This window comes from Parvibaculum sp., from assembly GCF_046297875.1.
In the GTDB taxonomy this organism is placed as follows: Bacteria; Pseudomonadota; Alphaproteobacteria; order Parvibaculales; family Parvibaculaceae; genus Parvibaculum.
Genome location: NZ_JBKBHD010000001.1, coordinates 2,682,732 through 2,740,402 on the forward strand (window position 1 = coordinate 2,682,732; position 57,671 = coordinate 2,740,402).

Sequence of the window (57,671 nt, forward strand, 5' to 3'; positions counted from 1 at the left end):
CCGGGGCCCTTTCAAGGCGCCCGTTTCGTGTACGCCTGACACCGCGAAACGGATGCTGGAAACCCTCGCCCCACTGCCATACGAGCATGTTATTCGCGGGGGGATCAACATTTCATTACCCGCGAAAAGGCTCGCCATGCCTCGAAAAATGGCGGTTCCCTGCGCCGCAACGGCCCGAATCTTGTGCAACCCCCGCCCGTCCGGGCGGCAGGTGCGAGGCGAAATGCCGCAAAGTGGCGCTAATTTCAGCCTTTTTTCGCGCCGTCGGCAGACCGCTCGACACCGATATGGTCGATGATGCCGAATTCCTTGGCGCGTTCCGGGCTCATGAAGTTGTCGCGTTCCAGCGCATCTTCGACCGCTTTCAGGCTCTGGCCCGTGTGCTTCACATAGATCTGGTTGAGCCGCTCGCGAATCGCGATCGTCTCACGCGCATGGATTTCGATGTCGGTCGCCTGGCCCTGGAAGCCGCCCGAGGGCTGGTGAACCATGATGCGCGCATTCGGCAGGGCGTGACGCATGCCCTTTTCGCCGGCAGCGAGAAGGAGCGAGCCCATCGAAGCCGCCTGGCCCATGCAGACGGTCGCAACCGGCGGGCGGATGTGCTGCATCGTGTCGTAGATGGCGAGGCCCGATGTCACAATGCCGCCTGGCGAATTGATGTACATCGAGATTTCCTTCTTCGGGTTTTCCGCCTCGAGGAAGAGAAGCTGCGCGGTGACAAGCATTGCCATGCCGTCCTCGACCGGACCGGCCACGAAGATGATGTGCTCTTTCAGCAGGCGCGAGAAAATGTCGTAGGCGCGCTCACCCCGGTTGGTCTGTTCGACCACCATCGGCACGAGGTTCATGTAGGTATCGATGGGGTCTTTCATATTCTCTCCTGGGCGTCGGACCGGAATGCCTGTTTAGCAGGCCGCGCCTCCCTCGTGCAAAGGGCCCGGCGGGCGCTTTTTCCATGCGGGTGCATGAAAAGGCTTAGTCCGATTCGGTAAATGGACGGTTCCGAACACTAGCGCAAGGTATATAGGCGCGGAAATGACGCATTTCGCCCCTTCTGCCATCATGGTCTTGCAGGACTTGCCGCAGCGTTACGCAGCCTTGCTGGCCTTCTCCGTCCCACCTGCCCGCACAACCATGCCGGAAACGCCCGTGAGCGCACCTGCAACGAGTTCGCGGGCGAGGAAACGGGCGGGATCGACCCAGCCCGGCAGTTCAAGCCGGCGGGCGAGCGCCCTGGTAAAACCGAACCGGCGGTAATAGGGTTCGTCGCCGACCAGAATGACGATGCGATGGCCTTCGGCCGTGGCGCGGGCGAGGCCCGCCTTCATCAGGCGGCTGCCGATGCCCTCACCCTGGCGCGAAGGCGCGGTGACGAGAGGACCGAGCAGAAGGGCCGCCGTGCCGCCTTCGATTTCGACGGGCCAGAAGCGGAGCGTGCCGACGACTTCGCCCTTGTCGAGCGCGACAAGCGAGAGCGAGGCTTCGGCATCCACGCCATCGCGGAACCGGTACACGGTCTTTTCAAAGCGGTCCGGGCCGAAGGCCTCGGCGACCAGCTTTTCCACGGCCGGTCCGTGGACGAGTTCTTCCTGAACGATCTTCATATTCTCAATCCATGTGGCGGGCGGGCGCGGCAGAGCCGCGCCCTTCCCCAACCATCAATGCGCAATGCGATCAGATGCAGACGCTGGCGAGCGGCGGGAAGCCATTGAACGCGACCGCCGAATAGGTGGTCGTGTAGGCACCCGTTGCGAGGATCCAGACCTTGTCGCCTGCTTCGAGGCTCGACGGAAGACGGTAATCCGTCTTCTCGTAGAGGATGTCGGCGCTGTCGCAGGTCGGCCCGGCAAGGACGACGGGCGAGGTATCGCCGCCATCCTTCGAGGTCAGCAGGCGATACTTGATCGCCTCATCCATCGTCTCGGCGAGGCCGTGGAACTTGCCCGCATCGAGATAGACCCATCGTCGCGCATCGTCGCCGCCCTTTTCGGAGACGAGGACGACTTCGGCCTGGATGACGCCGGCATCGCCGACGACGCCGCGGCCGGGCTCGACGATCACGTCCGGCTGATTGTCGCCGAAGTGACGTGCAAGCGCCTCGCGGATCGCCGCGCCATAGGCGGCAATCGAGGGCACGTCGGTGCGGTAGCGCGACGGGAAGCCGCCGCCCATGTTGACCATACGCAGGTTCACACCGCGCGCCTCAAGCGTGCGGAAGAGCGACAGCGAAAGCGCCAGCGCCTTGTCGTACTGGGTGAGGTCGGTCTGCTGCGAGCCGACATGGAAGGAAACGCCATAGGCATCGAGGCCGAGTTCCTTCGCGCGCACGAGCAGGTCTGCAGCCATGTCGGGCTCGCAGCCGAACTTGCGCGAGAGCGGCCATTCGGCGCCTTCGCATTCCATCAGCACGCGGCAATAGACCTTCGAGCCGGGCGCCACGCGGGCGATCTTGTCGAGCTCGGCGGCGCTGTCGAAGGCGTACATGCGCACGCCCTTCGCATAGGCCTCCGCAATGTCGCGTTCCTTCTTGATCGTGTTGCCGAAGGAGAGACGGTCGGGCGACACGCCGTGGCTGAGGCAGAGATCGATCTCGCCCATGCTGGCCGTATCGAAGGCGGAGCCGAGGCCCGCGAGCCGCGAGACGATCTCGTCGGCCGGGTTCGCCTTCACCGCATAGAAGATGCGCGCCGCCGGCAGCGAGCGGGCAAGCTCATCGAAATTGTGGGCGACGATGTCGACATCGACCACAAGGCAGGGCGAGGGAATGTCAGCCGTCGCGAGATAGCGCGCGATCTTGGGGGGCAGGCCGCCCCGCTCGAGCGGCAGCTCGGCCGCCTTCGGCACGAGGCGAAGGCGCGGCTTGCGGCGCGATGATGCCTTGGCAGATACCGGCTTGGTGGCCGGAACCGACTTGGCGGCGGATTTCGTGGAGATGCGCGAACGGGCACGGCGGCCCTGCTCGGAAGCGAACATCGTAAACACCCTTTTTCAGACCCGGCTCTTTCAGAGTCCGGCGTGATCCAAAAAGGACGCTTTCCGTCGTTGCATAAACCTGCGATGGGCCAGCGGCACGTGCGTGTGCGTCTTGTGATGCGCGGAGATATAGGTATCGCCGAGTCCTTGCAACAGGTTTTTCTTGGGCAGGCGAAGTTTTTTACTAACAAAATCCTAACGACGACCTGTCTTCATTCAGCCACAATCGGCGACGGACGACGGAGGGAGCGAATGCCGGGCATCAAGAGGATCGGACTCATTGCGGGCGCGGGGCTGCTCGTCCTGCTCGCCCTTGCCGGCGCGCAGACGATCTACGTCACTTTCGCAAGCGGACTGGCAGAGGCACGCAAGGCCTACCGCGCCGCAGACACCGACCTCGCCATCGACCGGCTTACGGCGGCGACCGGCTCGCCATTTCTGCTGCCCCACCAGAAGGCGGAGGCCTACAGGCTGCGGGGGGAGACTTTCTACGTGCTCAAGGAAGACGAGAAGGCGCTGGCGGACTTAAGCGAAGCAATCAGGCTCGCGCCGAGTGCCGCCTCATACCGGCTCAGAAGCTCCGTGCATGAGCGCGGCGGCCAGTACGACGAAGCGATCGCCGATCTAACCGAGGCGCTGGCGCTCGCCCCATCGGATATGCCCTCGCGGCTCGGCCGCGCTTTGCTGCATGAGAGCTATCTCAATCACCATGCGGTGATCGAGGATTACGGTCTGATCATCGAGCACTATCCGGCTTTCGCGAGTCATGCTCGTCGCAAGCGTGGAACGGCCTATGCGGAGCTCGGCGAGATCGAGAAGGCCATAAGCGAAATCGCCGCCATACCGCTCGATGGTTCATACGACTATCAGGGGCATGTCGGGCGCGGTATCGAGTTCGACAACATCGCCGCCTATGACCGGGCGAAGCAGGAGTTCGACGCGGCGATCAGGCTCCAGCCGCGAAATGCGCGAGCCCTTCTCGCGCGCGGCGTTTCCGGCATCGCTGCCGGGAATTTCGAAGGCGCGCTGCGCGATCTCGACGCGGCTACCGGCCTCGATCCCGACGAGAGCTTCGCCCACTACGGACGCGGCAGGGCGAATTATCACTTGGGCCGGATGGCGGTCGCGAGGAAGGAACTCGAAGCGGCGCTTGCGGCCAACCCGTCCTACATCTTTCCAGCTCTCTGGCTGCACCTCGTCCATCTCCGCACGGGCGGGCCTCAGCCGGCCATTCTGCAATCCCATGCCGAATCCTTCGGCGTGACCTGGCCGCGCCCGATCTTCAACCATTTCATCGGCGCGCTGGACCGGGAAGCCCTGTTCGACAAGGCAGCCGAAGGCACCCCCTTCGTGCAGCGCGAGCAGCTTTGCGAGGTGCATTTCTTCCTCGGCGCGGCGCTGGCCGCGCGGGGCGACCGGCGCGCGAAGGAGCCACTGGAAGAGGCGCGCAAGATTTGTCCGCGAGCCTTCGTCGAATATTCGGCGTCGCTGCACGAGTTAAACCGGCTCGCGGCGGGACAGCGGTAACAAAAAGGCCCGGCGCAAAGCCGGGCCTTTGATGTCTGGAGCGAAGGAAGCGCCGCTCAGTCTTCTTTCTTCTTCTTGGGAGCGGCCTTCTTGGCGGCGGGCTTCTTCTCGCCGTCCTCGTCCTTCTTGGCAGCGGCCTTCTTCGCCGCGGGCTTCTTGGCCGGCTTGGCGTCGCCATGATCGTGGTCGTGGTCGTGGTCATGGTCGTGATCGCAGTTTTCGTCATGGACATGATCGTGGTCGTGATCATGCTCATCCGCGTCCGGGTCGGTGAAGAGTTCGTCGCGGCTCACCAGCTTGTCGGTCACGGTCGCGAGTTCGGCGATGAAGTCCACCACCTTGTCCTCGAAGATCGGAGCACGCAGTTCCTGAACGGCCTGCGGGTTCTGCTGGTAGAACTGGAACACCTGCCGCTCCTGGCCGGGGAACTGGCGGGCGCGCTCGGCAAGCGCCTGGTTCAGCTCCTGTTCGGTCACGGTGATTGCATTCTTCTCGCCGACTTCGGCCAGCACGAGACCGAGGCGGACGCGGCGTTCGGCGATCTTGCGGTACTCGGCGCGTACTTCCTCTTCCGGCTCGTCGAGATCGGCGGCGGTCTTGTTCTGGTGCTGCAGCTCATGCTCGAACTGCTGCCAGATCTGGTTGAACTCCTGCTCGACCATGGTCGGCGGCAGCTCGAAGCTGTGCAGCTCGTCGAGCTTGTCGAGCATGGCGCGCTTCAGATGCTGGCGCGACATGCGGGCATAGTCGCTCTTCATCTGTTCGGCGAGCGCCTCGCGGAGCTTTTCGAGGCTATCGAGGCCGAAGCGCTTGGCGAACTCGTCATCCACCTTCACTTCTGCCGGCGCCTTCACTTCCTTCACCTTCACATCGAAGACGGCGTCCTTGCCGGCGAGATGTTCGGCGCCGTACTCGGCCGGGAAGGTCACCTTCACTTCGATTTCGTCACCGACCTTGGCGCCGACAAGCTGTTCCTCGAAGCCGGGAATGAAGCGGCCCGAGCCGAGCTCCAGATTGGCGTCCTCGGCGGAGCCGCCATCGAATGCGTCACCGCCGATCTTGCCGACGAAGTCGATTGTGAGGAGGTCGCCGGTCTCGGCTTTCGCGCCTTCGGCGCGGGCTTCGAAATTCTTCTGGTTTTCGGCGAGGCGCTTGACGGCCTCGTCGATCTCCTCATCCTTCACGTCGGAGGTGAGGCGCTCCAGCGAAACCTTCGAAAAGTCCGCAAGTTCGAAGGCCGGGATGACTTCGAAGCTCATCTTGAAGGTGAGGTCGGATTTGCCGTCGATAACATCCTGGATTTCGCCTTCGAGGTCGATCGCGGGCTGGAAGGCGGGACGGAGGGACTCACCCTCGATCGCCTTCTGGGTCGATTCGCCGACCGTCTCCTGGATCACCTCGCCCATGACCTGCTTGCCGAAGGTCTTGCGCAGATGGCTGAGCGGCACCTTGCCGGGGCGGAAGCCCTTGAGGCGGACCTGGTTCTTCAGCTCGTCGAGCTTCGCGCCAAGCTTGGCTTCCAGATCCTTGGCCGGAACCTGAATCTTCAATTCGCGCTTCAATCCGTCCGCGTTCGTAACCGTGACCTGCATCGTCCAATCCATTTTCATGTGCCGGGCTTCCGGCCTGGTGCGGGCGGAGGGACTCGAACCCCCACGCCTTGCGGCACTGGAACCTAAATCCAGCGCGTCTACCAATTCCGCCACGCCCGCGAGAAGGGCGCTGGCGTGCCCCGAAAGGCCAGCCGGTCCCCAATTTGGCGCTCTCTATATCAAGGGCATGGGGGGAACGCCAGCAAAAGCCGCGAATTTGGACGAGAGGCTCAAAGGGCGGGCAAGAGGTCGCGGAATACCGCGGGCAGCATCTCGGGGAGGTCTTCCGAAATGAGGCCAGGGCCGAAATACCGCCCTGCCTCGCCGTGGAGCCAGACGGCGGCGGCGGCGGCCTCGAAGGGTGGCATACCCTGCGCCAGGAGAGCCAGAACGATGCCTGCGAGCACATCGCCAGAGCCTGCGGTGGCCAGTTCCGGCCCGGCATTGCGGGCGATGGTGGCGCGGCCATCGGGCGCCGCGACCACGGTGTCGGCGCCCTTGAGGATAATGATGGCAGCGGCCTCGGCAGCCGCCTTGCGGGCGCGGTCGAGCTTCGAGCCGCCCTCCTCCACGATTTTTGGGAAAAGGCGGGCGAACTCGCCCTCATGCGGCGTCATCACCACGGGGCCCGCGAAATAGCCCTTGATGGCGACGAGGAGGTCGCGCGGGATTTCGGCAAATGACGTGAGCGCATCGGCATCGAGCACGGTGGCGGCGCCGGAGAGGAGCGCGGCCAGCACATTCTCGCGCGTGGCGGGGCCGACGCCCGCGCCGGGACCGATCAGCAATGCGTTCTTGCGCTTGTCCTCGAGAATGGCGGTGAGATCGTCCGCGCCGTCGAAGACCTGCAGCATGATGGAAGTGAGTTGCGCGGCATTGATGAGGAGTGCCGAGGGCGGCGAAGCGACGGTGACGAGGCCGGTGCCTGCCCGGAGCGCGCCGCGGGCGGCAAGGCGCGCAGCACCCGTATGCGACGCACCGCCTGAGACGACGACGGCATGGCCCTTCGTATATTTGTGGCTGTCGAGGCGCGGGCGCGGGAAGGCGTGCGCCCAGAGAGGCGGCGCGTTCAGGAACGCCGCAGGCCTGATCTCGGACAGCACGGCGGCATCAATGCCGATATCTGCAACCTTGACCTCGCCGCAATAAAGCCTGCCCGGCAGCAGCAGGTGGCCCGGTTTCGCGCGGAAGAAGGTGACGGTGAGTGCGGCGGCAAAGGCTGCGCCGCGCATGGCGCCTGTGTCGCCGTCGATGCCGCTTGGTACATCGACCGCCACCACGGGGATACGCGCCTCGTTGATGCGCTTGATCGCTTCTGCGGCGACTCCTTCGACGTCGCGGGCAAGCCCGGCGCCGAAGATCGCATCGACCACGAGCGAGGCACCGCGCCCGGCATCGGCATCGAGCGCATGAATGGCGCCCGTCCAGCGGTCCGCCGCAATCGCCGCATCGCCTTTCAGCGCATCGCGCCTGCCCAGCAGGAAAAGTGTGACAGGCCAGCCCTGCTCCGCCAGCAGGCGCGCCGCAACAAAACCGTCACCGCCATTATTGCCCGGCCCGCACAGGACCGACACCGGCCCTTGCCGGAAGCGCGCAACGATTTCCCGCGCCACCGCCGCACCCGCATTCTCCATAAGGGTAATGCCCGCCTTGCCGCGCGCGATGGTCATGGCGTCGGCGCGGGTCATCTCAGCGACGGAGAGGAGCTCGATGGAATCAGCGGGCGGTTTCATGGCCGCACTATAGACCTGCAAATGCGGCAGGGAATTGATGATTTCGAGACCTGGCTCAATTCACCTTCGTATCGGCTTCCCTGCCCTGCTCCACCAGCTTCAATGCCTTGCCGGATGTTTCGAACACGGTCACCGAGCAATTGTCGGGGCGGAAACAGACGAGGCGGTCGTCGCCCGTGGCGAGGCCAGCGGCGACATTGATCGCGATGAAATGCGAGAAGATCACCGTGTCGTCGGTGAGTTCCGTCAGCGCCGTGCCGACAGCATTGCGCCAGGCGACAAGATCGAGCGCACCATTGCCATTGTTCTCCGGCAAGCTCGCCTCCGCCCATGTGCCTGCCATGAGACGGCGGAGCCAGACGCCGCGCTCGGCGAGGTCTTCGACGGCGGAGGGGACTTCGGCGACGCGGGGCTCGATATAGGGTACGCGGCCCCAGAGTGTCGCCAGCGGCTCGCTCGTCTCGCGACAGCGGCGCAGAGGCGATGTGAGAATTGGCAGCTTCCGTCCCACGCGCGTCTCGATCTCTCGGGCGACGGCTTCCGACTGGGCGCGGCCCTTTTCCGACAGGCCGGGGTCCATATCGGCGTCCCAGCCCGCAGCGGCTTCGCCATGGCGGATCATGTAAATAGTGGGCATGGGTTCTCGTCCTGCTTCAATTCCCGATGCCCCGTTTGTCGGCGAGGCTGAAGCGGATTGCAAGGCAGATGGAAGAGCCGGTCTGAAAGGGATAGCCTTTTAAGCAGCGACTCATCAGAGGAGGCCTCCATGTCCGAGACGCAGCCGCCCGCCGTTCAGCCCGCCGCAGGCGATCTTGATGCCGCAAAGCTCATTTACGTTCTCTACTTCATCGGGGTTGCGACGGCTATCACCGCCATTGCCGGCGTCATTGTCGCCTATCTGAAGCGGGGCGACGCGCCAGCGATTGCCGTCTCGCATTACACCTTCCAGATCCGCACCTTCTGGATCGGGCTTCTCTTCAGTGTGATCAGCGCCGTGACGCTGGTCATTGGCATTGGCTTCCTGCTCGGTTTCGCAACGCTCGTCTGGTATCTGATCCGCTCGATCAAGGGCTTCATGCTGGCGCTGGACGGCAAGGCGGTGGCCGATCCCGAAACCTGGCTCTGGTAAGAAAAATGCCGCCGGTATCTCTCCGGCGGCGCATATCGATCAGGATTGCAGGCTGCTCAGAAGGAATAGCCGAGCCGGATGCCCGCATTTGTCAGGCCATCATTCTGATCGCAGAGCGAGGCGTTCGACATGTGCTCGACGCTCGCCATGATCGACAATTGCGGCGTGATGCGGTAGCCGATCGAGCCGCTCTGATGGAAATTCGCACGGCAGCCGAAATAGCGCTTGTCCGGACGATTGCCCTTCAGATCGCCATCGTGAATAGCGCCGCCAATGGCACCGTCGATGAAGAGATTGTCCGTGAGGTTGAAGGTCCAACCGAGCACATCCAGATAGACGAGGCTCGTACCTGGACCACCGCTCAGCGTGCCGCCAAGGCGCGGGCGCGGATTGCCCGCCCAGGAGAGAAACGAAGGCGTCTCGAAGACCAGCTCAACATTGATGTCGGCGTGATCGTCTTCGCGCGTCGTGCTGAACGGATCATGCGCGAAGATGCCGCCACGAATTTCATCGACAAAGGCAGAAGCCGGGACGGAAAAAGAAACCGCGCCAAGGCACAAGGCAACACAGCCAGCCGCAAGGCGGCGTCCAACAAGTTCAATTGGCAAGGGAACCCCCCCTGATATCTCAACAAGGCCGCATCTCTACCCACGGCTTCGATCAATCAGGACGCACCCCGGACTACGCCTGACTTTCTTTAGGCCGGTAAGTTGAACTGAACATATCATGCAAACCGGACGCATTGGCAGTGTGAAAAAGCCACAACCGCCAATGATCCTTCGCGACGTCAGTCCGGCGTGAAAATGTTAACGCTGCCATCGGCGGCCGAGGCCACGGTTCCGCTCCGGCCAAGCTGATCGCGCGACAGCATTTCCTGGAGCGTGGCCGGATCGTTCGGCGTGTGGGCGACGAAACGGGCATCGTTTTCGGCGAGACGGCCGAACAGGATGGCGAATTCCGGGCCGCCGCGGCCGTGCACCACGGTGTAGGTCTCGATCTTCGCCTTGCCGTTCGGCTTTTCCTCGACCCTTGGATGCTTCTCGGCGTCGATCTCGGCCTGATAGGTGGCCGGGTTCTCACGCTCCCACTTGCCCTCGCGCGGCGTTGTGGAATAGAGGCCGAGGCCGTGCTTCGTCACGTACCAGCCATTCGAAGTGACGAGACCTTTCGTGCCGGGCTTGGCGCGGAGCTTGTCGATCATGGTGGCGATGGAATGCATGACATAATTGTTACCCGCACCGCCAAAGTAAGGCAGGCCGCCCGTGACGGTGAGGGCGCGCGGATCGTCCTCTGCAATGCCGAGCTCGTTGCGGCCGATCTGCACGGCAGACGGGAAGCAGGAATAGAGATCGAAATAGTCGATCTGATCGATGGACCAGCCCGACATGGCAAACGCCTTCTTGCCCATCATGCGGATGGCGGGCGAGGAATGATAGTTCACGCGCTCTGTCGGATACCAGAGATCGTTCGCATCGGCGCAGCCATGGAGGAAGACCCATTTCGACTGCGGCACGCCAAGCTCGCGCGCCTTCTTCACCGACATCATCACCACGGCGGCGGCCTGATCGACCTGCATGATGGCATTCATATACTTCGTGTACGGAAAGCCGACATAACGGTTGTCATCGGTCGGCGTGGCGATTTCCTCTGCCGTGCGCGCAATCGGGAACCAGGCCTGCGGGTGCTTGGCGGCAATCTCGGTGAAGGGCGCCATGAGCCGGCCGATCGCAAGCTGATGATCCTTCACGCTGCGGCCAGCCGCGCCGCGGATTGCGTTTTCGAACATCGGATAGATGTTGACCGGAAACTGCAGCTTGTGGCGCTTCTCGACTTCGGTGACGCCGAGCTTTTCGACGCCGATGTCGATGCGTTCGCCACCGGGGTTCTCATCGTGCCAGGGGAGCATCTTGCCCTGCCCCAGCGCGCGCATCAGCGTACCGAAACATTCCGAACCGGCCACAAGCGCGATCTCGGTTTCGCCGCGGGAAATGAGTTCTGCCGTGTGGTTCACGAGGAGCTGGGGCGTGTTGCCGCCAGTCGGGCCGTAGCAGGTTTTTGAGGGGTTCGCGCCGAGCAGGTTCGCCAGCGTCTTTGCCGCATTCGGATAGCGGCCGAAGGGAAGGCGCGCCGAATCCGGGCTGTCGGTAATGAAGCGGACCGTCGTCACATTGTCGACGAGGTCCCAGAGCTTCTTGCCGAGGCCGGTATCGGCGGCGGCGGCTTCGGCCGCATCGGCCATCAGATGCATCGGCGACTTCGCCTTTTCGACATCCTTTTCCTTCTGGACGAGCTGGCCGCAACCGACCAGTACGGGCATGCGGTCGTCGAGCTTGATGTCGGACATCGGAAGTCTCCCTGATACTTATTAGTTCGTGGCGCTAACCATTTGCCGGGAAGAATAACGGCTGCATCCGGCCTGTCCAGCGGGCCTTGATGCGGCGCGGCGCCGCTGCGTCAGGCACCGTGCTTGTCGCGGAAGGCAAAGGCGGAGAGAAGGAAGCGGGCGCCATAGATCAGCGCATCGGCATTGACGGCATGGCCGAGGTTCGGCAGCGGCACGCCCTGACAGACGATCCCCGCCTCCGTCATCGCCTTCACAGAGGTCATCATCCCGTAGAGCGGTGCGAGCCGATCCTGCTCGCCATGAACGAGCATGACCGGCGGCTTCGACGTCATTTCGTCCTTCAATCTGTCAGCCCCGACGAGACCGCCCGAATAGCCAAGCACGGCTGCGGGCGCGACGGCGCGGCGGAGCCCTAGATGCAGCGCCATCACCGTGCCCTGGCTGAAGCCGACCAGCGCGAGGCGCGAGGCATCGAGCCCCACGCGCGCGAGTTCGGCGTCGATGAAGGCATGGAGCCGCGGCGCGGCGTCCACCGCATCGTCATAGAGTTTCGGATCGCCTGCCGGGCGCTTGCCGATCCATTGAAAGCCGCCATCTTTCGTTTCGATCGGGCCATCGGGCGCGACGAAGGCGGTATTCGGCATGGAGCCTTGCCAGTAATCGGCAAAAGCTATCAGGTCGGCGCCGGTGGAACCGAAGCCATGCAGGAAAACGACGAGCCATTCCCCCTTGCCGGAGGCGGCATCGCGGCGCTGCGCGTTCAGCGTCACGCCGTGCCGCCCTTCGCGTAAGCTTTCAGCCGCGCGCTTGCTTCCTTCAGGATCGCGTCCTGCTTGCAGAAGCAGAAGCGCACGAGATGGCTCGGCGCATCGGGCGTCGAATAAAAGGCGGAGAGCGGGATGGCGGCGACCTTCGCCTTCACGGTGATCTCGCGGCAGAACTCCTCATCCGTGCCGTTGAATCCGAGAGAGCGGAAATCAGCGCTCACGAAGTAGGTGCCATCCGCGGGCAGCACATCGAAGCCCGCCTCGCGCAGACCATCCGAGAGAAGATCGCGCTTCGCCTCGAGCGATGAGGCGAGGCTTGCGAAGTAGTCATCATCCTTGCCGAGGCCGTAGGCGACGGCGGATTGCAATGCGGGTGGCGTGGTGAAGGTGACGAACTGGTGCGTCTTGCCGACGACTTCCATCAGATGCGCGGGGCCGGTGACATAGCCGATCTTCCAGCCGGTGAGCGAGAAGGTCTTGCCCGCCGAGCCGATGCGGAGGGTGCGCTCGCGCATGCCGGGCAGCGTCATCAGCGGGACGTGGCTGTGGCCGGAAAAGACGAGATGCTCATAGACCTCGTCACAGACGGCATAGGCGTCGTGGCGGACGATCAACCCGGCAAGGCGCGTAAGTTCAGCGCGGGAGAAGACCTTGCCGACGGGGTTCATCGGCGAATTGAGAAGGACGAGCTTGGTGCGCGCCGTGAAAGCCGCCTCGATCTCCGCGAATGGGAGCGACCAGTCCGGCGGCGAGAGCGGCACGGGGACGACTTTCGCGCCCGACGCCTCGATCACCGGCCGGTAGCTGTCATAGGCGGGCTCGAAGATGATCGCCTCGTCGCCCGGATTGAGCAGCGCGATCAGGCAGTCGGCCAGCGCCTCGGTGGCGCCGGATGTCACCATGACTTCCTTCTGCCAGTCGATGTCGAGGCCGTAGAAACGCCTGTTGGCGGCGGCGACGGCCTGACGGAGCGCGGGCAAGCCCATCATGGGCGGGTACTGGTTCGGGCCGTCGATGATGGCCTTCGCGGCGGTCGCGCGGACATCATCCGGCCCCTCATCGTCCGGGAAGCCCTGGCCGAGATTGATCGCGCCATGCTCGGTGGCGAGCGCCGACATGACAGTGAAGATGGTGGTGCCGAGAGCCGAAAAAACGCCGTTTGCCGCCCGCATGCCGCCTGCCTCGTTGCTTCGCGAATGCCCGATTGCCTGCGGTTGTCGCGGGGCGAGCGGGTGCTGTCAATCGGGTCTGCCCTGCCCGCCAGCTGGCGGATTTCCTCATGTCCGGAAGGGTTGATTAACGCGCAGCCACTATTTTAGCCAATTAGCCTATATTTTGTGCATTTCTTCTGCATAAAATAGCAGCACGCTGCAACGCGCAGGAATTCAACCTATTGATTTCACTAGGGCTTCGCCCTCCGGTGCGGTTGGCACGAGCCGTGCTAACCAGTCTGTACATGGTTGCGGGCGGCGAGCCCATGAACAAGGAAGTCAGCGAATGAAAAAGATCGAGGCAATCATCAAGCCGTTCAAGCTCGACGAAGTGAAAGAGGCGCTGCAGGAAGTGGGACTTCAGGGCATCACCGTTACGGAAGCCAAGGGCTTCGGCCGGCAGAAGGGACATACGGAGCTTTATCGCGGCGCCGAATATGTCGTCGATTTTCTGCCGAAGGTGAAAATCGAGGTCGTGCTGAACGACGAGCTGGTGGCGAAGGCTGTGGAAGCGATCCAGGCAGCCGCGCGCACTGGCCGCATCGGCGACGGCAAGATTTTCATTTCCAATGTCGAGGAAGCGATCCGCATCCGCACCGGGGAAACCGGATCGGAAGCCATCTAGCGGACACGAAGGAGCGGCGATAACGACTACGCATTGACCCCCGATACGAAGGCGCGCAGCGGCCCCCATACCGCCGCGCGATACATCCACGAGAGGGCGAAAGCCCAACGCAAGAACCCCTAAAGGACAACAGGGAAAAGAGGACCAAATGGCTGGCAAATCTATTCAGGACGTCATCAAGGAAAAGGACGTGAAGTACATCGACCTGCGCTTCACCGATCCGCGCGGCAAGATGCAGCATGTCACTTTCGATGTCGGCTTCTGCGATGACGACTTCTGGGCCGAGGGCACGATGTTCGACGGTTCGTCGATTGCCGGCTGGAAGGCGATCAACGAGTCCGACATGGTCCTGCTGCCCGACACGGCAACGGCTGTGATCGACCCGTTCTATGCCCAGACGACGCTTGCCGTCTTCTGCGACATTCTCGAGCCCTCGACCGGCGAGCCCTATGCCCGCGACCCGCGCGGCACGGCGAAGCTGGCCGAAGCCTATGTGAAGTCGTCCGGCATCGGCGACACGATCGTGTTCGGCCCGGAAGCCGAATTCTTCATCTTCGACGACGTGAAGTTCTCCGCCAATCCGTACAAGACCGGCTTCGAGCTCGACTCCGTCGAACTGCCGACCAACACGGATACGCATTATGAGACGGGCAACCTCGGCCACCGTCCGCGCACCAAGGGCGGCTACTTCCCGGCAAACCCGATCGACTCCTGCCAGGATCTCCGCGGCGAGATGCTGACCGTCATGGAAGAGATGGGCGTCCACATCGAAAAGCACCACCACGAAGTGGCGGCGGCGCAGCACGAGCTTGGCACCAAGTTCCAGACGCTGACCAAGGCTGCGGACCACATGCAGATCTACAAGTATGTGATCCACAACGTCGCGCAGGCCTTCGGCAAGACGGCGACCTTCATGCCGAAGCCGGTGTTCGGCGACAACGGCTCGGGCATGCACTGCCACCAGTCGATCTGGAAGGACGGCAAGCCGCTCTTCGCGGGCAACAAGTATGCCGACCTCAGCCAGGAATGCCTCTGGTATATCGGCGGCATCCTGAAGCACGCCAAGGCGCTCAATGCCTTCACCAACCCCAGCACGAACAGCTACAAGCGCCTCGTGCCGGGCTATGAAGCGCCTGTGCTGCTCGCCTATTCGGCGCGCAACCGTTCGGCCTCCTGCCGCATCCCGCATGGCACGTCGCCGAAGTCGAAGCGAATCGAAATCCGCTTCCCCGATCCGACGGCGAACCCCTATCTCGCCTTCGCCGCGATGGCGATGGCGGGCCTCGACGGCATCGAGAACAAGATCGATCCGGGCGCGCCGATGGACAAGAACCTCTACGACCTGCCGGCGGAAGAGCTGAAGAACATCCCGACCGTTTGCGGCAGCCTGCGCGAAGCGCTGGTCGCGGCCGATGCGGACCGCAAGTTCCTGACCAAGGGCAACGTCTTCACCGACGAGCAGATAGACGCCTATCTCGAACTGAAGTGGGAAGAATGCCTGCGTTACGAAATGACGCCGCACCCGGTCGAGTTCGACATGTACTACTCGGTCTGAGCCTTACGGTTCAGAGAGACGGAAAGGCCGGAGCGAAAGCTCCGGCCTCTTTTGTTTAGGCTCACGCCTGATGAAGCGTGAAGCGCGTGCCGCAGATGGTGACGCTGTTGCCTTCGACCGGCAGGTCGCGCTCGCGGGCCTTGGCGAGTGCGGCGGCGGGGTCTGACATTGCGATGTCGATGCCGGTGACGCCGGTGCCGTCTGCATCCACAGGCTCAATGAAGCGGACATTGCCGCGAGTGAGGCGGAGCGACGGGGCGCCCTTGCCCTCCTCCACCGGCACGGCGAGCAATTCACCCCAGCGGGCGGCGAGTGCGGCAGGGGCTTTCGTCTGCACGGTCGCGCCGAGAATGGCCGTCGCATTCGTGGCTTTCGCCTTGCGCCAGTCATCGCCTGCGGGCGGCCAGTCGCTGTCCGGGTCGAGCCAATTCTCCACGCCCTTCACGCTGTCGATCGAGGTCAGCACGCCACCGAAATCGGCCGGGTGGAAATGGGTGAAGACATAACGCTTGTCCATCGCCGCGATCTGACGCGCGCCGAGGCCCAACACACGCTCGCGGTGCGCCAACGCATCCGCCACCTCGAAGATCAGCATGTAGCCTGCATCGCCGCCGCGGCGATGGAGATAGCGAAGTGCCGAGGCGTCGTCCTTCACGGGCTGCACGACTTCGAGAAACTCGCCGCCGACCGGCATCACCGCATTGACGAGGCCGAATATGGCGACGCCCGGATCGCGGAAGGCGACCTTGAGCCCCAGCACCGCCTCAAGCTCCGCCACAACCGGTTCGAGATCATGCGCGACGAGCGCCACCTGCCTCAGCCACATGTTTCATCCTCCCTTTTTTCATTGCCGCGAAACTGGCCGTGCCGGGCGGCGCCGTCAAGCGCCGCGTCACACGCCGCCGAGGAGCCATTCTGTTTGTGTACGGAGTATTTTCGGTCAACAAGACTGACTCATATGGACTTACGGGAAATGCCTATTCCAGTTGACCTTTCCGTGTTTTGGGGCGTAGCATTTTCATGTCTGATGAAGGAGGAGGTTTACGAAGATGACCCCACCGACGCGGTTCTGCAGGGACTGAACCAGAAGACTTTTGATACATGCCAAGCTCTGACGCGGATCACAGGTGCGGCCGGTCAGCAAATCTTATAGGCCAGGAAACAGCGCAAAGACAGCTTGACGCCCAGGCCGTACTGATTGAGCGCGCAGGCAAAAAGGCATTGGAGACAAGCCCGGTTTCTCACCAGGGCGAGTGCGAGCAGCACATCCAGTAGCAACCCCGCAAGGAACGCCCGACAGGATCATCCGGGGCTTCCGTTGGAGCGGGGTTGCGCCTTTTGAATTTCATTCTTGCCCGCAATGCGAATCTCCGCCTGCAGCATCAGGATGATTGCGGCTGCGATGCCCAGTCCGGCAACACGCCATGTTCGATGCCGAAGACGATGGGGCCGAGGACATAGACCATCGCGACGATCAGCAGCACGAATGAGACGTTGAGCCACCACCCGGCCTTGGCCATTTGCGGCAGCGATATTCGTCCGCTGCCAAAGACGATGGCATTTGGCGGCGTGCCGACGGGCAGCATGAAGGCGCAATTCGCGGCCATGGCGGCGGGGATCAGCAGCAGCAGCGGATTTTCGCCGATGGTGATGGCGACGGCAGCGATCACCGGCAGGAAGGTTGCGGCCGTTGCCGTGTTGCTGGTGAGCTCGGTCAGCATGAGGATCAGCGCGCAGACGGCTGCGACGAGCAGGATGATCGGTATGGCGCCCGCGCCGTCGAACATGGTGCCGAGCCATGAGGCGACGCCATGCGCCTCGATGGCGCTGGCGAGGCTGAGGCCGCCGCCGAAGAGCAGAAAGACATCCCAGGGCGCTTTCTTCGCGGTTCCCCAGTTCATCAGGAATTCGCCGCGGCGGATATTCACCGGTGTCATGAAAAGCGCGAGCCCGCCGAGCAGCGCGATGCCCGTATCGGTGATGAGCGGGAAGACCTGCACGAGGAAGGGCTGCGTGATCCAGCCAAGCGCCGTCAACGCGAAGATGATGGCAACTGCGCGTTCCTGCTTCGAGAAGGCGCCGAGTTTCGATCGCTCCGACGCGATCACCTCGCGGGCACCTGTTATCTCCATGCCTTCGACGCGGAAGATCACCCGCGTCATCATGAACCAGGCGAGCGGCACGCCAACGAGCACGACGGGCACACCAATCAGCATCCATTCGGCAAAACCGATGCGCAGGCCGTAAGTCTGGTTGAGGAAGGCGGCGAGCAGCGCATTGGGCGGCGTACCAATCAACGTGCCCAGGCCGCCGATGGTGGCGCTGTAGGCTACCGCAAGCAGCAGCACGAGCGAGAAAGTCTGTGCGTGGTCCTTCGCCGTGTCGTCCTTCGCCTGCGCCTCGAGCAGCGCGATGACGGAGAGCGCGATGGGCAGCATCATCAGCGCGGTCGCGGTGTTGCTGACCCACATGCTGAGAAAGGCGGAGGCGATCATGAAGCCGGCGACGATGCGCGTCGGCCTCGTGCCCATGAAGCCGATCAGACCGAGTGCGATACGCTTGTGGAGCCCCCAGCGCTCCATCGCAAGCGCCAGCAAAAAGCCGCCGAAGAAGAGATAGATGATGGGATGCGCATAAGGCGCGGCGGCGCCGCGCATCTCGACAATGCCGAGCAACGGGAAGAGCGCCATCGGCAGAAGCGAGGTGGCGGGAATGGGGATCGGCTCGCAGATCCACCAGGCGGCCATCAGTGCAGCGACGCCTGCCGTGCGCCAGCCAAGTTCGCTCAGCCCTTCTGGCGGGGGCACAATGAAAGTGAGCAGGAGCAGCGCCGGGCCGATAATCCAGCCTGCAACCTGCCTCCGGCCGAAGCCGACCTTGTGCCCCTCGACGCTGTCCATGCCCTGCTCCGACTAGCGCTGAAGCGCAGAGGCTGTCTTCGCCTCGTTCTTCGCGTAATTGCGGAAGGCGGAGAAGACGCCCATCTTCGGGTCGGGGTTCTTCCCCTCGCCCATGCGCAGGATCTGCAGGCAGAACCAGCCCTGCTGGCCCCAGCCATTCATCGCCTTGATGAGATTGACGGGGCTATGCGGCCCGAGAATGCCCGGCCCGAGGCGGAGCGTCTTTTCATAGGCCGGCGTTTCCGCCGCTGCGCCGGAGAGAAGCTTGTCCGCGATTTCGGGGTCGACGCAGAGCGGACGGGCAATACCGACGACATCCATGGTGCCGCTCGCAAGCGCGGCGTTCATGCCCGCCACGGAGCGGAAGCCGCCCGTCACCATGAGCGGCATGGTGGTCGCAGTACGAATGTCCTTCGCATATTCGAGGAAATAGGCTTCGCGGGCGATGGTGCTTTCGCGGCGCGTCTCCGCCTTTTCGGGATGGAGCGTCATGTCGTCGAGACCGACCAGCCGGGGCTGTTCATATGTGCCGCCGGAAATCTCCAGCAGGTCGAGCCCTTCGGCATTGAGCCAGCTTGCGACGCGGATCGCATCTTCATGGCTGAAGCCGCCGCGCTGGAAATCCGCCGAATTGAGCTTCACGGAAACCGGGAAATCGGTGCCGACCGCCTTGCGCACGGCGCGCACTGTTTCCAGCAGCAGGCGGGCACGGTTTTCGAGGCTGCCGCCCCATTCGTCGGTGCGGGTGTTCACGTCGGGCGAGAGGAACGAAGAAACCAGATAGCCGTGTGCCCCGTGGATCTGGACGCCGGTGAAGCCTGTGTCGCGCGCCACGGAGGCGGCGAAGGCGAAGCGGCGGATGACATCCTCAATTTCGGCGCCGGTCAGCCCGCGCGGCTTGCCGAACTGCGCACCGGGCATGTCGAGCGCCTTGTCCGAAGGCCCCACCGGTTCCTTGTTGACGAGGGCGGGCGTCTGCCGGCCGGCATGGGAAATCTGCATCCAGAGATGGACGCCGTTTGCCGTGCCCGCCTTTGCATAGTCGCGGAGCGCGGCAATCGCCTCGTTCGATTGCGGCCCGTCGATCGCGACATTGCCGGGGCGCTCCATATAGCGGCGGTCGATCTGCACATTGCCGGTCAGCAGCATGCCTGCCCCACCCTCGGCCCAGCGGCGATAGAGGCGCACATGGGCCTCCGTCGCCCGGTTCCGTGCATCGCCGAGGCCCTCCGTCATGGCGCCCTTGGCGATGCGGTTCTTCAGCGTGGCGCCGCAGGGCAGCGTCAGCGGCGAGGCAATGGTGGCAGTCATTTCAGGGAATCCCTCCAACACGACAAATCCGGTCAAATGTGGCATATCCGGCCCCAAGGGCAAATCTCGGCGCGCAATTGGCGCTCCCGCCACCTCGCCCTACAATCGCTATTGATTCTCCTTCATAAAGTTCCGAGTTCATGGCCGCTCCCAAGATGCGCAAATCCGACGACACGACCGACGATCTCTTTGCTGCCGCGAGCGCCCCGAAGGCGGCCGCCGAGCCTCGCAAGGGTGCGCCCAAAAGCGCCGCCAAGGGCGATGGTTATTCGGCGAAGGATATCGAGGTGCTTGAAGGGCTAGAGCCCGTGCGGCGGCGCCCCGGCATGTATATCGGCGGCACGGACGAGAAGGCGCTGCATCATCTGTTTGCCGAAGTCCTCGACAATTCGATGGACGAGGCGGTGGCCGGCCATGCCGACTGGATCGAGGTGACGCTGTCGGAAGATGGCAGCCTCACCGTCGCCGACAATGGCCGCGGCATTCCCGTGGACCCGCATCCGAAGTTCAAGAACAAGTCGGCGCTCGAGGTCATCCTCACCACGCTCCACTCGGGCGGCAAATTCGGCGGCAAGGCCTATGCGACGTCGGGCGGCCTCCACGGCGTCGGCATATCCGTGGTGAATGCGCTTTCGGACCGTTTCGAGGTGGAAGTCGCGCGCGACCAGACGCTCTATACGCAGCGATACGAACGCGGCGCCCCGAAGACGAAGCTCGAGAACAAGGGTCGTATCCAGAACAGGCGCGGCACGAAAGTGACGTTCCATCCCGATGCCGAGATTTTCGGCAAGGGCGCGCATTTCATTCCCAAGCGCCTCTACAAGATGGCGCGGTCGAAGGCCTATCTCTTCGGCGGCGTCGAAATCCGCTGGGCTTGCGCGCCTGAACTGATCGGCGAGAAGGACCAGACGCCGGCCAACGACGTGCTGCACTTTCCGGGCGGCATTGCCGACTATCTGCGTGCCTCGATCGACGGCTATGACACGGTGACGGCAGAGCCCTTCACGGGCAAGGTGTCGCGCGCGGGGAGCCACGGCTCGGTCGAATGGGCGATTGCCTGGTTCGGCGGCGGTGACGGTTTCGTCAATTCCTATTGCAACACGGTGCCGACCTCCGAAGGCGGCACGCATGAAGCGGGGCTGCGTGCGGCGCTCACCAAGGCGCTCAAATCCTATGGCGACATGGTCGGCAACAAGAAGGCGGCGCAGGTCCAGGCCGATGACGTACTCGGCACGGCGGGCGCCATGCTCTCCGTCTTCATCCGCGAGCCGGAATTTCAGGGCCAGACCAAGGAGAAGCTTGCGAGTGCCGAGGCGCAGAAGCTTGTCGAGAAGGCGATCGGCGACCATTTCGACCATTGGCTGACCGCTGCGCCGCAACAGGCGAACAAGCTGCTCGACTGGGTGATCGACCGCGCGGACGAACGCATGCGGCGGCGGCAGGAGAAAGACGTCGCGCGCAAGACGGCAACAAGAAAGCTCAGGCTGCCCGGCAAGCTTGCCGACTGTTCGCAGTCGGCGGCCGATGGCTCGGAAATCTTCATCGTGGAAGGCGACTCGGCCGGCGGCTCCGCCAAGCAGGCGCGTGACCGCGCAAGCCAGGCCGTGCTGCCGCTGCGCGGCAAGATATTGAACGTCGCCAGCGCGAGCGGCTCCAAGATGGCTCAGAACCAGCAGATCGGCGATCTCATTCAGGCGCTCGGCGTGCGCACCGGCAATCACTACCGCGACGAGGACTTGCGCTACGACAAGGTCATCATCATGACCGATGCCGACGTGGACGGCGCGCATATCGCCTCGCTCCTCATCACCTTCTTCTATCGCGAGCTGCCCGGGCTCATTCGCGGCGGGCACCTCTATATGGCGGTGCCGCCGCTCTACAAGATCACGCAGGGCGGCAAGACGCTTTATGCCCGTGACGACGCACACAAGGACGAGCTTCTGAAAAGCGAATTCACTGGCAAGGGCAAGGTCGAGATCAGCCGCTTCAAGGGCCTTGGCGAGATGATGCCCGCACAGCTCAAGGAAACCACGATGGCGCGCAGCAAGCGCGTGTTGCTGCGCGTGGTTGTGCCCGACGACGAGGCAAAGGCAACGGCTGGCGCCATCGACCGGCTGATGGGCAACAAGCCCGAAATGCGCTTCCAGTTCATTCAGGAACATGCCGAATTTGCGCATGATCTGGACATTTAGCGGCCAGAACTGCGCCTTATCCGCCACTTTCCGGATAAAACCATTCGGCCGGACGGGGCTTTATTGACAATTTGTCGATAAGCCGTATGGTCCGCGCGACGTAATGCGGATTCGCGCGGTCGCCATATCACGCGCTGAGACTGCCCGACCCTGCAGGCTTCCGAGCGGCAGGTTCGTCCACGGCCCTGAAAGTGGGCCTTGCGGGCAGCATATTTAAGGTAATCAGGGCAACTACATGACATTCGACGAACTCGGCCTTGCGCCGGAGATTCTGAAAGCCGTTTCCGAAAGCGGCTATACGACCCCTACCCCCATTCAGGCTCAGGCCATTCCGCAGGTGCTTGCGGGCCGCGACGTTCTAGGCATTGCGCAGACTGGCACCGGCAAGACCGCCTCCTTCACCCTGCCAATGATCGACAAGCTGTCGCGCGGCCGGGCGCGGGCGCGGATGCCGCGCTCTCTCATTCTCGAACCGACGCGCGAACTTGCCGCGCAGGTGGCCGAGAATTTCGAGACCTACGGCAAGTACAACAAGCTTTCGATGGCGCTGCTCATCGGCGGCGTTTCCTTCGGCGACCAGGACAAGAAACTCGACCGTGGTGTCGATGTTCTTATCGCGACGCCGGGCCGCCTGCTCGACCATTGCTCGCGCGGCAAGGTGCTGCTGACGGGCGTCCAAATCCTCGTGATCGACGAAGCCGACCGCATGCTCGATATGGGCTTCATTCCGGACATCGAGGAAATCTGCAAGAAGCTGCCCTTCACGCGGCAGACGCTTTTCTTCTCGGCCACCATGCCGCCGGAAATCCAGCGCCTCACGGATACTTTCCTGCACAATCCGGAACGTATCGAAGTTGCCCGTATCTCATCTGCCAATGCGACGATCCGCCAGGCGCTGGTGAAGACCACGAAGGAAGGCAAGCGGGCGAAGCTCGAAAGCATTATCGAGAAAGAGAACGTCAAGAACGCGATCATCTTCTGCAATCGCAAGCGCGACGTGGCGACGCTCGAACGCGCGCTGCAGAAGGCAGGCCTTTCCGCGGGCGCCATTCACGGCGACCTCGACCAATCGGTGCGGACGCGGACGCTGGACGGTTTCCGCAAGGGCGATATCCGCCTCCTCGTTGCGAGCGACGTGGCGGCGCGCGGCCTCGACATTCCCGATGTGAGCCACGTCTTCAACTATGACGTGCCGACCCATGCCGAAGACTATGTCCACCGCATCGGCCGCACGGGGCGCGCCGGCAAGAGCGGCACCGCCTATACGCTTGCGACGCGCGAGGACGGCAAATATCTCGCCGCCATCGAAAAGCTGATCGGCAATCCGATCCCGGAAGACGATGCGAAGCCGGCCGCAAAGGCCGATGTTCCCGCATCGGACGCGCCGGAAGCGGAAGCCCCCGAGTCACAGGGCGAAGAGCAGGAAGCGCCAAAACGCAGCCGCTCGCGCCGCGGCGGACGCGGACGCAGTGCCGCGAAGGAAGAAACCGCAGTCGAGACTTTGGACGCCATTGCCGAAGCACCGGCCGAGCAGCCTGCCGAAAGAACTGAACGCCCCGCCGCGCGGGAAGAGACGCCCCGCCGCGCCGAAGCGCCGAAGCGCGACGACCGCTCGAACCGCCATAGCGGTGATCGCAGTCGCGAGCGGGACCGCGACGATGACAATCGCGTGGTCGGTCTTGGCGATCATGTCCCTGCCTTCATTCTCCGCGCAGTGAAGCTGCCGAAGAAGACGAAGGACACGGACGACGAAATCGAAATCGAGTCCGAAGACGCCTGATCCTTCCGATCTTACGAAATGAAAAAGGCGGCTCTCGCGAGCCGCCTTTTCTTTTTGGCTGTGAGGCCGGTTATTTCTTGATCATGCTGGCGAGGGTCTTCCGCGTCTTCGCGCCGTAGGGCGGGCGGAACATCTCGGCGACCATCTTCGCCTTCGACTGCGTATAGATCGCCTTCGCATGGCTGAAGGTGCGGAAGCCGTCGAGCCCATGATAGGCGCCCATGCCGGACGGGCCGACGCCACCGAAAGGCAGGTCTTCCATCGAGACATGCATGATGACGTCATTGAGCGTTACGCCGCCCGACGTCGTGCGGTCGAGCACCTGGCGCTGCTCGGCCTGATCGTCGCCAAAGAAATAGAGCCCGAGCGGACGATCTTTCGCGTTCACGTAGCCGATCGCCTCGTCCATTTCCTTGTAGGTCTTGACCGGAAGCAGCGGGCCGAAAATCTCGTCCTGCATGATCTTCATGTCTTCAGTCGGGTTCAGCACCAGCGTCGGCGGAATCTTGTGCGCCTGCTGCTGGCTGAAGTCTTCATTCGCCGGGTTGATCTCGACGATCTTCGCACCCTTGCTCCGCGCATCCTCGATATAGGAATTGAGGCGGTCGTAGTGGCGCTGGTTGATGATCGAGGTGTAGTCCGGATTATCCTTCATGGTCGGCAGCATCTTCGTCACGGCCTTGGTGGCCTCGGAGACGAATTCGTCCACCTTGCCTTCCGGCACATAGACATAGTCCGGCGCGAGGCAGATCTGGCCGGCATTCAGCACCTTACCGTTCATGATGCGGGCGGCCGCATCGTCGATCTTCGCCGATTTCGACACGATGACCGGCGATTTGCCGCCGAGCTCCAGCGTCAGCGGCACGAGGTTCTCAGCCGCGGCGCGCATGACGTGATAGGCGATGGAGGTCGCGCCGGTGAAGAGAAGATGGTCGAAGGGCTGGCGCGAGAAGGCCTCGCCGACGGCCGGGCCGCCGGTGATGACCGCGACTTCGGTTTCGTCATAAGCCGCATGAAGCAGGCGCGCCATGAGCTCGGAGGTCGCGGGCGTGAATTCCGACGGCTTGATCATGGCCCGGTTGCCTGCCGCGAAGACTCCGGCAAGCGGCGTCCAGGTGAGGTTCACCGGGAAGTTCCAGGGGCTGATGATCCCGACCGTGCCGAGCGGCTGATATTCCACCCGCGCCTTGGCGCCGAGGAGGTTCAGCGGGAACTGCACTTTCCGCTTTTCCGGCTTCATCCACTGGCGCAGATGCTTCTTGGCGTGCTTGAGCGGCCCGATGGAGCCCATGACGTCTGTCAGCAGGGTCTGCTCATGGCTGCGATGGCCGAAATCGGAGGCGATTGCTTCGACGATTTCCTTCTGGTTATCGACCAGAATGGCAATCGCCCTGTCGATCCAGTCGATGCGGCGCTCGGCACTGGCCGGGCCTTCCTTGATATGCGCCACTTTCTGCTTGTCGAGAATGGCGCGGATCGAGGCCGAAATCGTGGCCGAATCCGCTTCGCGCGATGTCTGCTCCGCCAAGCTCATCTGAAACCTCCTGGTGCGCGGCGCCTCTGGGGGAATATGCCGCCTGATTACCCTGCCCTGCGGGCCGCCATTTTTGACGGCCCTTCCGGCCCTCACGGAGCCGGATTTTCACGAAATATACATAACTACGGCCGCTTTGAGAGCCCCTTTGAGGCCGGTTCCGGCAGGTCGAGGCATTTCCGCAACGGCGGGCTCCGTCCACCGGAAAAAAACAACCGTTTTCGGCTCGATTTACACTCAAGTAACCGGAATTGCCTAGCTTGGCCTTGTCGATTCCAGTCGACGAACGGATAGCGCCGATACGGGGGATTGCAGTCGTGATGCAGGCTGAAGACATGGAGTTTGCGGGCCAGTGGAGCGCGGAGGCCCTCCGGCTGATGCAGGAAAACGCCATCCCGCCGATCCCCGACAATTATGCGGTGTGGTTCCGCTATGCGTCCGGCCGCCTGCCGGAGCTCAACAAAGAAATCGATGAAAAGACTGCGAGCGGTCTGCCGGTAGATCTCGACCTGACGCTTGATCTCCAGCGGCGCTACTTTTCGGATGAGAAGTTGACCGATGTCACGCTTCACACCGGCACCAAGCTCAATACGGAAGTCGACCAGATCCTTAGGATCATAGAAGAAACGGTCGGCAACTCCACCGCCCTCGGCGCCAGCGTTCGTCAGGCAAGCGAAGGCCTCTCAAACCAGTCGACGCCGGGCGACGTGCTGAAAGCCGTTGAGGCGATCGTCACCGCGTCGCGCAAGATGGAAGAGCGCAGTGCCGAACTTGAAGAGCATTTACATTCCACAAAGCGCGAACTCAACGAACTTCAGGACAACCTTGAAAAGGCCCAATCGGAAGCGCGAACCGACGGCCTTACGGGTATTGCCAACCGCAAGGCATTCGACGAAGCCATCGAACGCGAAATGGCGGGTGCGCGTCAGAGCGGCAAGCCGCTTTGCCTCGTTGTCGGCGACATTGACCACTTCAAGAAATTCAACGACACATTCGGCCACCGTACCGGCGACCAGGTGCTTCGTCTCGTTGCGAGCTGCCTGAAGAATGGCGCCGCGGAAGGCCACGTTGCGGCGCGCTACGGCGGCGAGGAATTCGCGCTCATCATGCCGGCAACCGATCTCGCTACGGCGGAAACGATCGCCAACAAGATCCGTGAGACCGTGAAGGCGCGCGAACTGGTGAAGCGCTCAACCGGCGAGTCCCTCGGGCGTGTGACCATGTCGATGGGCATCAGCCTGTTCCGGCCCGACGATGCCGCGCCCTCGCTCATCGAACGGGCGGACCAGTGCCTCTATCAGGCCAAGCATGCCGGCCGGAATCGTGTGATTGCCGAGGACGCGGGCGCCGAGATGCCCAAGGCACTCGCGGGCTGACAAACCCTCCCGCCCAATCCTGATCTTTGACGCAGCGGAAGGCTCGCTTCCGCGATTTGCGCCGCCACGGGCTTTCGCTATGGCGGTGCGAAGGCTATTTTCGGGGCCGGGTAAACCCAGGCAGCCAGATAGCAGGGATCATGGAAACGCTTACGCTCGACATTCAGGACGGCCTCGCAATCGTCACGCTCAATCGCCCGGACGTGCTGAACAGCATCAACACCAAGCTGATCGACGAAATGCGCGAGACGGTGGCGGCAATCGCCGCCAACAAGGATGCTCGCGTGATGCTGATGACGGGTGCGGGCCGCGGCTTCTGCGCGGGCGCCGACCTTGCCGAACAAGGCTCGCGCGGCAGCGACATGAGCATCGGCCAGGGCGTGGCGCATGGCATGACCTATCGCTTCAACCCGATGATGCGCGAGCTTTATGCGCTTCAGAAGCCGATCGTCGCTGCCGTTAACGGCATCACGGCAGGCGGCGGCGTCGGCCTTGCGCTTGCGGCCGACATTGTGATCGCCGCGAAGAGCGCCTCCTTCGTGCAGGTTTTCGGACCGCGTCTCGGCCTCATTCCCGATCTCGGCTGCACCTGGCAGCTGCCGCGACTCGTTGGCCGCGCCCGCGCGCTCGGCCTTGCGCTGACCGGAGACAAGCTCTCCGCAGAACAGGCCGCCGAATGGGGGCTCATCTGGAAATGCGTCGAGGACGAGGCGCTGATGGGCGAAGCCCGCGCTGTCGCCACCAAACTCGCCAAGGGACCGACCAACGCCTTTGCCGAAATCCGCAAGGCGATCGATGCGGGCGCCGGCAACAGCTATTCGGCGCAGCTCGACCACGAGCGCGACGTGCAAGGCAAGCTCGGCGATCACCCGAATTTCGCGGAAGGCGTCAAATCCTTCCTGACGAAGCGGGAACCAGAATTCAAAGCCTGATACTCAAAATTCAAAACCGGAACAGGGAGAAGATAATGGACTTCGAACGCGCAAGGCTCGATATCGAAGGGAGCGTGGGCATCCTCACGCTCAATCACCCGGAAGTGATGAATGCTGTGTCGCCGGAAATGCTCCGCGGTCTGATGCTCGCCATGGATCAGGTGGAAGACCCAAAGAACGGCATCCGCTGCCTGTTGATGACGGGCGAAGGACGCGGCTTCTGCACGGGCGCCAATCTGCAGGGGCGCGGCGACAATTCCGGCGCGCGGCCCGATGCGGGCTCGGCGCTCGAAACCATGTATCATCCTTTCCTGCGGCGTCTGCGCAATCTCAACATGCCTTTCGTGACCGCGGTGAACGGGCCGGCAGCCGGCGTTGGCATGAGCTTCGCGCTGATGGGCGACCTCGTGCTCTGCGCGCGCTCGTCCTATTTCCTGCAGGCCTTCCGCCGCATCGGCCTTGTGCCGGATGGCGGCTCGACCTGGATCCTGCCACGTCTCGTCGGCAAGGCGCGCGCCATGGAACTCTCGCTGCTGGGCGAGAAACTGCCTGCGGAAACTGCGCTGCAGTGGGGCCTCGTCAACCGCGTCTATGACGACGAAGAGCTGATGGACGAAGCAAAGGTGCTCGCCGCCGATCTCGCCAGCGGCCCGACCAAGACGCTCGGCATGATCCGCCAGCTCTATTGGGAAAGCACGGACAACACCTATGAAGAGCAGCTCAATCTCGAGCGGCAGCTTCAGCGCACTGCGGGCTATGGCGAGGATTTCAAGGAAGGCGTACGCGCCTTCCTCGAGAAGCGTCCGGCGCAGTTTAAGGGCAACTAATTCTCAGGCGATGATGCAGCTTGCGAGCAGCGCGAGAAACATCATCGCTATGAAGAAGATCATGTGAGGCATTTTGCCCTCTCCCGCCGCGCGCTTCAGGCTCTGGAGCGCGCGGATTTCCTTTTGGCTGCTTTTTGCTTCGGTGTGCGTTTCTTTGGCGCCGGTTTTGACGCCTTCTGTGCTGTGCCAGATGGTTTGAGGAGGCGGGGAATATCGGGATTAGGCGGGATTTCGTAGGATTTGGCGGGACTTAGGGGCATTGGGCGGAAATTCGCCGTGCCAGATGGTTTCGCGTGAAACATTCCCGGCGGCGGCGGGAAGGCCGAGCGGCGCGCCAAATGGAAATCGCCACAAAGATGCGGCAGGTCAATGACTTAGCGCGGTCAGGCGCCGCGAAGGAAATCAATCCATCTGGCGCGAACTCGGACGTCCGTGTCCGAGTTCGAAATGGCGGAAATCCGCCAAAAAGGGGGTGGAAGACGGCGTGAAGTCGGGCGCAAAATTTTACGCGAATTAGTCGGCGGCCGGCTCGCCGCGTTCCTTCTCTATTTGTTCAAGAACCACTTCCAGGGCGGTTTGCCTGCAGTATTGTTCCAGCGAAGGCCGCGATCTGGCTAGCGCACCGTCCCACTGTCCGTAGGCTCTAGTTCGGACGCAGATGTCGACGAGCGCTGTCACGCGCCCGGCGAAACTCGTCTCCGGCGGATCATAGGTGACTGGCCGACGGTCGGCGCTGGGCATGAGGACTACGATGGCGAGGAGAAAGATAGGGATGCCCAAAATCCACATCGCCGCATCGCGCCGGTGCTTCCGCCGTTCGGCGGCCACATGATCCGTTTCAGCCATTTTCCACTCCCTCAGGCCCTGCCGGCTTTCCAGATTACCCTTCCGACGATCCTGACCTTTTCGAGGTCCTTGCGGGCGATCACTTCCCGCATGGACTGGTGCTCGTCGGCGCTTGTGACCTCCAGCGAGCCGTCGAGCAGGAGGCGCAGGTTCTTCACCATCAAGAGCCCGTCGACGACAAAGACATAGGCGCCGTCGCCCCGGAATATCGGGTCGCTCTTGTCCAGCAGGAGCAGCGCCCCGTCATCGGCGATGCCCGGCATCGAGTCGCCCGCTGCTTCCACCAGCATCAGGTCCGCCGGATTGGCGCGCAGCGCCCGGTGGAGCCATTCGCGGCTGAAGGCGATGCCGCCGTTCAGGTTCTGCTCCTCGTAAAACGATCCGCCGCCCGCGCTCGCCTTCACATCGTATCGAGGGATGCGAACGAAGCCGCCGCGGTCCATATCTTTTGCCTCAAGCGCCGCCGCAGGCAAGTCGCTGAAGCCGCGCTTCTCCTGGTCATCCGGGGACGGCCGCAGCATCGATCCCACTCCGGTCAGCACCCAATGGATGTCGAAGCCATCTTGAAGCAACTGCTCAAGTACCTTCGGGTTGGGTGCCTCATTCAACTGCTCCCAGCGCTGCCAGGTCGAGGGGCCAAGGCGGTATCTCTTCGACATCTCCTTTTGTGAGCAACCCAAATGCGAGCGCATGGCCACGAGCCTTGCAGCGAGAGAACTCGATTTGTGTTGTCGGTCTCTCACTGCGCGCCCTCGCGGCACAAAAATAAAACATAAAATAAGTCAATTAAGCCATTGGAGTTAAAAGAAAAACTCATTTCATGGTTAACGCTGGCAAAAACAGACCGATATTCTGTTTGACAGAACCCATTTTGTGTTTCTACGTTAATGCACATGGGTATGAACACCTTCGCCGCCAGCGCGGCGTCGAGCGCCTTGCGCGCCCAGGCGACAAGCTCGTCGGCATCGTCATAAAGCCGCTCGGGCAATTCGTAATAGGACATCGCGACCGACTTGCCGGAGGGCGGCTCGTAGACGAAGGGGCCCATCTGCTCCGCCTCGTAGTCGGCGCGGTTCCTGTCGTCCACCTTGAAGAAAAGCGTTTCGCCCGCAATCAGTCCGAACATGAGATCGTCGAAATAGACCCCGGCGCCACCGAACATGTTGCGGATGCGGACGGGGCCGAGCGGCTCCAGCTGCTCGCTCACGAATTCCTTGTATTCGGGGCTGACGGCCATACCGCGGTCAGACGGTGGCGGGCGTGATGGTCACGCTCTCGCCGCAGCCGCAGGCATCGGTCTGGTTCGGATTGTTGAAGCGGAAGCCGGAGGAAAACTTGTCCGCCGCATAATCCATTTCCGTGCCGAGCAGAAAAAGGATCGCCTTCGGGTCGATCAGAATTTTCACACCGCGATCTTCCACCACTTCATCGAGCGGCTTCTGCTCTTCGGCATATTCCATCGTGTATTCCATGCCGGCGCAGCCGCCATTCTTCACGCCAATGCGCACGCCGATAAATTTCCCGCCAGATGCGGCCATGATCTGGCGCATCCGCTCGGCGGCGGCATCCGTCAATGTAATTGCCTTTGGCATGGGTCTCGCCACTTCCCGCACCTCGCTCAATACATGTTCAGCGCAACGCGCGCTTCATCGGACATCCGGCTCGGATCCCAGGGCGGATCGAATGTCATCTCAACGCGGACGTCGCCGACGCCTTCGACGCTGCGGACCGCATCCTCGACCATGACGGGCATGGTGCCCGCCACGGGGCAGCCCGGCGCCGTCAGCGTCATGTCGATCACCACATCGCGGTCGTCCGAGATGTCCACCTTGTAGATGAGGCCGAGTTCGTAAATATCAACCGGGATTTCCGGGTCATAGACCGATTTCAGCGCCGCGATGATGTCATCCGTCAGGCGCTCCAGCTCCTCGGGCGGAATGGCGGAGGCCTGCACCGGCGCTTCCGCCGCCGCCTGTTCCGTTCCATCCCTCATCTTTGCCTCTTCCATCATCGGCCTCACTCGAAGAACCGCTTGGCGTCGATCAATGCTTCCGCCAGCCGGTCCACTTCTTCCAGCGTATTGTACATCGCGAAGGAGGCGCGCGTCGTCGCGCCGACGCCGAAGCGCTCCATCACAGGCTGTGCGCAGTGATGCCCGGCGCGGACGGCGACGCCCGCACGGTCGATCACGGTTGCGATATCGTGCGGATGCGCATTTTCCATCACGAAAGAGACGATGCTGCCCTTTTCCTTCGCCATGCCAACAATGCGCAGGCTGTTGATCTCTGAAAGCCGCCGCGTCGCGTAATCGCGCAGCGCAACCTCATGCGCGAGAATGCGCTCGCGGCCGATGCTCTCGATATAGGCAAGTGCAGCGCCAAGGCCGATCGCCTGGACGATTGCAGGCGTGCCCGCCTCGAAGCGATGTGGCGGCGCAGCATAGGTCACGTTTTCGAGGGTCACTTCGCGGATCATCTCGCCGCCGCCGCGATAGGGCCGCATCTTCTTCAGATGTTCGGCCTTGGCGTAAAGCAGGCCGATGCCTGTCGGCCCATAGAGCTTGTGGCCCGAGCAGACGAGGAAATCGCAATCGAGGTCGCGCACATCGGTCGGCAAGTGGACAACGCTCTGGCAGCCATCGACGAGGACCGGCACACTCTTGTCATGCGCGAAGCGGATCATCTCCCTGATCGGCGTGATGGTGCCGAGCGCATTCGACATATGCGTCATCGCCACCATCTTCGTGCGCGGCGAGAAAAGCGCGCGATAAGCGCCGATATCGAGCGAGCCGTCATCGAACGCAGGCACGAATTTCAGCACCGCGCCGAACCGCTCGCGCAGGAAATGCCAGGGGACAATATTCGAATGATGCTCAAGCACGGAGAGGATGATCTCGTCGCCCGCTTCGATCATCGGTTCGGCAAAGGAGGATGCGACAAGGTTGATCGCATCCGTTGCACCGGAAGTGAAGATGATCTCGTCCGTCGACGCGGCATTCAGGAAGGCGCGCGCCGTTTCGCGGGCCTGCTCAAACTTCTCGGTCGCAGCGTTGGAGAGATAATGCATGCCGCGATGAACATTCGAATATTCATTTCCATAGGCTTCGGCTATCGCGTCCAATACCTGCTTCGGCTTCTGGGCCGAGGCGGCATTGTCGAGATAGACGAGCGGCTTGCCATAGACCTCGCGTAAAAGGATCGGGAAGTCGGCCCTGATCTTCTGAACGTCGTATGGCCCGGTGGTCAGAAGTGGCTTGTTCATGATGCCGCCTCCTCGAACCAGCCCGAGACGAGATCTCGGAATATTTCCCGGGCCTCTTTATGCGGGGCGAGTTCGATCGCTTCTTCGAGGAAGGCAAGCACGAGCAGGCGGCGGGCTTCGGCTTTCGGGATGCCGCGCGAGCGCAGATAGAAGATCGCGTCCTTCGACAATTCGCCCACCGTGGAGCCATGCGCGCATTGCACATCGTCCGCATAGATTTCGAGTTCAGGCTTTGCGTTCATCGAAGCATCGCGCGACAAGAGCAGCGCCTGCGTCATCTGGCGGCCATCGGTCTTCTGCGCATTGGGGCGCACGATCACCTTGCCCTGGAACACGCCTTCCGCCTCGCCGTCCAGCACGCCCTTGAACAATGTGTGGCTGGTGCAGGCGGGAACGGCATGATCGACCACGGAGAACGTATCGAAGTGCTGCTTTGCGCGGAGTGCGTAGGCGCCGTCGACGCTTGCATGGGCGCCCTCGCCCTCGAAGCGGATGAAGTTCTGCGAGCGGGAAAGGCCGCAGCCTAGCGTCAGCGTGAAGCTTTCAAGCCGCGCCTTTGCGGCCAGCGTCGCGCGCAGCGTCGAGATGTGAACGGCATCCGCCGTCTCGTCCTGCAGCTTCACATGGCGGAGCGTGGCTCCCGCCCCAAGCTCGACATCCGTCACGATGTCGGCGAGCGCCGCCTTGCCGCCGAGATGGCTTTCGAGGATCGAGGCTTCGGCACCCTCCTCCAGCAGCACAAGATTGCGTGTGTGAGAGGCGCCGGCATCCGCGGCCACGAATACGAGATGCAGCGGCTTGTCGAGCGTGACGCCTTTGCGGATGCGGAGCGCCATGCCATCCGCCATCAGGGCCGTGTTCAGTTCGACAATGTTTTCCGCCTGCCGCGCCTCGTCCATCCGGCGCTCGATCAGCGTCTTCGCCCATTGCTCGCTCAGCACATCGGCAAGGCGGTGAAGTTCCACGCCCTTCGGCAGCCGCACGGATTCGGAAAGGCCTTCATGGAAGCGGCCATTCACGAAGACGAGCCTGAATGCGTCGATGCTCGCAAAGGCGGTGGCGGCGCTTGTTTCCGGCAGGATCACCGCGCCCTTGTGTTCGGGCGCGGGCGCGAAACCCGCCTTGTCGAGCGCCTGGCGGAGATCGGTATATTTCCAGTCCTCGAGGCGGCGATGCGGCAGGCCCGATTCAGCAAACGCCTTGACGGCAGCCGAGCGGCGGCGCGCAAGCCAGCCTCCGGCGCCGGGGAGTTCATTGCCCGACATCTCGAATGCCGTCACGAAATTTGCCGTCGCCTTATCGTTCATGGTCTCACTCACGCGGCGTCTGCGCCATAGCCGGCATAGCCGGATTTTTCGAGTTCGAGCGCCAGCTCCTTCCCGCCCGTCTTCACGATGCGGCCCTGCGACAGAACATGCACGACATCCGGCACGATATAGTCGAGCAGGCGCTGGTAATGCGTAATGACGATCATGGCGCGTTCGGGCGAGCGCAGCGCGTTGACGCCTTCGGCCACCGTCTTCAGCGCGTCGATATCGAGGCCGGAGTCGGTTTCGTCGAGCACGCAGAGCGCGGGTTCGAGCAGCGACATCTGCAGCACCTCGGCGCGCTTCTTCTCGCCGCCGGAATAGCCGACGTTGAGGGCGCGTTTCAGCATGTCGTCATTAACGTTCAAGGGTTTTGCCTTTTCGCGCACGAGCTTCAGGAAGCGCACGGCATCGAGCTCATCTTCGCCGCGTGCCTTGCGCTGTGCGTTGAGTGCGGTCTTGAGGAAGGTCATGGTGGTGACGCCCGGAATTTCCAGCGGGTACTGGAAGGCGAGGAAGATACCCGCTGCGGCGCGTTCATCCACGCTCATCTCCGTCAGATCGCGGCCCTTGAAGCGGATCGCGCCTTCCGTGATGTCATAGCCCTCGCGGCCCGCAAGCACATAGGAGAGCGTCGACTTGCCGGAGCCGTTCGGCCCCATGATGGCATGCACTTCGCCCGCACGGATGTCGAGGTCGATCCCTTTCAGGATTTCCTTGCCGTCCACTTTTGCGTGCAGGTTTTTGATCTCGAGCATATTCACTTCTTTCACTTCAAACGTCCTAGCCGACGCTTCCTTCAAGGCTGATGCCGACGAGCTTCTGAGCCTCGACGGCAAATTCCATCGGCAGCTGCTGCAACACGTCGCGGCAGAAACCGTTGACGATCAAGGCCACCGCCTCTTCCTCGCCGATACCGCGCTGCATGCAGTAGAACAGTTGGTCGTCGCTGATCTTCGAGGTCGTCGCCTCATGCTCCAGAATGGCGCTCGGGTTTTTCGTCTCGATATAGGGAACCGTATGCGCCGAGCATTTGTCGCCGATCAGCAGGCTGTCGCATTGCGTGAAATTCCGCACATTCTCCGCCTTGCGGTGAACGCTGACGAGCCCGCGATAGGTGTTGGACGACTTGCCGGCGGAAATGCCCTTGGAGATGATCCGGCTCGTCGTATTGCGGCCGAGATGGATCATCTTTGTGCCGCTATCGACCTGCTGGCGGCCATTCGAGATCGCGATCGAGTAGAACTCGCCGCGCGAATTGTCGCCGCGCAGGATGCAACTCGGATATTTCCAGGTGATGGCGGAGCCCGTCTCGACTTGCGTCCATGAGATCTTCGAATTCGCGCCGCGGCAATCGCCGCGCTTCGTCACGAAATTGTAGACGCCGCCCTTGCCTTCCTCGTCGCCCGGATACCAGTTCTGCACCGTCGAATACTTGATCTCGGCATCGTCGAGTGTGACAAGCTCCACCACCGCTGCGTGGAGCTGGTTCTCGTCGCGCTGCGGCGCGGTGCAGCCTTCGAGATAGCTGACGTACGATCCCTTGTCGGCAATGATGAGCGTGCGCTCGAACTGTCCGGTCTGCTTTTCGTTGATGCGGAAATAGGTCGACAGCTCCATCGGGCAGCGGACACCTTCGGGGATATAGACGAAGGAGCCTTCCGAGAAGACGGCGGAGTTCAATGTCGCGTAGAAATTGTCCGACGCCGGAACGACGGTGCCGAGATATTTCTTCACGAGTTCGGGATGCTTCTGCACGGCTTCCGACATGGGGCAGAAGATCACGCCGACTTCCGCAAGCTTTTCCTTGAAGGTGGTGACGACCGAGACGCTGTCGAACACGGCATCGACGGCGACGCCCGCGAGCATCTTCTGTTCGGTCAGCGGAATGCCGAGCTTCTCATAGGTTTCGAGGAGTTTCGGGTCCACCTGATCGAGACTGTCGAGCTTCACCTTCTGTTTCGGCGCCGCATAATAATAGGCGTCCTGAAAATCGATCGGCGGATAGGAAACCTTCGCCCAGGTGGGCTCGTCCATGGTCAGCCAGCGGCGGAAGGCCGCAAGCCGCCATTCGAGCAGCCATGCGGGCTCGTTCTTCTTGGCGGAGATGAAGCGAACCGTATCCTCCGTCAGACCCAGCGGGGCCTTTTCGGATTCGATATCGGTCGTGAAGCCGTACTTGTACTTCTCGACTTCACCAACGGTTTCGACGGTTTCCCGCACGGCAGCCATATCAACTCTCCACGGATGCGAGCGGCCTTGGCGCGCCCGCATTTACACTTGTCTTCACTTTCGCCTTCGCGCGCTCGTAAGCGCGGCTCCAGCTCGCAACGAAGCGGTTCACATCGTCCGGCTCGCTCGTCCAGCCGAGGCTGACGCGGATCGCGCCTTTCGACAGCGCGGGCGGTACGCCCATCGCTTCCAGCACGCGGGGGCTCCCCACCTTGCCGGAGGAGCAGGCCGCGCCCGCGCTCACCGCGATGCCATCGAGATCGAGCGCCATCAGCATGGTTTCGGCGTCGAGGCCCGGTGCCGCGACATAACATGTATTGGCGAGGCGTTCCGCCTTCCCGCCGAAGAAAACCGCATCCGGCGCATTTGCCGCGATTTCGGCCTCGAGCCGGTCGCGGAGACGGGCGAGCGCCGCGAAATCATTGAGCCCGGCAAGCGCCGCAGCGGCAGCCGCGCCGAAGCCTGCAATGCCGCTCACATTCTCGCTGCCCGCGCGGCGGCGCATTTCCTGCCCGCCGCCCACGGCAAGCGCAGCAAAGGGCAGGCCCTCGCGGATGACAAGCGCGCCGACGCCCATCGGCGCTCCAAGCTTGTGGCCTGCGAGCAGCATCATGTCTGCGCCGAGGCTCGCGAATTCGAGCGGCATCTTGCCTGCCGCCTGCACGGCGTCGCAGAGCAGCAGCGCGCCTGCCTCATGCGCGATCCGCGCGGCTTCGGCCACGGGCTCGATCACGCCGGTCTCATTGTTCGCCAGCATCAGCGCCACCAGCGCCTTGCCCTCGCCCGCCTCAAGCAAAGACTTCAGCGCCGCGAGGTCCGCGCGGCCTTCGGAATCGACAGGGAGCGTCTCGACCGGCAATCCGCTCGCTTCGGCAGAAGCGCGGACGGCTTCATGCTCCACCGCGCTCACAATGAGCCGCGTCACGCCCTGCGCCTCACGCGCCGCATGACAAGCCATGCGGGCTGCTTCCGTGCCGCCACTCGTGAAGATCACCTCGGCGGGCTTTGCGCCGGCGAGCCTTGCGACCTCGCCCCGCGCCTTCTCGATCAGGGCGCGCGCCGCCCGCCCCTCGGCATGGACCGAGGAGGGATTGCCCGGAACCTCAAGCGCCGCATGCACCGCCGCCCGCGCTTCCGGGCGCAGCGGTGTCGTCGCATTGTGATCCATATAGACGCGCCTTTCCGTCATGGTGTCAGGTCCGCCTTCCCGCCGCGCTCAATCGGCGGCGATTGCCTGTCCGGCCTTGCGGAGCGTGTCGAGGCCCTGCTGCGCGGCGACGCGGCCATTGATGACATCGCCGAGCGAGACGGAGCCCAGATAGATCTGGATGTGGTGGCTGAGGCCTTCCCAGAGGTCATGGGTGATGCAGCGGCCGGCAGACGGCATGCAGCCGCGGGGCGAGCCCAGCTCGCAGCGCGTCGCCTTGATCGGCTCGTCGACCGCGAGGATCACATCGGAAATGCGGATCTCGTCCGCCGCCCGCGACAGGAGATAGCCGCCGCCGGGGCCGCGCACGCTTTTCACCAGATTGCCGCGCCGGAGCTTCGCAAAAAGCTGCTCCAGATAGGAGAGCGAGATTTCCTGCCGGTCTGCGATTTCGGCCAGCGCCACCGGGCTGCCGCTCGAATGGCGGGCGAGGTCCGCCATCGCCATCACCGCATAACGTCCCTTCGTGGTGAGCTTCACGGGGCAACTCCTTCATGGACGGGGCGGGACGGGCCCAAAAGCTTGCACAAGTGCCCGCCGCCTGTGTTAAGAACGTGCGCCCGAGGCCGAGACAGCCCGGATTTCCGCCCTTTCGGGCAGAAATCGGCTGAGTCGCCGGGGGCTTCCGGGGCTAGGCCTTAGAATTTCCTAGCGCCATAGTCAACTACTTAGCATCTCCGAACGGTTTTTCCAGAGGAGATGGCCGTTTTTCGCGGAAATTTGTCCGATTGCCACAGTCGGGCTTTTGGCCCGCCCCAGTAACGCCTGAACCGAAGCAGACCCAGACATGCCCGAAGTGATTTTCAATGGTCCGGCCGGCCGTATCGAAGGCCGCTATCACCACAGCAAAAAGGCCAATTCGCCCGTGGCGCTGGTGCTTCACCCGCACCCGCAATTCGGCGGGACCATGAACAACCCGGTCACCTATGCGCTTTATCAGGCCTTCGTGCAGCGGGGCTTTTCGGTGCTGCGGTTCAATTTCCGGGGCGTCGGGCGAAGCCAGGGTGCCTTCGACTCAGGGATCGGCGAGCTCTCGGATGCGGCGTCCGCACTCGACTGGCTGCAATCGCAGAATTCGGACGCCTCGCAATGCTGGATCGGCGGCTTTTCCTTCGGCGCCTGGATCGCCATGCAGGTGCTGATGCGCCGGCCCGAGATCGAGGGTTTCATCTCGGTCGCGCCGCCCGCCAACATGTATGACTTCTCGTTTCTCGCGCCCTGCCCCTCCTCCGGCATCATCATCAATGGCGGCATCGACCAGGTAGCGCCGCAGGCCGATGTGCTGAAGCTGGTGGAGCGCCTCAAGACGCAGAAGGGCATCACCATCGAGCACGCGACGGTGGACGGCGCCAACCACTTCTTCGAGACGAAGCTCGAGCCGCTCGCCGCCACCGTCGGCGCCTATCTCAACAAGCGCCTCGCCGCCGCACCCGAGAAGGGGTGAGACGCGGACGCTGTTCGCTGGTTAGCGATCTTCCCGGCTCGCACCCCGCGGACTATTCTCTCCCCGGAACAAGGCCCAAGGGATGGAAGCCATGAGCGACGCAATCGGCCCCGGCGATCTCGTTCTCTGCGTCAATACTGCGCCGAACCATGTAACGGGCTGGCCCGTGCCGCTGCAGGCCGGCGAGACCTATGTCGTCTTCGCCGTGATGGAATTTGCCTGCCCCTGCGGGCGCTCCGACGCGCTGCTCGATGTCGGCGTCGACTTCGCCTGGTGCCAATCCCGCTTCCGCCTCCTGCCCAAACCCAAAGCCGAGGAAAAACCCCGCGCCGCTTCGAAGCCGAAGGAGACGGAGAAGGTTTGAGACGGAGCAGGTTTAGCGGCAAATGCGAAGCTTGCTGCGGTACCTCGAGAAGATTTTCTGCTCCGTCTTTAGGGCTGAATGTGCTCAATCTCGCTTCCAAATGCGCTCGGACTGACCTTATAACTCTGTCCCTTCGCATCACCGAGCCCAACAAGTTCAAATGTTCAAAGGACTCTGTTTCCAACTGGATGAAGGTTGTGACTCAGGTCACGCACGACAGTCATCTTCGTTCATCCATTTGTACCCAGATCAATAAGGCGGAAACCCAGGATTCCCTTGAAAACATAGAATACTACCCTACCCCAACACCTTCCCCGCCCGGTGCAACTGCCCGCCCGGCATGGGCTCCGGCACGCCCGTCGTGCCCGGCAGGCTGAGGGGTTTGCCGCGGAGCGCGCGGACGGCGAGGTAGGCGAAGGCTTCGGCTTCGATGTCGTCGCCGCGCCAGCCGAGATCCTCCGCAGGCAGAACACCGCCCTGGAGCCTGCGGCTCAGCATGGACATCAGCACCGGGTTGTGCCGCCCGCCGCCGCTGACGATGAAGCGCGAGGGCACGCCCGGCACATGGGCGAGGCCGCGCGCGATCGCCTCCACGGTGAAGGCGGTGAGGGTCGCCGCACCGTCGGGCGCGGAGAGGTGGCTCACCGCATCGGGCGAGAAGGAAAATCGGTCGAGCGATTTCGGCGGCGGCGCCTCGAAGAAGGGATGCGCCATGAGGCGCTCCAGCGCTTCCATGTCGACTTCGCCCGCGCCCGCCATTGCGCCGTCGCGGTCCACCGGCTCGCCGGTATGGGCATGGGCCCAGTCGTCGATCAGCGCATTGCCGGGGCCGGTGTCGAAGGCGATCAGCGCGCCGTCCGTGCCGACAAAGGTGATGTTGCCGACGCCGCCTATATTGATGATGGCGACGGGCTCCGAGATACCCGCGCTGCGCGCCAGCGCCTGGTGATAGAGCGGCACGAGCGGCGCGCCCTGCCCGCCGGCCGCCACATCGGCGCTGCGGAAATCATTGATGACGTCGATGCCGGTGAGGCGCGCCAGCACGTCGCCGAGGCCGATCTGCACCGTGCGGCGGCGCTCCGGCTGGTGGAGCACGGTTTGCCCGTGAAAGCCGATCACCGAGATGTCGGCGGGTTTCAAGTCCGCATCGGCGAGGAGCTGGCGGACCGCGATGGCGTTCGCCAGGGTGAAGTGTCGCTCGGCCTCGGCGATTTCCTCGGGCATGGGGGCTTCCGGCTCCCAGGACTTGGCGGCTTCGAGCGCCATGGAGAGGATCAGCCGTTCCTCGGGCTTGTAGGGAACGAAGGCCGAGGGGCCGGGCCTGACCGCGCCCTCGCCATCCGTCTCCACGATGGCGGCGTCGATCCCGTCGAGCGAGGTGCCGCTCATCAATCCCAAGGCTCTTATCATTCTGCCGTCTGCCCGTTTTGCCCCTGCGGCGGGCCCGTGATACACCAGCCGCCAATTCCAGCCTATCCGAAACCCGGGCGATCATCATGTCCAGCTTCAAGTCCGATTTCCTGCGCGAACTCGAGCAGCGCGGCTTCATCCACCAGCAGTCCGATGCGGGCGCGCTGGACGAGATTGCCGCGACCCGCGTGCTGACGGGCTATATCGGCTATGACGCGACGGCGCCGAGCCTTCATGTCGGCCATCTGATGCAGATCATGATGCTGCGCTGGCTGCAGAAGACGGGCGGCAAGCCCATCGCGCTGATGGGCGGCGGCACCACGCGGATTGGCGATCCGAGCTTCCGCGACGAGGCCAGGCCGCTGCTGACCGACGAGAAGATCGACGAGAACCTTGCCGGCATCAAGGCCGTGTTCGCGAAGTTCCTTGAGTTCGGCGAGGGCAAGACCGGCGCGATCATGGTCAATAATCGCGACTGGCTGGACAAGCTTCAATACATCGACTTCCTGCGCGACTACGGGCGCCATTTTTCGGTGAACCGGATGCTCTCCTTCGACAGCGTGAAGCTGCGGCTCGACCGGGAGCAGAACCTGTCGTTCCTCGAATTCAACTACATGATCCTGCAGGCCTACGATTTCGTGGAGCTGAACCGGCAATATGGCTGCGAGCTGCAGATGGGAGGTTCGGACCAGTGGGGCAATATCGTCAATGGCATCGAACTCGCGCGGCGCACGGCGGGCGCGCAGGTCTTCGGGCTGACGAGCCCGCTGCTCACCACCTCCTCCGGCGCGAAGATGGGGAAGACGGCGTCCGGTGCCGTCTGGCTCAATGCCGACATGCTGTCTCCTTATGACTATTGGCAATACTGGCGCAATGCGGAAGATGCCGATGTCGGCCGCTTCCTCAAGCTCTTCACCGAATTGCCGCTCGGCGAGATCGCGCGGCTCGAGGCGCTTGGCGGGTCGGAGATCAACGAGGCGAAGAAAGTGCTCGCCACCGAGACGACGGCGATGGTGCATGGCCGTGCGGAAGCGGAGAAGGCGGCGGAAGCCGCCCGCACCGCCTTCGAGGAAGGCGCGATCAGTGCCGACCTGCCCACGGTGGAAACGGGCGAGCTTGCGGGCGGGCTCGGCCTGCTCACCGCGCTGGTGCAGGCGGGGCTTTGCGCCTCGACCAGCGATGCGCGCCGCCAGATCAAGGGCGGCGCCGTCCGCGTCAACGATTCTGCCGTGAGCGACGAGAAGCTGACGCTGACCCTGTCGCATCTCACGGGCGAAGGCGTGGTGAAGCTTTCGCTCGGCAAGAAGAAGCATGTGCTGCTGAAGCCGAAGGGGTGAGGCACAAAAAAATTCTGGCCCTTCCGTTGCCAGAAGGGCCAGTTCCTGAACGCTCCCTGATTTCTTTCTTCTGTTCTTCTTTTTTATCCTTGTCGATCGCGTTCCGCGGCTATTGGCTGCCGCTTTTCACTTGCGCCCGCCTTATTCGGCGGCCGTGGCACCCGTGAGGGCGAAGACGGCGTTGTCGCCGCCCGCGCCGTTGATTGCCTGCAGATATTTGATGCCTTCCTCCGCAATATCGTCTCCGATCATGCGGTCGCCCTCGCCATAGAGTTCGGCCATATCGACATAGGCGGCATACATGGGCGCCGTGCGGCTCGTGATGATGCCGGCTTTCACCAGCGTCTTGATGAGCACACGGAAGATATTGGTCGATTCCTGTAGCTCCTTGCGCATGTTCTTGTCGGTGAGCGCCTCGGCGAGCGCGCCCTGCACCCAGCGCCAGTCGAGGCCGACCTTCTCGTAGATTTCCTTCTTCTGCTCGGGGCCGGTCGAGTTGCGCATCAGCGTCAGGAACACTTCAAGCGCCCAGTCCTCGATGAGATCGCGCTCGGCTTCCGGCAGGTTCGGCACGGTGCGGTCCGCCCAGATTTTGCCGAACTTGTGATGGAAGGCTTCGTCCGTCATGGTGAGCTGCATCAGCCGCTTCAGCAGCGGATCGGTCGTCTTGGCGTAGAAGGTCGCGAAGGCGCCCATGGCAAGGCCCTCGACGATCATCTGCATACCGACGAGTTTCTTCCAGACGAGCGGCGAGGCGACGATCTCGCAGAGCAGTTTTTCCAGCACCACGCCGCAAGCGGTGGGCTTGCCCCAGCGCGCCTGGATGTAGCGCGCAAAGCCCGTCACGTGGCGCGCTTCCTCGCGGGTCTGGTTCGCCGCATATTCCTGCGCGCCGGGGTCCTTCAGGATGTGGCAGAGCGAAGCCGAGAGCGCGAGCGCGCCCTGCTCGCCATGCAGGATCGACGACATGCTCCAGCGGATGTTCTCGTTGATGAGGTAGATCTTCTGCTTCTCGTCGAGCTTGTCGGAGACGGCCGTCTTCAGCTCCATGCTGAAATCGACCGGCATCAGTGCCTCGTTCTCGAGGTCCCAGGGCTGCGAGAAGTCGATATATTTCGGGTCCAGCGGGTCCCAGAAATGGTCATGGGTCGCCGAGATGATCTTGTCGAAAGCGGTCGAGCGCTTGCCGTAGCGGTCGACATCCATCATGGCCGGAAAGTCGTCCGGCGCGACCGCCTCATAGGCGGCATCCATCGTCATCTTCTGATTGGTGGACATGGCTCCTCCCTCCTTGTCCGGTCAAAAGCGATGGGGAAGCTTACCGATGCGGAGTGTTGCTCCGCAATCCTAAAAACGACGCGAGCTTCAATTTCGTGCGGGCGGCGTTTCGGCGGGTGATTCTGCGGTTTCGGGTGCAATTTCAGGACTTTGCACCGCAGCCGGCGGTTCCGACGGCTGCTCGGGCGGCAAGGTAGCGCCAAATTCAAAGAGCCGCCGGAGGAATCCGGGCGCGAGCGCGGAGAGCGGATTGGCGATGACGGTCGGATTGTCGGTCTTGCCGCGAACGCCATAGGTGATGGCGAAGACGCCCTCGCCTTCGCGCCCGACGATCAGCGGCCCCAGCACGGGCACCTGGCCGAGAAAGGAATTGATCGTATAGGCGGGGACGAGCGTTCCCTCGATGTCGATCCTGTCTTCGGCGCGGTCGATCTGGCCATCCGCGGTGAGACCGATCGCGGGGCCCGACATGCGTGCGTCCTTCACATGGATGCGGTTCTCGGTGAAGGCAAAGGGGAGATCGAGCCGTTCGAAGAAAATGCCCTCGCCGCGCATCGTATCGCCGATGCCGGTCAGCGAACCAAGCGTCAGGATACTGGCGAGCACCGGCGCATCTGCGATGCGGAACTTGTCGATACGAAGCGTGCCGGACAGGGGCGAACCCGGCTTGCTGTCGTCATATGAACCATTCGCACGAAGCTCGCCGCCGCGCATGCTTCGCGTGAAGTCGAGCGCGCGCAAGACGGAGCCGGCATTCGCGGACCGCGCCTGCAATGTCCGTTCGCCGGTCCCGTCCGGTCCGATGGTCACTGTAATGGGCGCATCGTCGCTGTCGATCGCCGTCAGGTTCAGAGACCAGAGCTGGCGATCCACCTGCACCATGTGAAGCGAGACGTCCCGGAACAATGCGCCGTGATGGCCGGTTGCCTCATCTATATCGGCGGTCAGTATGGTCCGGCGCAACGGGTCGTTCACGAGTTCACCGGTCAGGACGACAGGATCCGGAGCGGGCGCTTCGGGCTGATCCTTTTTCCCGGAACCGCCGAGGAAGCCGCTGAGAAGGCCGCGAGCATTGAAGCGCGAGCCTCTCACTTCCATCTGCAGGGCGGCATCGGCCACCGGCCCGGCACGGAAACTGAAATCATTGTCGGGGCCAAGCTTCACAACCGGCAGGTCTGCCGCAATCAGGCCACCCGCCGGTCCTATCGTGAATGTTCCCCGCGTTTCGATGCCGTCGCCTTCGAGTTCGAAACCGGAAATGCGGTAAGCGCCATCTTCCAGCATGGCAAGGTCGAAGGCGACGGTTGCGAGCTCTCCCGCGGGTTTCCACCAGCCCGCATCGTCGAAGCGCACCACGGCATCCGTCAGATCGGCGCCGATCGATCCTCGGTTCACACGCCGCCCGTCACCGCTCAAAGTCGCATCGATATTGGCCGTGCCTGCAATAAATTCATCGAGCTTCAGGCCGAGCGCCGCTCGGCCTTCCTCGTCGAGCGGACCTTTCAGGCGGTAGGAAGAGCGTGGCGCGACGCCCTCTCCGAAATTCTCGCGCCATTCGAGATCGAGCTCGGCGGCATGGCTGAGGCCGATCGGCCCCTTCGCGCTCAGACCCTGCCGGTCAACCGTCAGATCGAGCGTGCCGGATGTGACAGAGAGATTTTCCTGAATGTTCGGAATGGAAACGTTCTCAGCGCGGCCCGTGCCGGAGAAGATCACCTCATCCATCTCCACGTGTTTCCGGAGAGGCAAGGAAATTGCGCCTGTCAGCCGGCCGGTGCCGCCGACATCGGCCGGATCGAGACCGAAATTGCTGATGAGCCCGAGCGGTTCGCGGTCGAGTACCGAAAGAATATCCGCCGTCGTGCCTGCAACGGTGAAGGCGATATGGCCGGGGGCGCCCTTGGTCGCAAGCTGGTCGGCGTAGAAATGCCCTTCGCTTACGGCAATATCGCCCTTGCCCTGCTGCCGGATGACGGCAGAGGGCACCCATGCGTCGAAGCGGTTGCCTTCAACAAGGCCGCGCGCCTCGACATCCTCCATCGGCGGCAGTTCGCCGAGATAGTGAAGCGTCTGCCCGCTCGCGGTGAATTCGAAGCGCAGGTTTCCCGGCGGAATTGGAATGTGGTTTTCGGCGTCCTCGATCATGCCGGCAGGCAGATCGACCTCGAAACGTCCGCCGGTCAGCGTGCCGCCGGAAAGATTTTTGCCAACCCATTCGCGTGCGCCACGCGCAAGTTCGTAAGGCCAGATCGCGACAAAGGCATCGAGCGGCAAGGGTTCGATCGTGCCACTCACCTTGACCGCAGGCGAACGCTTGGCATCGGTAACGCTTCCTGCGAGGCGAATACCGCCGCCTGCCGTGCCGACGAAGAGTTCACCGATCTCGGCCTTCATGGCGTCGAAATCGAGCCGTGCATTGAGGCGCATCACATCGAGATCGACGGGGCCTGCAAAAAACCCCGGCACTTCGGTATGCACGCGATCGGCCGTGAGATCGGCCGTGACTGCGGCGATATTCAGCCCCTCGCCCATTTCGTAACCGATGGTGCCCGAAACAGTCGCATCATGCGGGCCCGCCTTGAAGGATAGTTCCTCCACCGTGATGAGCCGCGTTGCGCCATCGACGCGGACAACGCCTTCCGCCTTTTCAAGCGGGATCGTCGTTTCCCAGGGCTCCGGCAGATTGATCTCGCCTGCGCCGGATTGCAGTTGCAGCCGTGCCGATTTCAGATCGCCGTTACGTTCGATTTCGACTTCTCCTTCAGCGTGAAGCGGCGCATCGAAAACAGCGTAGTCGGAGAAGGCAGGCGACAAGCGCGACAACGCCGCCGGTACAACATCGCTCGCCCTGACTTTTATGCGCGCAGCCTCCTCGCCTAAAGGCAGAAAGCCATTCATCTCTAGCCGCGCGGTCGTTTCGGCGAATTGAAAATCGGCTTCGAGCATGCCGGCGATGCCGCCGTCGCCGCGATAGATTGACATATTCGCCCTGGGTGCCTCGAAGGTGACGCCGTTCACCTCGTCGACGAAAGTCAGTCGCGCATTCCGGATACCGAAACGGGTCAGATAACCGAGCGGCGTCGCGATGTCGCTCTCGTCAAGCAGCGCCTCGATCAGCGGGCCAAGTATCGCCGCCTGCCGGCCATCGGGATCGGGTTCGGCTCCCTCTTCGCCCAGTGCGAGCGTCACGCCGGTTCCGGGCCGTCGCAGGACCGTGGCGCTCACGCCGTAAAGATCGACAGATGTGGGGGCAAGCATACCGCGAAAGAGTGCCGGAAGGCTCAGGTCGAACGCGAGTTGCGGCACGGTGGCGATTTCATTGCCATCGGCACCTTTCAATTGCACATCGGACAGGCGCAGCGCCAGATCGCGCTCTTCGGCTGCCCAGATGAGGATTGTGTCGCCGATGACGAGTTCGCCGCCCTGCAGCGCCGGGCGCGCGGCATCCTCGATCATCCGGTTCAGGATCGAGATCGAGACAGGCCCCGACGACAGCCGCCAGGCGAGGACGGCGAAAAGCACCGCCACCACCGCAACGGCGACACCCGCGACTTCCAGGGCAATTTTACTGGTCCGGCGTATCAAAGAACTACGTTAACTCCTCTCGCTAGCCGCGCCATGAAGACCGGAGAATTGCGGCGAAAGCGAGTCAGGCGACTTTCTATCCCCAGCCGGGTTCCCTGTCTGCAAATTTGGGGCTAGCCAGCGGCGTGCGGCAAACAATATTAACGGCAGTGGCGCGGTTTTCCGTCAGCCCGCCAGACCCGAGCAGCAAGGAGCTAGGTATCCATGAGCAAGGCCCCCGCGAAGAAGAGTTCCACCGCCAAGCCGAAGCCGGCGGCAAAAGCCAAAGCGGCAGCAAAAGCGAAGACCCCGGCCAAGCCCAATGCGGCAGCAAAGGCCGATGCCGGCTCCCGCCTGCCCGCCGAGGGCAAGAAGGCCCCCGCGTTCTCGCTGCCCGCCGATGACGGCTCGACGGTTTCCCTGAAGTCGCTCGCGGGAAAGAGGGCCGTTCTCTATTTCTATCCGAAGGACGATACGCCGGGCTGCACCACGGAGGGCATCGCCTTCAGCGCGCTGAAGAAGAAGTTCGACGCGGCGGGCACCGTCGTTCTCGGCATCTCGAAGGACTCGATCGAGAAGCACTGCAAGTTCCGCGACAAGCACAATCTGACCGTCCGGCTCCTTTCCGATGAGGATGGCAAGATGCTCGAGGCCTACGGCGTGTGGACGGAAAAGAGCCTTTATGGCCGCAAGTTCATGGGCATCGAACGCAGCACCTTCCTGATCGATGAGAAGGGCGTCGTCCGCAAGGTGTGGCCGAAGGTGAAGGTGAACGGGCACGCCGAAGAGGTGCTTGAGGCGGCGAAGGCGCTTTGAGCGGCATGGGCGCGACATCGCTGGCAGAGGCCGCGCGGGAGGTGCTTCTCTGCGGCGATGCGGATGAAAAGGCGCGTCTGGCGCGCATCGTTGCGGCGCGCTGGCGGGCGGGCGGGCTTGTGCCCGGTGCGACTGTGGCAATGCCCGACCGTCCGAACCGTCCTGCGCGGCCGGCGCTCCTGCTGCCGCGCGACATGCCAAGGCGGACCTTCAAGGGCGAGCGGGGAAGGGTCGCCCTGCTCCATTCGCTTGCCCATATCGAGCTCAATGCCATCGACCTCGCTTTCGACCTTGCAGGGCGCTTTGCCGGCGAGGATATGCCTCGCGCCTTTTTCGACGACTGGGTGGCGGTCGGTGACGATGAGGCACGTCATTTCGCCATGCTGCAAGCGAGGCTCGCAGCGCATGGCGCGAGCTATGGCGACCTGCCCGCCCATGACGGGCTCTGGCAGGCGGCGGAAGAAACGCGGAGCGACCTTCTGGCGCGGCTCGCCGTGGTGCCGATGGTGCTGGAGGCGCGCGGGCTCGACGTGACGCCGGCCATGATCGGACGGCTGACCGGCGCGGGCGATCATGAGAGTGCGCGTGTGCTTGAAACGATCTATACGGAGGAAAAGGATCACGTCGCAGCGGGAGCGCGCTGGTTTGCCTATCTCTGCAAAAGGCGGGGCGAAGATGCCGAGGCCGCCTTCCACCGCCTCGTGAAACGGCATTTCCGCGGCGCCCTGAAGCTGCCCTTCAATAAGCCGGCGCGCGACGAAGCCGGGCTGCCTGCCGGTTTCTACGAGCCGCTGGCCGCTGCTGCGCTCCCGTCCGGGCCGGCGAAAACGTCGTGAAGCGAAATATGGTGAATGAATATTAACCATTAACTTCAAAACTCTACCGGCGTATGTTGTAAGCCTGTGCCAAATTGGGTGGAATGGGCACACATAAATGGGGGGCTTGGGGCATTGAGGGGCATGCACCAGCGGCGTAGTTGGGCCGACAGATTTCGCAGTTTCGTGCGGCATATGTATGTGGAGAGGCAGATTTACATCCGCTCCCACGGGCATGTGCAGTTCATTTCGCTTTCACCGCTGACACAGGCGGTTTTCGCGTTTATCGCTTTCGCCTGCCTGACCTGGGTGGCCTATTCCTCGGTCAATGTCGTCTTCAAGGAGCAGATCATCGCGGCCAAGGATCGCCGCTATGTGAAGATGCAATCCTCCTATGAAGAGCGCGTGGCGCGGCTCCAGTCCGCCTATGACGAACTCAACGGCCAGCTCATCATTACCGAAGAACGCTTCCTCGCCACCACCAAGCAGCTCGAGGAAAAACATGAGCATCTGGCGATGCTTATGAGCCAGCGTCAAAGTGCTGGATCAACGCTCGATACGATGCGCCGGAACTATGCACAGACGGTCTCCGGCCAGACGGTAGCGAGCGCGAACGGCAATACGGTGCTGATGCGCGTCGATGGGACGGGCGAAGGCGGGGCCGAACTGGTCCACACCACGGCAAGGCCGCAGCAGCAGACCGCCAATCTGGAGCGTTTCATTATCGAAGCCCCCCAGGACAGCGCCGTCATAGACATTGGCGAGCTTGCGGGCCGGGCCGAACGGCCGAACGAGGTCGTGGCCCAAATTGACGCAAGGCTGGCCCAGCTTGACCACGCCCAGCAGGGCCTCATCAACTCTGTCGAGGAACTGACGGACCGCAGGCTCCGGGAACTGAAATCCATCGTCTCCATGACCAAAGTGGTCAATCCCGACGACCTTCTGAAGCGCTCGGCGACCCAGTCCGCCCAAGGCGGCCCCTTCATCGAACTGGCGGGCGGGCTCGATCTGGCAGGCGGCGACGAGAGCGCCTTTGCCAAGCAGCTCTTCCGGGTCAGCCAAAATCTGAGGAAAGTGGCCGATCTAGAGGAATCCATTGCAAGAATGCCACTTGCCGAGCCCCTCATTCATTACCGCAAGACGAGCAGCTACGGCTCGCGGCGCGACCCGTTCAACGGGCGCATGGCGTTCCATTCCGGTGAGGACATGGCGGCGCCTCATGGTACAAAGGTATATGCACCGGGAGCCGGAATCGTCACTTTCGCAGGCTGGCGGGGCGGTTACGGCCGGGTCATCGAAATCGACCACGGAAACGGCTTCAAGACACGCTACGGGCACCTTGGCTCAATGAACGTCAAGGCTGGCCAGAAAATTGCATTCCGGGATGTGATAGGCAAAGTCGGGTCCTCTGGACGAAGCAGCGGTCCCCATCTCCACTATGAGGTCTGGTTCGACGGTATCGTTCGTAACCCCTCCAAGTTCATCGAGGCAGGGCAATATGTTTTCGCGAAACAAGGATAAAGACACAGAGAAGGCGCCGGCTGCCGCCGCGCCCGTTCCCGCGCCTGTGGCCGGCGCCGGACGGCGCCCCAATGTTCGCACGGCGCCCTCCATCATCTCCGCCGACCTGGTGGTGCATGGCAATCTGACCGCGACCGGCGACATCCAGATCGACGGCACTGTCGAAGGCGATATTCGCAGCCAGTCGCTGACAATCGGCGAGAAGGCTTCGATCACCGGCGAAATTGTCGCTGAAGATATCGTGATCCGCGGCCGCGTCGTCGGCACCATTCGCGGCCGCCGCGTGCAGCTTTCCTCGACCTGCCATGTCGAGGGCGACATCCTGCATGAAGCGCTCGCGGTTGAGACCGGCGCCTTCTTCGAAGGCAATTGCCGCCATTCCGACGATCCGATCAATCAGTCGAGCGCCGCACCGGCGGCTCGCGGCACCGCGCCGCGTCCGCCTGCCTCTTCGGGCCCGCTGGTTTCGGACGCGCCGCGCCCGGCCGTGCCCCGCCCTGCCCCCGGCAATGACAGCCCGGTGGTCGTGAACGATGGCGGCGTGGTGGTGAAGCGCCCGGCGGCGCAGTAAGCGGCCAGACAAACCTTCGTCAGACAGCACCTGACATGCGAAAGGCCGGAGAGCGATCTCCGGCCTTTTCGTTTGTCCGCTTTCGGGACACCTGTCCCTAATCGATATCCTCGACCGCCTCGGCGCCGCCATGCACGCGGGCGGCAAGGGCTGCGGCCATGAAGGCGTCGAGGTCGCCGTCCAGCACCTTGGCGGGATCGGGGCTTTCGATGCCGGTGCGCAGGTCCTTCACCATCTGATAGGGCTGCAGCACATAGGAGCGGATCTGGTGGCCCCAGCCGATATCGGTTTTACCGGCTTCCTGCGCGGCGGCGGCTTCCTCGCGCTTCTGCAACTCCTGCTCATAGAGGCGGGCGCGCAGCATGTCCCAGGCGGCGACACGGTTCTTGTGCTGCGAGCGTTCGTTCTGGCAGGCGACCACGATGCCTGTCGGGATATGGGTGATGCGGACCGCGCTGTCGGTCTTGTTGATGTGCTGGCCGCCCGCGCCGGACGCGCGATAGGTGTCGACGCGGCAATCGCTCTCGTTGATCTCGATCTCGATGCGATCGTCGACCACTGGATAGACCCAGACGGACGAGAAGCTCGTATGGCGGCGCGCGGCGCTGTCATAGGGCGAGATGCGGACGAGCCGGTGAACACCCGATTCCGTCTTCAGCCAGCCATAGGCATTGTGGCCCTTCACGACGATGGTGGCCGACTTGATGCCCGCCTCTTCGCCGTCATGCCGCTCGATCAACTCCACCTTGTAACCGCGCTTTTCCGCCCAGCGCGTATACATGCGCAGCAGCATCTGCGCCCAGTCTTGGCTTTCGGTGCCGCCGGCGCCCGCATGGACTTCGACATAGGTGTCGTTCTGGTCGGCTTCGCCGGAAAGCAGCGTCTCGACCTCGGCTTCCGCCGCCTCGTTGCGCGCGGCACGAAGCGCAGCCTCGGCCTCGCTCACGATGCCCGCATCGCCCTCGGCCTCGCCCATCTCGATCAGTTCGATATTGTCGTTGAGCGCGGCTTCGAGGCGCCGGTAGCGGCCAATGGATTCCTCAAGGCGCGTGCGCTCGCGCATCAGGCCTTGCGCCTTTTCGGGATCGTTCCAGAAGGCGGGATCTTCGGCTTTCGCCGTCAGTTCGTCGAAGCGGCGGAGGGCAGCATCCCAGTCAAAGATGCCTCCTCAGCAGTGCGAGCGACTGCTTGATTTCATCGGCGAGCGTCTGCATCTCGGCGCGCATGGGGAACTCTTCTCGTTTCGTGTGCGGCCGGATTTGGCCCCGTTTCTGGCGCGGAAAATAGGGGGATGAGGGGGCGGTGTAAAGGCTCGATGGCCTGGCCCAGAGCGCCCAACGACCTCATTTGCTCTTTCTCTCTATTCGTCATGCCCGGACTTAATCCGGGCATCCAGGGCGGGGGACGAAACAACGCCGATTGCGAAGATGGATTTTTCGAAGATTGACGCCGCCTTTCGGCGGCTACTGGATTGCCGGGTCAAGCCCGGCAATGACAACTTGAATTAGAGCGCCCTCCCCGCCGCGAAGCCCGATGCCCAGGCCCATTGGAAGTTGAAGCCGCCGAGGTGGCCGGTGACGTCCACGGCTTCGCCGATGAAGTAGAGGCCGGGGACGTTTCGCGCTTCCATCGTCTGCGAGGAGAGGTCGCGCGTGTCGACGCCGCCGGCGGTGACTTCCGCCGTGCGGTAGCCTTCGGTGCCCGAGGGTTTCACGCGCCAGCGGTTGACGAGGTTCGCCGCCGCTTCGAGCTTCCTGTCCGAGAGGTCCGCGAGGCGGCCTTCCACGCCCGCGCGGCGGGCGACATTCTCGGCGAGGCTTTTCGGGAGGATACGCGCGAGCGCGGTCGCGATTTCCTGTTTCGGCGTTGCCTTGCGCGCCTCTTTCAACTCCGCCAGCACGTCGCGGCCCGGCGCCATGTCGATGACGATCTCGTCGCCCTCGCGCCAATAGGACGATATCTGCAGGATGGCCGGGCCCGAAAGCCCGCGATGGGTGAAGAGCAGCGCCTCGGCAAAGCGCGTCTTGCCATGCGAGACCACCGCATCGACCGAGACGCCGGATAGCCCTTCCAGCGCCTCGCGCAGATCGGGCCCGAAGGTGAAGGGCACGAGCGCGGGGCGCGGCGGCACGAGGCCGAGGCCGAATTGCCGCGCGATGTCATAGGCAAGGCCCGTCGCACCCATTTTCGGGATCGACTTGCCGCCCGTCGCGACGACGAGCGCAGGCGCGGCGAAGCGCCCCTTCGATGTTTCGACGGTGAAGCCAGCCTCGCCCTTCGCGACGCTCCTGATCTCCGTCTCAAGCGAGATGGTGACGCCCGCCTTCGCGCATTCAGCAAGCAGCATGTCGATGATCTGTTGAGAGGAGCCGTCGCAGAAAAGCTGCCCCAGCGTCTTTTCGTGCCAGGCGATGCCGTGGCGCTCCACCAGCGCGATGAAATCCGCCGGCTTGAAGCCCGCCAGCGCCGAAAGGCAGAAATGCGGATTGTCCGACAGGAAGTTCTTTCCGCTTGCGTGGATATTGGTGAAGTTGCAGCGCCCGCCGCCGGAGATGCGGATTTTCTCGGCGGGCTTTTTCGCATGGTCGATGACGAGCGCACGACGCCCGCGCCTGCCCGCCGTCATGGCGCAGAAGAGCCCTGCCCCGCCCGCACCCAGAATGATCGCGTCGTATGTCAGTAGAGCCCGCCCGTGCCTTCGCCGATATCGCCGCCCTGCCCGCCGCCCGCAGCAAGGCCGCGGCGTGGTTCCGGCTCCTCGCCGCCCGCACCGGGGATGCGCTCCGTCGGCACGCCGCCTTCGGGAATCGCAACGCCGAAGGGCAGTGTCGCGCCGTCCGGCCCCCGCAGGCCGTCCGCCTGCGGATTATCGTTGACGGGATCCATCATGCCGGGCGGCAGATCCTCCCCGCCATCGAGGACAGCCTCCTCGAAGGCGCCAATCTCTTCGTCGGCCACCAGAGGCACATTGCCGAACAGGCTGACGCCGGGCGCCGAGGAAGAGAGTTGCGGCTCGGTGCCCTGCTTGAAGGCCTCGAGAATGATGCCCGAGCCCTCGCCATCGGCGAGCTTGCCCGTCTTCGCATTCACCTTCACAAGCGAAATGCCAGGCGGTACACGGAAGGGAACGGCCGGCTTGTTGCCGATCGCGCGCTGCATGATGTTTGCGAATACCGGCGCCGCCGCACGGCCGCCGGTTTCTGCACGGCCGAGCGGGCGCGGCTCGTCGAAGCCGATATAGATGCCGACCACAAGATTGGGCGAGTAGCCGATGAACCAGGCATCCTTGCCATCATTCGTGGTGCCTGTCTTGCCGGCAAGCGGCACGCCGACCTTGCGCGCTGCGCCGCCCGTGCCGCGCAGCACCGCGCCTTCGAGCATTGACGTTACCTGATAGGCCGTTTGCGGATTGCCGACCTGTTCGCGATTGTCCGGCAGTTCGGGCGGCATCACAGGTTCGGGGTTCGCCGGGTTGCGGCGCGCAGCCTCAGCCAGCGCCTCTTCCCAATCCTGCGTACAGGCAGAACAGGACCGCTCATCCTTGCGGAAGACGGTACGGCCGAAACGGTCTTGTACGCGATCAACCAGCGTCGGTGTGACTCGCTTGCCACCATTGTCGAGGATCGCATAGGCGCCGACCATGCGCATGAGCGTCGTCTCGCCAGCGCCAAGCGACATGGAAAGCACAGGCGGCATGTTGTCGGCTATGCCGTAGCGACGCGCATAGGCGGAAACGGTTTCCGGGCCGACATATTGCGCGAGGCGCACCGTCATCAGGTTGCGGGAATGTTCAAGACCGAAGCGCAGCGTCGAGGGGCCGTGGAATTTTCGCTCGTAGTTCTCCGGCTTCCATAGGCCGAGGTCGCCACCCTGATCGAGCACAAAAGGCGCGTCGAGCACCAGCGAAGACGGCGTGAATCCCTTGTCGAGGGCGGCTGCATAGACGAAGGGCTTGAAGGAGGAACCGGGCTGGCGCAGCGCCTGCACCGCACGGTTGAATTCCGACATGCCGAAGCTCAAGCCACCCTGCATGGCGAGAACGCGGCCTGTATGCGGGTCCATCGCAACTGCGGCGCCGTTCACGGCGGGCATCTGTTCGAGCGCGTAATGCGTGGCGTTCTTCTTCTCGTCGCCGAAAACGGGCGATACCCAGATCACATCGCCCACCGACACGACTTCCGAAGGCCGTGAGATTTCCGGACCGAGATAGACCTCGTTCACGTTCTTGCGCGCCCAGCGCATCGTGGAGAAGGGAACTTTCGCCCTCATCACTTCGGTCGAGAATTTGCCGTCCGGCTGGCGGAGCGGGCGAAGACCGACTTCGATTTCATCCGCCTTCACGGCCAGCACGGTCGCAAGCGTCCAGGGCTCCATATCGGAGGGCACGGGCATGGCGGCGAGCGCCTCCTGCCAGTTCTCGCCCTCTTCCAGCGTGCGCACCGGGCCGCGCCAGCCATAGCGCCTGTCATAGGCGATAAGACCTTCGCGGAGTTCGCTTGCAACGATTTCCTGCAACCTCGTGTCGATGGTGGTTCGCACCGACAGCCCGCCGCCATAAAGCTTCTCCTCACCATAAATGGCGAGCAGTTCGCGGCGCACCTGTTCCACGAAGTAATTGGCATCGCGCATCTGCACCCCGCGGGCGCGGATCGAAACATCGAGGTCCGAGGCGCGAGCCTCCGCCGCTTCGTATTGTGTGATGAAACGCTCTTCCGCCATGCGGGCGATGACCCAGTTCCGCCGGGCGATGGCGCGTTCGCGGAAGCGGTAGGGATGATAGTTGTTCGGCGCCTTGGGCAACGTCGCAAGATAGGCCGCCTCGGCGATCGTCAGCTCATCCAGCGACTTGCCGAAATAGTTGAGCGCGGCGGCAGCGACGCCATAGGCGCCGATCCCGAGATAGATTTCATTGAGATAGAGCTCGAGGATGCGGTCCTTGGAAAAGGCCTGCTCAAGCCGGAAGGCGATCAGTGCCTCCTTCAGCTTCCGATCGAAGGTGACGTCGGAGGACAGAAGGAAGTTCTTGGCCACCTGCTGCGTGATGGTCGAAGCGCCGACGAGACGGCGGTCGTTCATCACGTTGGAGATGTTGTCGATCATCGCGCGGACGATGCCCGTCGCGTCTACGCCGCCATGGCTGTAGAAATTCTTGTCCTCGGCAGCCAGAAAAGCCTCGACCACGCGCGGCGGGATGGCGCTGATCGGTACGTAGAGACGGCGCTCGCGGGCGAATTCGCCGATCAGTTCGCCGTCGCCCGCATGAACGCGCGTCATTACCGGCGGCTCGTAATTGGCAAGCTTCGTGTAGTCCGGCAGATCCTGATTGAGGCGCCAGACCATATAGCCACCGGCCATCAGGCCGCCTGTCAGCAGCACCAGAATGACCGCCGCAACGATCGAAAGAACTTTCAGCATCGGGTGCTCCGCCCCCACTCGCACAACATTTCCGCCCCGTTGCCCTCTAATGATCAATTATGGCACGCCCGAGGCAGCAAAACGACATCCGGCTGCGCGCATTGGCAATCAAGGTAAAGCTGCATTTACCAATAATGCGTTGCCAGTTCCTGCATTGGCTGGTGTCAGTTCGGCATCTCTGCCATGCGGTCGCCAAAATAGCGGTCGACCGCGCGGGACATGGTTTTTGCCATACCGGCTCGCCAGGCCGTGGAGGTGAGAAGTTTCTCGTCGTCGCGGTTCGTCAGGAAGCCGAGTTCGACAAGAACCGACGGCACATCCGGTGCCTTCAGGACCACGAAGCCCGCGAAACGATGCGCCGGGTCGAGCGTCTTGGTCTGCTGGCTGGCATAGTCGACCAGCGATCTGGCGAAGCGGGAGGAATAGTTCTTGGTTTCGCGCTGGGCGAGATCGATCAGGATACCTGTTACTTCCGGCGTTTCGCCCTGAAGGTCGAGGCCGGCGATAAGGTCCGCCTGGTTTTCATTGCGGGCAAGCGCGGCCGCTTCCGCGTCGGAGGCGGTTTCCGAAAGGGTGTAGACCGAGAGGCCCCGCACATCCGGCCGCTGGATCGCATCTGCATGGACCGAAATGAAGAGGTCCGCCTTGTGGCGGCGGGCAATCGCCACGCGCTCGCGCAGCGGGATGAAAATGTCGCCATCGCGCGTGAGGTGCACCTCATAGCGGCCAGTCGCGCGCAATTCCTCGGCAAATTGCCGGGCGAAAGCGAGCGTCACGTTCTTTTCCTTCACGCCGGAGCTGCCAAGGGCGCCCGGATCGACACCGCCATGTCCGGCATCGATCACCACGACGCGGCGGCGCTCGACGCGCTGTGCGGGCGGGCTCATGGGGACGGCGGCAACGGCGGCGAGTTCTGCAGCGGCATCTGCGGCGTCCGGCGCGCGGTCGGGCAGGCCCGCAGTGCGATTGAAGGTCGTTGCATCGGTCGGGGCGAGATCAAGCACGACGCGGCGGCCAAAGCCTGCCTGCGGGTCGAGTACAAAATTGCTTGCCAGTTCAACAGGCTGGGCCGTATCGATGACCACGCGCCAGGTGTCCGCCTCGAAACGGCCGTAGCGGTAGCCGGTCACGACGCCAAGGTTCTTGATGGCCGGACTTTCGGCGAGATTGAAAGGGACGCCTTTGATGTCGATGACGACGCGATAGGGTTCCGCCAGCGTGAAGATGCGATACTCCGCCGCCGCCTCGCCTGCGAATTCCATGACGAAGCGGGTCTGATCGCCGCGCTCGCCGAGGCGGATCGAGGTTACGCCCGCCCCTCCCGTCCCAGGCTGCGCGCCGGGCGGCACCGGAACCGCGCCCGCGCCAAGCGCGCCCGTGGAGAGTGCATCATTTGCGGCCGCGGCGTCTCCCGCCCGCAGGTCGGCCTCAAGCTGCCGAACCAGATCGTTGAGGTCGTTGATCTGATCGGCATTGGCCGCTGGTACAGGCGCAAGCGCAAAAATGCCCGCGATGGCCCATCGCGCGCCGATCCGTCCCCAATTCCTGCGAATGCCAGCCAAACTCATGCACACCCGCCGCTCGAAGGCGTTGGCCCCCTGCGGCCCCTTCCCGAAATACCGGTCCGCAGACGCGGCAAGCTGCGGTATTCAAAGCAACCCAAATCAGTATTTGCCTCAGATTACTTCAAAATTGGTTACCACGTCCAAAATTTACGAAGTTTCAATGGGTAGAATGGTTAATAACGGCACAATTGGCGATTTGGAGAGACGCACACCGCGCCGCTTGCCAAATCAGAGCCGCAAAAGGTAAAACCGGTTTCCAGCCGTATCCCGTCCACAGGACCATCCGGCTTGACCGGACCGCAGACAGGCTCTGCAGCCGGACCATTGATTTCGGGCAAGAGTTGCGCGCCGGTCCCGCCCCAAGGGGCAAACCGGAAGCGGGCGGCGCGGGCCCGGCCATTTCCCCG

Annotated in this window: 48 protein-coding genes and 1 tRNA gene; 16 read left to right on the forward strand and 33 right to left on the reverse strand. The window is 63.0% G+C overall.

The window, feature by feature from the left end:
* Positions 1-245: 245 nt before the first annotated feature.
* The 3 genes from ACK4FH_RS13325 to ACK4FH_RS13335 all read right to left on the reverse strand — a co-directional run bounded on the left by ACK4FH_RS13325 (position 246) and on the right by ACK4FH_RS13335 (position 2,976).
* Positions 246-875 carry an ATP-dependent Clp protease proteolytic subunit gene (locus ACK4FH_RS13325; protein WP_409814515.1) on the reverse strand — a complete coding sequence of 210 codons (630 nt, stop codon included), beginning with the start codon at positions 873-875 and terminating at the stop codon, positions 246-248.
* A 216-nt stretch (positions 876-1,091) separates the two neighbouring features.
* Positions 1,092-1,607 (reverse strand): GNAT family N-acetyltransferase, encoded by a 516-nt coding sequence (locus ACK4FH_RS13330; protein ID WP_409814517.1) that lies wholly within the window; start codon positions 1,605-1,607, stop codon positions 1,092-1,094.
* Between the two features lie 70 nt (positions 1,608-1,677).
* Positions 1,678-2,976: a type III PLP-dependent enzyme gene (locus ACK4FH_RS13335; protein ID WP_409814519.1), complete on the reverse strand. Its 1,299-nt coding sequence runs from the start codon at positions 2,974-2,976 to the stop codon at positions 1,678-1,680.
* 252 nt (positions 2,977-3,228) lie between these two features.
* Between ACK4FH_RS13335 and ACK4FH_RS13340 the strand changes: the two genes are divergently transcribed.
* Positions 3,229-4,503: a tetratricopeptide repeat protein gene (locus tag ACK4FH_RS13340; protein ID WP_409814521.1), complete on the forward strand. Its 1,275-nt coding sequence runs from the start codon at positions 3,229-3,231 to the stop codon at positions 4,501-4,503.
* 56 nt (positions 4,504-4,559) lie between these two features.
* Here ACK4FH_RS13340 and tig read toward each other — a convergent pair whose 3' ends face one another.
* The 4 genes from tig to ACK4FH_RS13360 form a co-directional block, all read right to left on the reverse strand.
* Entirely contained in the window at positions 4,560-6,095 is a 1,536-nt protein-coding gene (tig, locus tag ACK4FH_RS13345) for a trigger factor (RefSeq protein ID WP_409815311.1), read from the reverse strand.
* 35 nt (positions 6,096-6,130) lie between these two features.
* Positions 6,131-6,215, reverse strand: a tRNA-Leu gene (locus tag ACK4FH_RS13350).
* A gap of 110 nt (positions 6,216-6,325) precedes the next feature.
* Entirely contained in the window at positions 6,326-7,828 is a 1,503-nt protein-coding gene (locus tag ACK4FH_RS13355) for an NAD(P)H-hydrate dehydratase (RefSeq protein ID WP_409814524.1), read from the reverse strand.
* A 55-nt stretch (positions 7,829-7,883) separates the two neighbouring features.
* Positions 7,884-8,465 carry a histidine phosphatase family protein gene (locus tag ACK4FH_RS13360; protein WP_409814526.1) on the reverse strand — a complete coding sequence of 194 codons (582 nt, stop codon included), beginning with the start codon at positions 8,463-8,465 and terminating at the stop codon, positions 7,884-7,886.
* A gap of 129 nt (positions 8,466-8,594) precedes the next feature.
* On the opposite strand from ACK4FH_RS13360, the gene ACK4FH_RS13365 reads away from it, so the two are divergent.
* Positions 8,595-8,957: a DUF4870 family protein gene (locus ACK4FH_RS13365; protein WP_409814528.1), complete on the forward strand. Its 363-nt coding sequence runs from the start codon at positions 8,595-8,597 to the stop codon at positions 8,955-8,957.
* Between the two features lie 56 nt (positions 8,958-9,013).
* Here the strand turns inward: ACK4FH_RS13365 and ACK4FH_RS13370 are convergent, their stop codons facing one another.
* The 4 genes from ACK4FH_RS13370 to ACK4FH_RS13385 form a co-directional block, all read right to left on the reverse strand.
* Complete coding sequence (locus tag ACK4FH_RS13370; protein WP_409814531.1) at positions 9,014-9,565, reverse strand: acyloxyacyl hydrolase; 552 nt, start codon at positions 9,563-9,565, stop codon at positions 9,014-9,016.
* 179 nt (positions 9,566-9,744) lie between these two features.
* Positions 9,745-11,301, reverse strand: a complete 1,557-nt coding sequence (locus ACK4FH_RS13375) for an acetyl-CoA acetyltransferase (protein ID WP_409814533.1) — start codon at positions 11,299-11,301, stop codon at positions 9,745-9,747.
* A gap of 110 nt (positions 11,302-11,411) precedes the next feature.
* On the reverse strand, positions 11,412-12,071 hold the full coding sequence (locus tag ACK4FH_RS13380) for an alpha/beta hydrolase (protein ID WP_409814534.1): 660 nt from the start codon (positions 12,069-12,071) through the stop codon (positions 11,412-11,414).
* On the reverse strand, positions 12,068-13,240 hold the full coding sequence (locus ACK4FH_RS13385) for an aminotransferase (protein WP_409814537.1): 1,173 nt from the start codon (positions 13,238-13,240) through the stop codon (positions 12,068-12,070). Before ACK4FH_RS13385 ends, ACK4FH_RS13380 begins: the two co-directional genes overlap by 4 nt.
* Before the next feature lie 325 nt (positions 13,241-13,565).
* On the opposite strand from ACK4FH_RS13385, the gene ACK4FH_RS13390 reads away from it, so the two are divergent.
* Both ACK4FH_RS13390 and glnA read left to right on the forward strand, forming a co-directional pair.
* The gene (locus tag ACK4FH_RS13390; protein WP_409814540.1) at positions 13,566-13,904 is read left to right on the forward strand and encodes a P-II family nitrogen regulator; all 339 of its coding nucleotides are present in this window, start codon (positions 13,566-13,568) and stop codon (positions 13,902-13,904) included.
* A gap of 148 nt (positions 13,905-14,052) precedes the next feature.
* A complete protein-coding gene (gene glnA / locus ACK4FH_RS13395) occupies positions 14,053-15,459 on the forward strand; it encodes a type I glutamate--ammonia ligase (RefSeq protein ID WP_409814542.1) in 1,407 nt (468 codons plus the stop codon).
* A gap of 61 nt (positions 15,460-15,520) precedes the next feature.
* Here the strand turns inward: glnA and ACK4FH_RS13400 are convergent, their stop codons facing one another.
* From ACK4FH_RS13400 to ACK4FH_RS13410, 3 genes are all read right to left on the reverse strand, one after another.
* Positions 15,521-16,285, reverse strand: a complete 765-nt coding sequence (locus ACK4FH_RS13400; RefSeq protein WP_409814545.1) for a hypothetical protein — start codon at positions 16,283-16,285, stop codon at positions 15,521-15,523.
* A gap of 556 nt (positions 16,286-16,841) precedes the next feature.
* On the reverse strand, positions 16,842-18,359 hold the full coding sequence (locus ACK4FH_RS13405) for an SLC13 family permease (RefSeq protein ID WP_409814547.1): 1,518 nt from the start codon (positions 18,357-18,359) through the stop codon (positions 16,842-16,844).
* 12 nt (positions 18,360-18,371) lie between these two features.
* Positions 18,372-19,670: an NADH:flavin oxidoreductase/NADH oxidase family protein gene (locus tag ACK4FH_RS13410; RefSeq protein WP_409814549.1), complete on the reverse strand. Its 1,299-nt coding sequence runs from the start codon at positions 19,668-19,670 to the stop codon at positions 18,372-18,374.
* Between the two features lie 140 nt (positions 19,671-19,810).
* On the opposite strand from ACK4FH_RS13410, the gene parE reads away from it, so the two are divergent.
* Together parE and ACK4FH_RS13420 are read left to right on the forward strand one after the other, a co-directional pair.
* Positions 19,811-21,862 carry a DNA topoisomerase IV subunit B gene (gene parE / locus ACK4FH_RS13415; protein WP_409814551.1) on the forward strand — a complete coding sequence of 684 codons (2,052 nt, stop codon included), beginning with the start codon at positions 19,811-19,813 and terminating at the stop codon, positions 21,860-21,862.
* Positions 21,863-22,097: 235 nt separating this feature from the next.
* A complete protein-coding gene (locus ACK4FH_RS13420) occupies positions 22,098-23,642 on the forward strand; it encodes a DEAD/DEAH box helicase (protein WP_409814552.1) in 1,545 nt (514 codons plus the stop codon).
* Positions 23,643-23,712: 70 nt separating this feature from the next.
* On the opposite strand, the gene ACK4FH_RS13425 is transcribed toward ACK4FH_RS13420, so the two are convergent.
* Positions 23,713-25,176: a coniferyl aldehyde dehydrogenase gene (locus tag ACK4FH_RS13425; RefSeq protein ID WP_409814554.1), complete on the reverse strand. Its 1,464-nt coding sequence runs from the start codon at positions 25,174-25,176 to the stop codon at positions 23,713-23,715.
* Between the two features lie 320 nt (positions 25,177-25,496).
* Between ACK4FH_RS13425 and ACK4FH_RS13430 the strand changes: the two genes are divergently transcribed.
* The 3 genes from ACK4FH_RS13430 (at position 25,497) to ACK4FH_RS13440 (ending at position 28,311) form a co-directional block, all read left to right on the forward strand.
* A complete protein-coding gene (locus ACK4FH_RS13430; protein WP_409815313.1) occupies positions 25,497-26,552 on the forward strand; it encodes a GGDEF domain-containing protein in 1,056 nt (351 codons plus the stop codon).
* 140 nt (positions 26,553-26,692) lie between these two features.
* Positions 26,693-27,484, forward strand: coding sequence for an enoyl-CoA hydratase-related protein (locus ACK4FH_RS13435; protein WP_409814555.1), 792 nt, complete (start codon positions 26,693-26,695; stop codon positions 27,482-27,484).
* A 35-nt stretch (positions 27,485-27,519) separates the two neighbouring features.
* Positions 27,520-28,311 (forward strand): enoyl-CoA hydratase/isomerase, encoded by a 792-nt coding sequence (locus ACK4FH_RS13440; RefSeq protein ID WP_409814557.1) that lies wholly within the window; start codon positions 27,520-27,522, stop codon positions 28,309-28,311.
* A 513-nt stretch (positions 28,312-28,824) separates the two neighbouring features.
* Here the strand turns inward: ACK4FH_RS13440 and ACK4FH_RS13445 are convergent.
* The 11 genes from ACK4FH_RS13445 to ACK4FH_RS13495 all read right to left on the reverse strand — a co-directional run bounded on the left by ACK4FH_RS13445 (position 28,825) and on the right by ACK4FH_RS13495 (position 37,644).
* Positions 28,825-29,157, reverse strand: coding sequence for a hypothetical protein (locus tag ACK4FH_RS13445; protein WP_409814559.1), 333 nt, complete (start codon positions 29,155-29,157; stop codon positions 28,825-28,827).
* 11 nt (positions 29,158-29,168) lie between these two features.
* Positions 29,169-29,816 (reverse strand): helix-turn-helix transcriptional regulator, encoded by a 648-nt coding sequence (locus tag ACK4FH_RS13450; RefSeq protein WP_409814560.1) that lies wholly within the window; start codon positions 29,814-29,816, stop codon positions 29,169-29,171.
* An 80-nt stretch (positions 29,817-29,896) separates the two neighbouring features.
* Entirely contained in the window at positions 29,897-30,364 is a 468-nt protein-coding gene (locus ACK4FH_RS13455; RefSeq protein WP_409814562.1) for a TfoX/Sxy family protein, read from the reverse strand.
* Between the two features lie 37 nt (positions 30,365-30,401).
* Positions 30,402-30,749, reverse strand: coding sequence for a HesB/IscA family protein (locus ACK4FH_RS13460; protein ID WP_409814563.1), 348 nt, complete (start codon positions 30,747-30,749; stop codon positions 30,402-30,404).
* A gap of 26 nt (positions 30,750-30,775) precedes the next feature.
* Positions 30,776-31,150, reverse strand: coding sequence for an SUF system Fe-S cluster assembly protein (locus ACK4FH_RS13465; protein WP_409814565.1), 375 nt, complete (start codon positions 31,148-31,150; stop codon positions 30,776-30,778).
* 23 nt (positions 31,151-31,173) lie between these two features.
* A complete protein-coding gene (locus ACK4FH_RS13470) occupies positions 31,174-32,418 on the reverse strand; it encodes a cysteine desulfurase (protein WP_409814567.1) in 1,245 nt (414 codons plus the stop codon).
* Positions 32,415-33,725 carry a Fe-S cluster assembly protein SufD gene (gene sufD / locus ACK4FH_RS13475; RefSeq protein WP_409814570.1) on the reverse strand — a complete coding sequence of 437 codons (1,311 nt, stop codon included), beginning with the start codon at positions 33,723-33,725 and terminating at the stop codon, positions 32,415-32,417. The genes ACK4FH_RS13470 and sufD overlap by 4 nt, the downstream gene beginning before the upstream one ends.
* Before the next feature lie 8 nt (positions 33,726-33,733).
* Complete coding sequence (gene sufC, locus ACK4FH_RS13480; RefSeq protein ID WP_409814572.1) at positions 33,734-34,483, reverse strand: Fe-S cluster assembly ATPase SufC; 750 nt, start codon at positions 34,481-34,483, stop codon at positions 33,734-33,736.
* 25 nt (positions 34,484-34,508) lie between these two features.
* Positions 34,509-35,957 carry a Fe-S cluster assembly protein SufB gene (gene sufB, locus ACK4FH_RS13485; RefSeq protein ID WP_409814575.1) on the reverse strand — a complete coding sequence of 483 codons (1,449 nt, stop codon included), beginning with the start codon at positions 35,955-35,957 and terminating at the stop codon, positions 34,509-34,511.
* 1 nt (position 35,958) lies between these two features.
* Entirely contained in the window at positions 35,959-37,146 is a 1,188-nt protein-coding gene (locus tag ACK4FH_RS13490) for a cysteine desulfurase family protein (protein WP_409814577.1), read from the reverse strand.
* 27 nt (positions 37,147-37,173) lie between these two features.
* The gene (locus ACK4FH_RS13495) at positions 37,174-37,644 is read right to left on the reverse strand and encodes an Rrf2 family transcriptional regulator (protein WP_409814578.1); all 471 of its coding nucleotides are present in this window, start codon (positions 37,642-37,644) and stop codon (positions 37,174-37,176) included.
* 307 nt (positions 37,645-37,951) lie between these two features.
* On the opposite strand from ACK4FH_RS13495, the gene ACK4FH_RS13500 reads away from it, so the two are divergent.
* Complete coding sequence (locus ACK4FH_RS13500; RefSeq protein WP_409814580.1) at positions 37,952-38,608, forward strand: alpha/beta hydrolase; 657 nt, start codon at positions 37,952-37,954, stop codon at positions 38,606-38,608.
* A gap of 91 nt (positions 38,609-38,699) precedes the next feature.
* Positions 38,700-38,972 carry a hypothetical protein gene (locus ACK4FH_RS13505; protein ID WP_409814582.1) on the forward strand — a complete coding sequence of 91 codons (273 nt, stop codon included), beginning with the start codon at positions 38,700-38,702 and terminating at the stop codon, positions 38,970-38,972.
* A gap of 297 nt (positions 38,973-39,269) precedes the next feature.
* Here ACK4FH_RS13505 and ACK4FH_RS13510 read toward each other — a convergent pair whose 3' ends face one another.
* Complete coding sequence (locus ACK4FH_RS13510) at positions 39,270-40,382, reverse strand: anhydro-N-acetylmuramic acid kinase (RefSeq protein ID WP_409814584.1); 1,113 nt, start codon at positions 40,380-40,382, stop codon at positions 39,270-39,272.
* A gap of 86 nt (positions 40,383-40,468) precedes the next feature.
* On the opposite strand from ACK4FH_RS13510, the gene tyrS reads away from it, so the two are divergent.
* Entirely contained in the window at positions 40,469-41,719 is a 1,251-nt protein-coding gene (gene tyrS, locus ACK4FH_RS13515; RefSeq protein WP_409814586.1) for a tyrosine--tRNA ligase, read from the forward strand.
* A 141-nt stretch (positions 41,720-41,860) separates the two neighbouring features.
* Here tyrS and ACK4FH_RS13520 read toward each other — a convergent pair whose 3' ends face one another.
* Together ACK4FH_RS13520 and ACK4FH_RS13525 are read right to left on the reverse strand one after the other, a co-directional pair.
* Positions 41,861-42,997 carry a ferritin-like domain-containing protein gene (locus tag ACK4FH_RS13520; RefSeq protein ID WP_409814589.1) on the reverse strand — a complete coding sequence of 379 codons (1,137 nt, stop codon included), beginning with the start codon at positions 42,995-42,997 and terminating at the stop codon, positions 41,861-41,863.
* A gap of 87 nt (positions 42,998-43,084) precedes the next feature.
* Complete coding sequence (locus ACK4FH_RS13525; protein WP_409814591.1) at positions 43,085-46,582, reverse strand: AsmA-like C-terminal domain-containing protein; 3,498 nt, start codon at positions 46,580-46,582, stop codon at positions 43,085-43,087.
* Between the two features lie 204 nt (positions 46,583-46,786).
* On the opposite strand from ACK4FH_RS13525, the gene bcp reads away from it, so the two are divergent.
* From bcp to ACK4FH_RS13545, 4 genes are all read left to right on the forward strand, one after another.
* The gene (gene bcp, locus ACK4FH_RS13530; RefSeq protein WP_409814594.1) at positions 46,787-47,377 is read left to right on the forward strand and encodes a thioredoxin-dependent thiol peroxidase; all 591 of its coding nucleotides are present in this window, start codon (positions 46,787-46,789) and stop codon (positions 47,375-47,377) included.
* A 5-nt stretch (positions 47,378-47,382) separates the two neighbouring features.
* A complete protein-coding gene (locus tag ACK4FH_RS13535; RefSeq protein ID WP_409815315.1) occupies positions 47,383-48,213 on the forward strand; it encodes a ferritin-like domain-containing protein in 831 nt (276 codons plus the stop codon).
* Positions 48,214-48,336: 123 nt separating this feature from the next.
* Entirely contained in the window at positions 48,337-49,713 is a 1,377-nt protein-coding gene (locus tag ACK4FH_RS13540; RefSeq protein WP_409814597.1) for a peptidoglycan DD-metalloendopeptidase family protein, read from the forward strand.
* Entirely contained in the window at positions 49,691-50,284 is a 594-nt protein-coding gene (locus ACK4FH_RS13545) for a polymer-forming cytoskeletal protein (protein ID WP_409814600.1), read from the forward strand. Before ACK4FH_RS13540 ends, ACK4FH_RS13545 begins: the two co-directional genes overlap by 23 nt.
* 97 nt (positions 50,285-50,381) lie before the next feature.
* Here the strand turns inward: ACK4FH_RS13545 and prfB are convergent.
* The 4 genes from prfB to ACK4FH_RS13565 form a co-directional block, all read right to left on the reverse strand.
* A protein-coding gene (gene prfB, locus ACK4FH_RS13550; protein ID WP_409814602.1) for a peptide chain release factor 2 occupies positions 50,382-51,510 on the reverse strand; the annotation gives its coding sequence in 2 pieces (ribosomal slippage) (positions 50,382-51,440 and positions 51,442-51,510; 1,128 coding nt in all).
* A gap of 278 nt (positions 51,511-51,788) precedes the next feature.
* Complete coding sequence (locus tag ACK4FH_RS13555; protein ID WP_409815318.1) at positions 51,789-52,964, reverse strand: NAD(P)/FAD-dependent oxidoreductase; 1,176 nt, start codon at positions 52,962-52,964, stop codon at positions 51,789-51,791.
* Positions 52,961-55,699: a penicillin-binding protein 1A gene (locus ACK4FH_RS13560; RefSeq protein ID WP_409814604.1), complete on the reverse strand. Its 2,739-nt coding sequence runs from the start codon at positions 55,697-55,699 to the stop codon at positions 52,961-52,963. Before ACK4FH_RS13560 ends, ACK4FH_RS13555 begins: the two co-directional genes overlap by 4 nt.
* 164 nt (positions 55,700-55,863) lie before the next feature.
* Positions 55,864-57,267, reverse strand: a complete 1,404-nt coding sequence (locus tag ACK4FH_RS13565; RefSeq protein WP_409814606.1) for an N-acetylmuramoyl-L-alanine amidase — start codon at positions 57,265-57,267, stop codon at positions 55,864-55,866.
* Between the last annotated feature and the right edge of the window lie 404 nt (positions 57,268-57,671).

Bases quoted from the DNA above. Each gene is read 5' to 3' on its own strand.
- ACK4FH_RS13545 (WP_409814600.1), top strand. From the start codon at position 49,691: ATGTTTTCGCGAAACAAGGATAAAGACACAGAGAAGGCGCCGGCTGCC.
- ACK4FH_RS13405 (WP_409814547.1), bottom strand. From the start codon at position 18,359: ATGGACAGCGTCGAGGGGCACAAGGTCGGCTTCGGCCGGAGGCAGGTT.
- tyrS (WP_409814586.1), top strand. From the start codon at position 40,469: ATGTCCAGCTTCAAGTCCGATTTCCTGCGCGAACTCGAGCAGCGCGGC.
- bcp (WP_409814594.1), top strand. From the start codon at position 46,787: ATGAGCAAGGCCCCCGCGAAGAAGAGTTCCACCGCCAAGCCGAAGCCG.
- tig (WP_409815311.1), bottom strand. From the start codon at position 6,095: ATGCAGGTCACGGTTACGAACGCGGACGGATTGAAGCGCGAATTGAAG.
- ACK4FH_RS13510 (WP_409814584.1), bottom strand. From the start codon at position 40,382: ATGATAAGAGCCTTGGGATTGATGAGCGGCACCTCGCTCGACGGGATC.
- ACK4FH_RS13425 (WP_409814554.1), bottom strand. From the start codon at position 25,176: ATGAGCTTGGCGGAGCAGACATCGCGCGAAGCGGATTCGGCCACGATT.
- ACK4FH_RS13490 (WP_409814577.1), bottom strand. From the start codon at position 37,146: ATGACGGAAAGGCGCGTCTATATGGATCACAATGCGACGACACCGCTG.
- ACK4FH_RS13450 (WP_409814560.1), bottom strand. From the start codon at position 29,816: ATGTCGAAGAGATACCGCCTTGGCCCCTCGACCTGGCAGCGCTGGGAG.
- ACK4FH_RS13365 (WP_409814528.1), top strand. From the start codon at position 8,595: ATGTCCGAGACGCAGCCGCCCGCCGTTCAGCCCGCCGCAGGCGATCTT.
- ACK4FH_RS13340 (WP_409814521.1), top strand. From the start codon at position 3,229: ATGCCGGGCATCAAGAGGATCGGACTCATTGCGGGCGCGGGGCTGCTC.
- ACK4FH_RS13375 (WP_409814533.1), bottom strand. From the start codon at position 11,301: ATGTCCGACATCAAGCTCGACGACCGCATGCCCGTACTGGTCGGTTGC.
- ACK4FH_RS13430 (WP_409815313.1), top strand. From the start codon at position 25,497: ATGCAGGCTGAAGACATGGAGTTTGCGGGCCAGTGGAGCGCGGAGGCC.
- sufD (WP_409814570.1), bottom strand. From the start codon at position 33,725: ATGAACGATAAGGCGACGGCAAATTTCGTGACGGCATTCGAGATGTCG.
- ACK4FH_RS13460 (WP_409814563.1), bottom strand. From the start codon at position 30,749: ATGCCAAAGGCAATTACATTGACGGATGCCGCCGCCGAGCGGATGCGC.
- ACK4FH_RS13445 (WP_409814559.1), bottom strand. From the start codon at position 29,157: ATGGCTGAAACGGATCATGTGGCCGCCGAACGGCGGAAGCACCGGCGC.
- ACK4FH_RS13505 (WP_409814582.1), top strand. From the start codon at position 38,700: ATGAGCGACGCAATCGGCCCCGGCGATCTCGTTCTCTGCGTCAATACT.
- ACK4FH_RS13355 (WP_409814524.1), bottom strand. From the start codon at position 7,828: ATGAAACCGCCCGCTGATTCCATCGAGCTCCTCTCCGTCGCTGAGATG.
- ACK4FH_RS13360 (WP_409814526.1), bottom strand. From the start codon at position 8,465: ATGCCCACTATTTACATGATCCGCCATGGCGAAGCCGCTGCGGGCTGG.
- ACK4FH_RS13440 (WP_409814557.1), top strand. From the start codon at position 27,520: ATGGACTTCGAACGCGCAAGGCTCGATATCGAAGGGAGCGTGGGCATC.
- ACK4FH_RS13390 (WP_409814540.1), top strand. From the start codon at position 13,566: ATGAAAAAGATCGAGGCAATCATCAAGCCGTTCAAGCTCGACGAAGTG.
- parE (WP_409814551.1), top strand. From the start codon at position 19,811: ATGGCCGCTCCCAAGATGCGCAAATCCGACGACACGACCGACGATCTC.
- ACK4FH_RS13535 (WP_409815315.1), top strand. From the start codon at position 47,383: ATGGGCGCGACATCGCTGGCAGAGGCCGCGCGGGAGGTGCTTCTCTGC.
- ACK4FH_RS13565 (WP_409814606.1), bottom strand. From the start codon at position 57,267: ATGAGTTTGGCTGGCATTCGCAGGAATTGGGGACGGATCGGCGCGCGA.
- ACK4FH_RS13520 (WP_409814589.1), bottom strand. From the start codon at position 42,997: ATGTCCACCAATCAGAAGATGACGATGGATGCCGCCTATGAGGCGGTC.
- ACK4FH_RS13420 (WP_409814552.1), top strand. From the start codon at position 22,098: ATGACATTCGACGAACTCGGCCTTGCGCCGGAGATTCTGAAAGCCGTT.
- ACK4FH_RS13325 (WP_409814515.1), bottom strand. From the start codon at position 875: ATGAAAGACCCCATCGATACCTACATGAACCTCGTGCCGATGGTGGTC.
- ACK4FH_RS13330 (WP_409814517.1), bottom strand. From the start codon at position 1,607: ATGAAGATCGTTCAGGAAGAACTCGTCCACGGACCGGCCGTGGAAAAG.
- ACK4FH_RS13540 (WP_409814597.1), top strand. From the start codon at position 48,337: ATGCACCAGCGGCGTAGTTGGGCCGACAGATTTCGCAGTTTCGTGCGG.
- ACK4FH_RS13470 (WP_409814567.1), bottom strand. From the start codon at position 32,418: ATGAACAAGCCACTTCTGACCACCGGGCCATACGACGTTCAGAAGATC.
- glnA (WP_409814542.1), top strand. From the start codon at position 14,053: ATGGCTGGCAAATCTATTCAGGACGTCATCAAGGAAAAGGACGTGAAG.
- ACK4FH_RS13335 (WP_409814519.1), bottom strand. From the start codon at position 2,976: ATGTTCGCTTCCGAGCAGGGCCGCCGTGCCCGTTCGCGCATCTCCACG.
- ACK4FH_RS13465 (WP_409814565.1), bottom strand. From the start codon at position 31,150: ATGAGGGATGGAACGGAACAGGCGGCGGCGGAAGCGCCGGTGCAGGCC.
- sufC (WP_409814572.1), bottom strand. From the start codon at position 34,483: ATGCTCGAGATCAAAAACCTGCACGCAAAAGTGGACGGCAAGGAAATC.
- ACK4FH_RS13500 (WP_409814580.1), top strand. From the start codon at position 37,952: ATGCCCGAAGTGATTTTCAATGGTCCGGCCGGCCGTATCGAAGGCCGC.
- ACK4FH_RS13385 (WP_409814537.1), bottom strand. From the start codon at position 13,240: ATGCGGGCGGCAAACGGCGTTTTTTCGGCTCTCGGCACCACCATCTTC.
- ACK4FH_RS13400 (WP_409814545.1), bottom strand. From the start codon at position 16,285: ATGTGGCTGAGGCAGGTGGCGCTCGTCGCGCATGATCTCGAACCGGTT.
- ACK4FH_RS13560 (WP_409814604.1), bottom strand. From the start codon at position 55,699: ATGCTGAAAGTTCTTTCGATCGTTGCGGCGGTCATTCTGGTGCTGCTG.
- ACK4FH_RS13410 (WP_409814549.1), bottom strand. From the start codon at position 19,670: ATGACTGCCACCATTGCCTCGCCGCTGACGCTGCCCTGCGGCGCCACG.
- sufB (WP_409814575.1), bottom strand. From the start codon at position 35,957: ATGGCTGCCGTGCGGGAAACCGTCGAAACCGTTGGTGAAGTCGAGAAG.
- ACK4FH_RS13435 (WP_409814555.1), top strand. From the start codon at position 26,693: ATGGAAACGCTTACGCTCGACATTCAGGACGGCCTCGCAATCGTCACG.